The 56,229-nt window shown below is 61.0% G+C and carries 56 protein-coding genes and 2 tRNA genes (2 of these 58 only partly in view); 45 read left to right on the forward strand and 13 right to left on the reverse strand.

The window, feature by feature from the left end:
* Window positions 1-114: the 5' portion of a hypothetical protein gene (locus V7651_RS10825; RefSeq protein WP_335590151.1), read on the reverse strand. 774 nt of this gene lie to the left of the window's left edge; 114 of the gene's 888 nt are visible here — the first part of the coding sequence; its start codon is at window positions 112-114; the stop codon falls past the left edge of the window.
* 106 nt (window positions 115-220) lie between these two features.
* On the opposite strand from V7651_RS10825, the gene V7651_RS10830 reads away from it, so the two are divergent.
* Window positions 221-613: an MAPEG family protein gene (locus V7651_RS10830; protein WP_035536679.1), complete on the forward strand. Its 393-nt coding sequence runs from the start codon at window positions 221-223 to the stop codon at window positions 611-613.
* Here the strand turns inward: V7651_RS10830 and V7651_RS10835 are convergent.
* Window positions 610-1,140 carry a phosphoribosyltransferase gene (locus V7651_RS10835; RefSeq protein WP_035536681.1) on the reverse strand — a complete coding sequence of 177 codons (531 nt, stop codon included), beginning with the start codon at window positions 1,138-1,140 and terminating at the stop codon, window positions 610-612. The two genes, V7651_RS10830 and V7651_RS10835, sit on opposite strands and share 4 nt — an antisense overlap.
* Window positions 1,137-1,877: an MJ0042-type zinc finger domain-containing protein gene (locus tag V7651_RS10840; protein ID WP_035536682.1), complete on the reverse strand. Its 741-nt coding sequence runs from the start codon at window positions 1,875-1,877 to the stop codon at window positions 1,137-1,139. Before V7651_RS10840 ends, V7651_RS10835 begins: the two co-directional genes overlap by 4 nt.
* Window positions 1,878-1,941: 64 nt before the next feature.
* Between V7651_RS10840 and ftsE the strand changes: the two genes are divergently transcribed.
* The 15 genes from ftsE to V7651_RS10915 all read left to right on the forward strand — a co-directional run bounded on the left by ftsE (window position 1,942) and on the right by V7651_RS10915 (window position 14,837).
* On the forward strand, window positions 1,942-2,691 hold the full coding sequence (gene ftsE / locus V7651_RS10845) for a cell division ATP-binding protein FtsE (protein ID WP_034736529.1): 750 nt from the start codon (window positions 1,942-1,944) through the stop codon (window positions 2,689-2,691).
* 2 nt (window positions 2,692-2,693) lie between these two features.
* The gene (locus tag V7651_RS10850; protein ID WP_035536683.1) at window positions 2,694-3,569 is read left to right on the forward strand and encodes a cell division protein FtsX; all 876 of its coding nucleotides are present in this window, start codon (window positions 2,694-2,696) and stop codon (window positions 3,567-3,569) included.
* Window positions 3,566-4,150, forward strand: coding sequence for a YdcF family protein (locus V7651_RS10855; protein ID WP_051624569.1), 585 nt, complete (start codon window positions 3,566-3,568; stop codon window positions 4,148-4,150). Before V7651_RS10850 ends, V7651_RS10855 begins: the two co-directional genes overlap by 4 nt.
* 20 nt (window positions 4,151-4,170) lie before the next feature.
* Window positions 4,171-4,938: a lysophospholipid acyltransferase family protein gene (locus tag V7651_RS10860; RefSeq protein ID WP_035536684.1), complete on the forward strand. Its 768-nt coding sequence runs from the start codon at window positions 4,171-4,173 to the stop codon at window positions 4,936-4,938.
* Entirely contained in the window at window positions 4,935-5,981 is a 1,047-nt protein-coding gene (locus V7651_RS10865) for a DUF2125 domain-containing protein (RefSeq protein WP_335590150.1), read from the forward strand. Before V7651_RS10860 ends, V7651_RS10865 begins: the two co-directional genes overlap by 4 nt.
* Entirely contained in the window at window positions 5,978-6,613 is a 636-nt protein-coding gene (locus V7651_RS10870; RefSeq protein ID WP_335590149.1) for a DNA-3-methyladenine glycosylase family protein, read from the forward strand. Before V7651_RS10865 ends, V7651_RS10870 begins: the two co-directional genes overlap by 4 nt.
* A 134-nt stretch (window positions 6,614-6,747) precedes the next feature.
* Entirely contained in the window at window positions 6,748-7,311 is a 564-nt protein-coding gene (locus V7651_RS10875; RefSeq protein WP_034736881.1) for an HNH endonuclease, read from the forward strand.
* A 74-nt stretch (window positions 7,312-7,385) separates the two neighbouring features.
* Entirely contained in the window at window positions 7,386-8,201 is an 816-nt protein-coding gene (locus V7651_RS10880) for a UDP-2,3-diacylglucosamine diphosphatase (protein ID WP_335613202.1), read from the forward strand.
* 68 nt (window positions 8,202-8,269) lie between these two features.
* The gene (locus tag V7651_RS10885; RefSeq protein ID WP_335590147.1) at window positions 8,270-8,830 is read left to right on the forward strand and encodes a DUF1993 family protein; all 561 of its coding nucleotides are present in this window, start codon (window positions 8,270-8,272) and stop codon (window positions 8,828-8,830) included.
* 429 nt (window positions 8,831-9,259) lie between these two features.
* Complete coding sequence (locus V7651_RS10890) at window positions 9,260-10,129, forward strand: restriction endonuclease (protein ID WP_335590146.1); 870 nt, start codon at window positions 9,260-9,262, stop codon at window positions 10,127-10,129.
* A gap of 49 nt (window positions 10,130-10,178) precedes the next feature.
* Window positions 10,179-12,890 carry a helicase-related protein gene (locus V7651_RS10895; protein ID WP_335590145.1) on the forward strand — a complete coding sequence of 904 codons (2,712 nt, stop codon included), beginning with the start codon at window positions 10,179-10,181 and terminating at the stop codon, window positions 12,888-12,890.
* Window positions 12,887-13,174 (forward strand): RNA-binding S4 domain-containing protein, encoded by a 288-nt coding sequence (locus tag V7651_RS10900; RefSeq protein ID WP_335590144.1) that lies wholly within the window; start codon window positions 12,887-12,889, stop codon window positions 13,172-13,174. The genes V7651_RS10895 and V7651_RS10900 overlap by 4 nt, the downstream gene beginning before the upstream one ends.
* A complete protein-coding gene (locus tag V7651_RS10905) occupies window positions 13,171-13,617 on the forward strand; it encodes a tellurite resistance TerB family protein (RefSeq protein ID WP_335613203.1) in 447 nt (148 codons plus the stop codon). Before V7651_RS10900 ends, V7651_RS10905 begins: the two co-directional genes overlap by 4 nt.
* Before the next feature lie 97 nt (window positions 13,618-13,714).
* Entirely contained in the window at window positions 13,715-14,056 is a 342-nt protein-coding gene (gene fdxA, locus V7651_RS10910) for a ferredoxin FdxA (RefSeq protein WP_034736510.1), read from the forward strand.
* 247 nt (window positions 14,057-14,303) lie between these two features.
* Window positions 14,304-14,837: a CarD family transcriptional regulator gene (locus V7651_RS10915; protein ID WP_035536694.1), complete on the forward strand. Its 534-nt coding sequence runs from the start codon at window positions 14,304-14,306 to the stop codon at window positions 14,835-14,837.
* A 73-nt stretch (window positions 14,838-14,910) separates the two neighbouring features.
* Here the strand turns inward: V7651_RS10915 and V7651_RS10920 are convergent, their stop codons facing one another.
* Window positions 14,911-16,479, reverse strand: a complete 1,569-nt coding sequence (locus V7651_RS10920) for a long-chain-fatty-acid--CoA ligase (protein ID WP_335590142.1) — start codon at window positions 16,477-16,479, stop codon at window positions 14,911-14,913.
* Between the two features lie 219 nt (window positions 16,480-16,698).
* Here V7651_RS10920 and V7651_RS10925 point away from each other — a divergent pair, with 219 nt between their 5' ends.
* From V7651_RS10925 to V7651_RS10945, 5 genes are all read left to right on the forward strand, one after another.
* A complete protein-coding gene (locus tag V7651_RS10925) occupies window positions 16,699-17,286 on the forward strand; it encodes a DUF998 domain-containing protein (RefSeq protein WP_156950395.1) in 588 nt (195 codons plus the stop codon).
* Between the two features lie 60 nt (window positions 17,287-17,346).
* On the forward strand, window positions 17,347-18,633 hold the full coding sequence (locus tag V7651_RS10930) for a glutamate-5-semialdehyde dehydrogenase (RefSeq protein ID WP_335590141.1): 1,287 nt from the start codon (window positions 17,347-17,349) through the stop codon (window positions 18,631-18,633).
* Window positions 18,630-19,223 carry a nicotinate-nucleotide adenylyltransferase gene (locus tag V7651_RS10935; protein WP_335613204.1) on the forward strand — a complete coding sequence of 198 codons (594 nt, stop codon included), beginning with the start codon at window positions 18,630-18,632 and terminating at the stop codon, window positions 19,221-19,223. The genes V7651_RS10930 and V7651_RS10935 overlap by 4 nt, the downstream gene beginning before the upstream one ends.
* Window positions 19,220-19,972, forward strand: a complete 753-nt coding sequence (locus V7651_RS10940; protein ID WP_035536703.1) for a HesA/MoeB/ThiF family protein — start codon at window positions 19,220-19,222, stop codon at window positions 19,970-19,972. Before V7651_RS10935 ends, V7651_RS10940 begins: the two co-directional genes overlap by 4 nt.
* A 66-nt stretch (window positions 19,973-20,038) precedes the next feature.
* Window positions 20,039-21,043 (forward strand): alpha/beta fold hydrolase, encoded by a 1,005-nt coding sequence (locus V7651_RS10945; protein WP_335613205.1) that lies wholly within the window; start codon window positions 20,039-20,041, stop codon window positions 21,041-21,043.
* A 21-nt stretch (window positions 21,044-21,064) separates the two neighbouring features.
* Here the strand turns inward: V7651_RS10945 and V7651_RS10950 are convergent, their stop codons facing one another.
* The 4 genes from V7651_RS10950 to sdhC are packed head-to-tail and all read right to left on the reverse strand — an operon-like array spanning window position 21,065 to window position 24,477.
* Window positions 21,065-21,847 (reverse strand): succinate dehydrogenase iron-sulfur subunit, encoded by a 783-nt coding sequence (locus tag V7651_RS10950; protein WP_335590138.1) that lies wholly within the window; start codon window positions 21,845-21,847, stop codon window positions 21,065-21,067.
* 10 nt (window positions 21,848-21,857) lie between these two features.
* The gene (gene sdhA / locus V7651_RS10955; RefSeq protein WP_335590137.1) at window positions 21,858-23,645 is read right to left on the reverse strand and encodes a succinate dehydrogenase flavoprotein subunit; all 1,788 of its coding nucleotides are present in this window, start codon (window positions 23,643-23,645) and stop codon (window positions 21,858-21,860) included.
* 23 nt (window positions 23,646-23,668) lie between these two features.
* Complete coding sequence (gene sdhD, locus V7651_RS10960; RefSeq protein WP_335613206.1) at window positions 23,669-24,064, reverse strand: succinate dehydrogenase, hydrophobic membrane anchor protein; 396 nt, start codon at window positions 24,062-24,064, stop codon at window positions 23,669-23,671.
* A 14-nt stretch (window positions 24,065-24,078) separates the two neighbouring features.
* Window positions 24,079-24,477 carry a succinate dehydrogenase, cytochrome b556 subunit gene (sdhC, locus tag V7651_RS10965; protein WP_335590135.1) on the reverse strand — a complete coding sequence of 133 codons (399 nt, stop codon included), beginning with the start codon at window positions 24,475-24,477 and terminating at the stop codon, window positions 24,079-24,081.
* A gap of 92 nt (window positions 24,478-24,569) precedes the next feature.
* Here sdhC and V7651_RS10970 point away from each other — a divergent pair, with 92 nt between their 5' ends.
* From V7651_RS10970 to V7651_RS11025, 12 genes are all read left to right on the forward strand, one after another.
* Window positions 24,570-26,327: a DUF885 domain-containing protein gene (locus V7651_RS10970; protein ID WP_335590134.1), complete on the forward strand. Its 1,758-nt coding sequence runs from the start codon at window positions 24,570-24,572 to the stop codon at window positions 26,325-26,327.
* Between the two features lie 61 nt (window positions 26,328-26,388).
* Window positions 26,389-28,242, forward strand: coding sequence for an ABC transporter ATP-binding protein (locus V7651_RS10975; protein ID WP_335590133.1), 1,854 nt, complete (start codon window positions 26,389-26,391; stop codon window positions 28,240-28,242).
* A 6-nt stretch (window positions 28,243-28,248) separates the two neighbouring features.
* Window positions 28,249-28,962, forward strand: coding sequence for a type 1 glutamine amidotransferase (locus tag V7651_RS10980; RefSeq protein ID WP_335613208.1), 714 nt, complete (start codon window positions 28,249-28,251; stop codon window positions 28,960-28,962).
* Between the two features lie 108 nt (window positions 28,963-29,070).
* Window positions 29,071-30,585, forward strand: a complete 1,515-nt coding sequence (locus V7651_RS10985) for a phosphomannomutase/phosphoglucomutase (RefSeq protein WP_418887242.1) — start codon at window positions 29,071-29,073, stop codon at window positions 30,583-30,585.
* 5 nt (window positions 30,586-30,590) lie between these two features.
* A complete protein-coding gene (locus tag V7651_RS10990) occupies window positions 30,591-31,019 on the forward strand; it encodes a hypothetical protein (RefSeq protein ID WP_335590130.1) in 429 nt (142 codons plus the stop codon).
* 85 nt (window positions 31,020-31,104) lie between these two features.
* Window positions 31,105-32,409, forward strand: coding sequence for a UDP-glucose dehydrogenase family protein (locus V7651_RS10995; protein WP_335590129.1), 1,305 nt, complete (start codon window positions 31,105-31,107; stop codon window positions 32,407-32,409).
* A gap of 33 nt (window positions 32,410-32,442) precedes the next feature.
* Complete coding sequence (fsa, locus tag V7651_RS11000) at window positions 32,443-33,093, forward strand: fructose-6-phosphate aldolase (protein WP_335590128.1); 651 nt, start codon at window positions 32,443-32,445, stop codon at window positions 33,091-33,093.
* A 6-nt stretch (window positions 33,094-33,099) separates the two neighbouring features.
* Window positions 33,100-33,915 carry a bifunctional hydroxymethylpyrimidine kinase/phosphomethylpyrimidine kinase gene (gene thiD, locus V7651_RS11005; protein WP_335590127.1) on the forward strand — a complete coding sequence of 272 codons (816 nt, stop codon included), beginning with the start codon at window positions 33,100-33,102 and terminating at the stop codon, window positions 33,913-33,915.
* A gap of 89 nt (window positions 33,916-34,004) precedes the next feature.
* A complete protein-coding gene (locus V7651_RS11010) occupies window positions 34,005-34,832 on the forward strand; it encodes a PhzF family phenazine biosynthesis protein (protein WP_335590126.1) in 828 nt (275 codons plus the stop codon).
* A 217-nt stretch (window positions 34,833-35,049) separates the two neighbouring features.
* Complete coding sequence (locus V7651_RS11015) at window positions 35,050-35,700, forward strand: polysaccharide deacetylase family protein (RefSeq protein WP_335613210.1); 651 nt, start codon at window positions 35,050-35,052, stop codon at window positions 35,698-35,700.
* Between the two features lie 95 nt (window positions 35,701-35,795).
* Window positions 35,796-36,884: a hypothetical protein gene (locus V7651_RS11020; RefSeq protein ID WP_335613211.1), complete on the forward strand. Its 1,089-nt coding sequence runs from the start codon at window positions 35,796-35,798 to the stop codon at window positions 36,882-36,884.
* Window positions 36,871-38,283 (forward strand): MBOAT family O-acyltransferase, encoded by a 1,413-nt coding sequence (locus V7651_RS11025; RefSeq protein WP_335613212.1) that lies wholly within the window; start codon window positions 36,871-36,873, stop codon window positions 38,281-38,283. Before V7651_RS11020 ends, V7651_RS11025 begins: the two co-directional genes overlap by 14 nt.
* A gap of 17 nt (window positions 38,284-38,300) precedes the next feature.
* Here the strand turns inward: V7651_RS11025 and V7651_RS11030 are convergent.
* Window positions 38,301-38,387, reverse strand: a tRNA-Leu gene (locus V7651_RS11030).
* 83 nt (window positions 38,388-38,470) lie between these two features.
* On the opposite strand from V7651_RS11030, the gene V7651_RS11035 reads away from it, so the two are divergent.
* Window positions 38,471-39,118 (forward strand): exopolysaccharide biosynthesis protein, encoded by a 648-nt coding sequence (locus V7651_RS11035; protein ID WP_335590122.1) that lies wholly within the window; start codon window positions 38,471-38,473, stop codon window positions 39,116-39,118.
* 47 nt (window positions 39,119-39,165) lie between these two features.
* Complete coding sequence (locus V7651_RS11040; RefSeq protein ID WP_335590121.1) at window positions 39,166-39,672, forward strand: disulfide bond formation protein B; 507 nt, start codon at window positions 39,166-39,168, stop codon at window positions 39,670-39,672.
* On the opposite strand, the gene V7651_RS11045 is transcribed toward V7651_RS11040, so the two are convergent.
* The 3 genes from V7651_RS11045 to V7651_RS11055 all read right to left on the reverse strand — a co-directional run bounded on the left by V7651_RS11045 (window position 39,669) and on the right by V7651_RS11055 (window position 43,997).
* On the reverse strand, window positions 39,669-40,853 hold the full coding sequence (locus tag V7651_RS11045) for an acyl-CoA dehydrogenase family protein (RefSeq protein ID WP_335590120.1): 1,185 nt from the start codon (window positions 40,851-40,853) through the stop codon (window positions 39,669-39,671). The two genes, V7651_RS11040 and V7651_RS11045, sit on opposite strands and share 4 nt — an antisense overlap.
* Window positions 40,854-40,952: 99 nt before the next feature.
* The gene (locus tag V7651_RS11050; protein ID WP_335590119.1) at window positions 40,953-41,963 is read right to left on the reverse strand and encodes a glycoside hydrolase family 43 protein; all 1,011 of its coding nucleotides are present in this window, start codon (window positions 41,961-41,963) and stop codon (window positions 40,953-40,955) included.
* 153 nt (window positions 41,964-42,116) lie between these two features.
* On the reverse strand, window positions 42,117-43,997 hold the full coding sequence (locus V7651_RS11055; RefSeq protein ID WP_335590118.1) for a DUF885 domain-containing protein: 1,881 nt from the start codon (window positions 43,995-43,997) through the stop codon (window positions 42,117-42,119).
* A 105-nt stretch (window positions 43,998-44,102) separates the two neighbouring features.
* Here V7651_RS11055 and hemC point away from each other — a divergent pair, with 105 nt between their 5' ends.
* The 5 genes from hemC (at window position 44,103) to V7651_RS11080 (ending at window position 48,662) form a co-directional block, all read left to right on the forward strand.
* A complete protein-coding gene (gene hemC / locus V7651_RS11060) occupies window positions 44,103-45,086 on the forward strand; it encodes a hydroxymethylbilane synthase (protein WP_335590117.1) in 984 nt (327 codons plus the stop codon).
* On the forward strand, window positions 45,083-45,790 hold the full coding sequence (locus tag V7651_RS11065) for a uroporphyrinogen-III synthase (RefSeq protein ID WP_335613213.1): 708 nt from the start codon (window positions 45,083-45,085) through the stop codon (window positions 45,788-45,790). Before hemC ends, V7651_RS11065 begins: the two co-directional genes overlap by 4 nt.
* A gap of 73 nt (window positions 45,791-45,863) precedes the next feature.
* Window positions 45,864-47,072 (forward strand): COG4223 family protein, encoded by a 1,209-nt coding sequence (locus V7651_RS11070; RefSeq protein WP_335613214.1) that lies wholly within the window; start codon window positions 45,864-45,866, stop codon window positions 47,070-47,072.
* A complete protein-coding gene (locus V7651_RS11075) occupies window positions 47,069-48,505 on the forward strand; it encodes a heme biosynthesis protein HemY (protein WP_035539855.1) in 1,437 nt (478 codons plus the stop codon). The genes V7651_RS11070 and V7651_RS11075 overlap by 4 nt, the downstream gene beginning before the upstream one ends.
* A gap of 81 nt (window positions 48,506-48,586) precedes the next feature.
* Window positions 48,587-48,662 (forward strand) — tRNA-Thr (locus V7651_RS11080).
* 266 nt (window positions 48,663-48,928) lie between these two features.
* Here V7651_RS11080 and V7651_RS11085 read toward each other — a convergent pair.
* Window positions 48,929-49,405: a hypothetical protein gene (locus tag V7651_RS11085; protein ID WP_335613215.1), complete on the reverse strand. Its 477-nt coding sequence runs from the start codon at window positions 49,403-49,405 to the stop codon at window positions 48,929-48,931.
* Window positions 49,406-49,503: 98 nt separating this feature from the next.
* Between V7651_RS11085 and V7651_RS18695 the strand changes: the two genes are divergently transcribed.
* The 5 genes from V7651_RS18695 to V7651_RS11105 all read left to right on the forward strand — a co-directional run.
* Complete coding sequence (locus tag V7651_RS18695) at window positions 49,504-49,713, forward strand: helix-turn-helix domain-containing protein (protein WP_418887235.1); 210 nt, start codon at window positions 49,504-49,506, stop codon at window positions 49,711-49,713.
* Window positions 49,714-50,010: 297 nt separating this feature from the next.
* Window positions 50,011-51,453, forward strand: coding sequence for an ATP-binding protein (locus tag V7651_RS11090; protein ID WP_335613324.1), 1,443 nt, complete (start codon window positions 50,011-50,013; stop codon window positions 51,451-51,453).
* A 14-nt stretch (window positions 51,454-51,467) separates the two neighbouring features.
* Window positions 51,468-54,257 carry a Z1 domain-containing protein gene (locus V7651_RS11095; protein ID WP_335613216.1) on the forward strand — a complete coding sequence of 930 codons (2,790 nt, stop codon included), beginning with the start codon at window positions 51,468-51,470 and terminating at the stop codon, window positions 54,255-54,257.
* Entirely contained in the window at window positions 54,254-55,204 is a 951-nt protein-coding gene (locus V7651_RS11100; RefSeq protein ID WP_335613217.1) for a PD-(D/E)XK motif protein, read from the forward strand. Before V7651_RS11095 ends, V7651_RS11100 begins: the two co-directional genes overlap by 4 nt.
* Window positions 55,201-56,229: the 5' portion of an AIPR family protein gene (locus V7651_RS11105; protein WP_335613218.1), read on the forward strand. The gene runs 807 nt beyond the window's last position; the window shows 1,029 of its 1,836 coding nt (coding positions 1-1,029); its start codon is at window positions 55,201-55,203; the stop codon falls past the right edge of the window. The genes V7651_RS11100 and V7651_RS11105 overlap by 4 nt, the downstream gene beginning before the upstream one ends.

Below are 56,229 nucleotides of genomic sequence, written 5' to 3' on the forward strand. Positions count from 1 at the left end.
CACGTAACCGATGGCCTTAGTGCCGATCATGCCAATTTCATGATTGCAGAACGTATCGGCGGCGGCCCTGCCGTAAAGACTGAGGATGAGGGCCGATAGCAGGACGCGTTTCATGCGCCCAGATTACCGCTTAGGTCTGTGGCCGTCGTTAATTTCCGAACGGAATGTTTTGCAGTTCCTGCAACTGACGATAAGCCATCCCATAAAGGGAGAACTATCCATGACCGCATTTGCCGCTGCAACACTCTATATCGGGCTTTTTGGCCTGCTCATGCTTGCTTTGAAGATGAATGTCGGGCGCGTGCGTACGTCCGAGAAAGTCGGCTTTGGCGACGGCGCCAATGAGGCACTCCAGCGCGCGATCCGGGTTCAGGGCAACGCTGTCGAAGATGTGCCGGTCGTCCTGTTGGGGCTGCTGGGACTGGCCGGGCTTGCGGCGCCAACGCTGCTGATCCACGTACTCGGCGCCACTTTCCTGCTCGGCCGCGTCTTGCACGCCATCGGTCTCGGTGGCTCGTCAGGCAGCAGCTTCGGCCGTATGGTCGGTACGCTGCTCAGCGTGATCGTCATGCTGGTAACGGCTGGTGCCTGTATCTGGTACGCGCTGACCTAGTCCAGCGCGCCGATATAGGGCAGGCCGCGATACTTGCCCGCATCGTCCATGCCATAGCCGACAAGGTAACGCCCCGGGGAATCGAAGGCGCAGAAGTCAACGCCGTCCTCGCCGCGGGGGGCCCATGGCTTCTGCGTCAGTGCGCACGTGATCACCTGGCGTGCGCCCTTGGCCAGCAGGTGTGCCTTGGCAAAGGCCAGCGTGCGGCCCGTGTCAAACACATCATCCAGCAACAGCACGCCGCGCCCCTCGACCGATCGGCCAAGATCGGCGCGCACGACGACACGGCCCGAGCTTTCGCGGGCATCGCGATAGCTCTCCAGCCAGATCACATCCAGAACCGGGTGAATGTCGCGCCGGGCCAGCGCCTTCATCAGGTCTGACGTAAACGGCGTTGCCCCGATCAGGATGGACACGGCCGACCAGTCGCCCTGCAGGCTGGGCGCAAGCGCATCGGCCAGCTCTTCAATGCGGGCCATCAGCTCATCCTCGGTGACGAGGACTTCAATCGGGGGCATTTCAGTCATTCCGTCGGGCTTTCGGCATCGGACGCTGCCAGATCGGGGGCAGTTTCGTCGGTTGGGGAAGCTGTCTCCGGCGTGGGCTCGGGTTCAGGCGGCACATCGGCGCGGTCAACGAAGGACAGCTCGATCTCGAAACTCTCCATCGGTGCCTGCTCGAGCACGATCTTGAATTCGCCAGTGGCCCCGGCGTTCAGCTCAGCCGGCGTCACGCTACCATATTTCAGGGCGACTTCCTTGCCGCGCTCGTCCATCAGGCCAACGCGCACCGCCGGCGTTTCCACCGTGCTGCGCGCCACATTTATCACTTTGCCCGACACAGTCACGACCGGGATCGTGTCATTGAACGTCCGGCTGCGCTCGATATCGCTGAATTCCAGCCCGAAACGGTTCACCGAGAAGCCGACCCGCTTGTAGGCCGTTGCCGATTCCGGCCAGACCTTCACAACGTCATTGCGGAAAATGATGGCGGCGAGGCCCAGCGTGAAAAACACGGCAGCCGTTACGATCCACGACACCAGGGCGGCAAACCGGCTCTTGCGGCGGCGCTGCTCGCGCACCCGTTCCCGGTACACTTCATGCGCTGCCGGTGCGGCGGCTGCAGGCTCATGCCCGGGCAAGCCTTGCGGGTTCACGAACCAGCTATGACCGCAGGTTGCGCAGGTTACGGTTCGCCCGCTTTCACCGATTGTTGAGTCATCGGCGAAATACTGGGTCTCACACGAGGGACAGGTGAGGATCATGACTTGGTCTTTCCCGCAATTCGCCCCATTAAAACCAATAGCCTGAGCTGACAGGCAGGAGCCCATGACCCATCCACGACACGACCTCTTTGAAGATGTCGCCGTTCGATTAGATTCGGTATCGCTCCGCTATGACACTTCCGAAGACATACTTAGCGATATTGATCTCGTCCTGAAACCCGGCTCGTTCAGCTTCCTGACGGGTGCCTCGGGCGCTGGCAAGACAAGTCTTCTGAAACTTCTGTATCTCGCCCTGAAACCCAGCAAGGGTGAAGTCAGCCTGTTTGGCCGTCCCACCAGCAATCTCACGCGCGATCAGCTCTCCGCCCTGCGCCGCAGGGTTGGCGTGGTTTTCCAGGAATTCCGGCTTCTGGAGCATCTCTCGGCCTATGAGAATGTGGCGCTCCCCTTGCGCGTGCTGGGCCGCCGCGAGGCGGATTACCGCGCCGATGTTGAGGAATTGCTCGCCTGGGTCGGCCTCGGCCAGCGTCTCCACGCCAAGCCGCCGACACTTTCGGGCGGCGAACAGCAGCGCGTCGCCATTGCCCGCGCCGTCGTGACGCAGCCTGATATCCTCATCGCTGACGAGCCAACGGGCAACGTTGACCCGGAAATGGGCACGCGCCTGATGCGGCTCTTTCTGGAACTGAACAAACGGCGCCAGACCACAGTGATCATCGCCACGCACGATCTCGGCCTTGTTCGCCAGGTCGAAGCCCCCGTCTACCGGCTGACTAATCGCCTCCTCGTACAGGATGTCGAGTTTGGCGGGCAGGCGGCGCGGCGGCGCACAGATCCCGGATTGGGGGGCTGACCATGCCACGCGTGAAGGAAACACCGCTCCTGCCGGTCGAGGATGTGCGCGAAGCCGCGCTATTCTTTGTCGTTGGCGCCCTCTGCTTCCTGGCGGCGCTGGCGGCCCTCTCGGCCAAGTCGACCTATGGCGCGGCAAAGAGCTGGACGGCCGAAGTGCAGGGCGAACTCACCGTCAGCCTGCCGGATGCCGACAGGCGCGGCGCTGATGACGCCGCCAAGATCATCCGCGAGATCGAGGGCGTGCGGGAAGTGCGCGTCTTCTCCAAGGAAGAGATCGACGCCCTGCTGGAGCCCAATTTCGGCAGCCGCGGCCTGCCTGACAGCCTGCCGCTGCCACAACTGGTCGCCGTCAAGGCAGACCCGAATGCACCCGACATGGGCCCCACGATTGCCCGCAAACTCACAGAGGCCGGTATTGCCAGCGCCGTGGATGAACATGCCGACTGGGCCGGCGATGTCCGCCGCGTGCTGGCCATTGCCCGCATGACGGCCATGATCGCGGTCGCGCTCCTCGTCTCCACAGCTGTTGCCGTCATTGCCTTTGCGACCCACGCGGCGCTGCTGGCCCGGCGTGATATCGTCGATGTGCTCCACCTTGCAGGTGCCCGCGACCGGTTCATTGCAGGCCTGTTCGAGCGGCGCTTCTGGGTGCTCGGTCTTCGGGCGGGTTCTGTCGGCGCGCTCATGGCGCTCGGTGCGGCCGCGCTGATGATCTTTACTGTACAGGCGCATGGCGGTCGGTCCGGTCTTCTGCCAGAGCTCAGCCTCGACTTCTTCGACCTCGTCATTCTCGTGATCACGCCCGTCATTGCTGGCTTTGCTGCCCGCCTTGCAGCCCGCATAACCGTGATCCGCGCGCTGAAAGGCGTCATGTGAAACGCAGCTCCACTTCTCGCTCCCTCGGAATCCTGCCCGCCCTCTTCTTTGTGGCGCTGGCCGGAATCACGTTCGATTTCTTCGCCTTCGCCAATCGCGCGGCCGAATCGGTCCCGGCCATTGCGCATGAAGCAGATGGCGTTGTCGCCCTTACGGGCGGGTCCGGCATGCGGATCGCAGCGGGCGTGGACCTCGTCACAGCCGGTCGCGGTGAGCGCCTGCTCATTTCCGGCGTCAATCCTGATGTCGGCATGGACGATCTGATCACGCTGGCCGGCGGCGCGCCTGAAACCTATGCCTGCTGCGTCGATATTGGCTATCAGGCTGAAACGACCATCGGCAATGCCGAGGAAACCGCCGCCTGGGCCTATGAACACGGCTATACGCGCCTGATTATCGTAACTTCCGACTATCATATGCAGCGCAGCCTGCTTCTGCTGCACCGCGCCATGCCCGATCTCGAGCTGGAGCCATATCCTGTCAGGACCGTGGTGGATCCGTCTGCGGTCCTGCGCGATCCCAAGTCGTTTCGCGGCGTACTGACAGAATGGGCAAAGTGGCGGGTGACGGCACTCGGCTGAGGGTCTAAACCTCCCCGTCCATGATGCAGCTGCGCTCCCTTCTCTTTGTCGCCTATCTCTATGGCATGATGGCCCTGATGGGCACGGTGTTCATCATCGCGCTCTTCCTGCCGCGTGTTGTCATCATGCGGGGCATCCGGATTTACGCGCAGTCGCTGCGCTGGGGCATGAAAGTGATCTGCGGCATCGAGACCGAATTCCGCGGCCTCGAAAACATCCCTGATGGCCCGTTCATGTATGCCGGCAAGCACCAGTGCATGTTCGACATCTTCGTGCCCTTCATCGTGGTGCGCGACAGCCTGATCATCATGAAGCGGGAGCTGCTCTGGTATCCCTTCCTCGGCTGGTATGCCCTCAAAAGCGACATGATCCCGATCGACCGGGCCGGCAGCACCAAAACGCTGCGCTCCATGGTGAAGCAGGCCAAGGCGAAAGTCCCAACGGGGCAGGGGCGTCAGGTCGTTATCTTCCCGGAAGGCACACGCAGCGCGCCGGGTGCGCCGCCGCATTATCATGCCGCTGGCGTCGTTGCGCTCTACAAGGCGCTGGACGTGCCTGTGCTTCCGGTGGCCACCAATGCCGGGCTTTGCTGGCCCGCCCACGGAACGCGGCGCCGCCCGGGCCGTATCGTCTACGAATTCCTGCCTGTCATCCCGGCGGGGTTGGACCGGAAGACGTTGATGAAGCGCCTTGAAAGCGACATAGAAACCGCCACGGATAGACTTTTGACCGAGGGGCTCGCCATTCAGGGCCGCACGCGACTGGACGAGGATATGCAGCCCACATGAGCAATTACTGGAATGACCCGGGCCTCGTGCAGCCTGTCGAAGAACGCCGCCGCTCGCGCTTCTGGCTGTTCTTCCCCTTCCTGCTGCTCTTCGCGCTGATCGGCGCCTATTCGGCCTATTGGGTCTATGCGCGCGGCGAAATCGAGCACGGCGTCGACGAATGGGTCGCGGCCGAGCGGGCGCGCGGCGCCATCGTCGACTATGAATCGCGCGAGATTGGCGGTTATCCGTTCCGCTTCGCGCTTGAATTCACCAAGCCGCACTACCAGCCGCCCAACATGGCCAGCTGGCAGGGTGAGCAATTGCAGGTCGTCATGCAGCCCTGGGACTGGCACCACCTCATCGCCCGCTCGCCGGGCCGCAATCTGGTGACGGATGTGCTCGGCATTCGTCACACGTTCGACATTGACGGCAAATCGGCCGCCAGCCTCTCATGGACAGAGGCCGGGCTGCACCGCGCCGCGCTCTCCCTCAACGATGTGTCAGCCCTGATCGACGGTCACGCCTACACGGCCAAGGCCTTCTCGCTGAACCTCGCCCCGCGCCCGGAAAATGCCGACGATCTTCTGGTCGCAATGCAATGGGACGCGCTCACAATTGATGCCGCGCCTGTGCAGGCGCCATGGCTCGGCACCGATCTGCAGGCAAGCCGCGTCATCGCCGAGATTCACAATTTCTATCCAGCCTGGGTCAGCAGCGGCGGCAAGCTCGACAAGCTGTACGATGCGTATCTTGAACTGGGCGGCGGCGTGGAACTGGGGCAGTTATTGCTGAACTGGGGTCCGCTGCATTTCGGCGCCAAGGGCACGCTGACCGTGGAAAACGAGCTGGTGAACGGATCGTTCGGTGTTCGTATCGACGATCCCGAGGGTCTGAAGGCTGCGCTCAAGGCCGCCAATTGCTGGCGTCTTCAGGAACAGGCCACCGTCGCGACGCTGGAAACGGCCTCGGCCAATGACGGCTTCCTGATGTTCACGGTCGAGAACAATCAGGTCAAGATTGGCGCAATCGTGGTCGGCCAGATACCGGTCCCCGCCCCATGACAGGCCCGTCGCAGGCAAGGCTAACCGCCGCCTGCGAGACGCTGTCGCGCGCTGACCCCGCCCTCGCCCGCGCCTATGCCGAAACCGGCCTGCCGGTCTGGCGGGAGGCTGCGCCTAGCTATGCGACGCTCGCCCGCATGATCTCGCACCAGCAAATCTCGCTCAGCGCAGCGGGTGCCATCTGGGCCCGCACCGAAACGCTGTTCGGCGACGTCACCGCCGAAGCCGTCCTCGCCGCTGATCCGGAAGCCCTGCGCGCCTGCGGCCAGTCTCGCCCAAAGGTCGCCCACCTCATTTCCATCGCCGAATCGCTCGTCACCGGCCAGCTTAACCTCGCCCGCGTCTGCGCTGCGCCCCTGGACGAAGCACGCCGCGAACTCCTCGCTGTGCGGGGCATCGGCCCATGGACGGCGGAATTGTTCCTGCTTTATGCCACTGGCGCGATGGACGCTTTCCCGGTCGGCGACGTTGGCCTGATGGAGGCGCACAAGCTGCTCTCGGCCCACGAAACCCGCATGGATATCAAGGCCTTCACGGCCCACGCTGAAAGCTGGCGGCCCAATCGCGGCGTCGCCGCGCACCTGCTCTGGGCCTGGCTGCACGCACACCGCGCGAAACAGGCCCGTCCGTGACCGGTTGCAATCATCCCTGACTGTCATAATCTCATGACATGAATCGCCTATCAGACGGGCGAGCGTGCAAAGGAGTGCTGCCTTCAGCGGGTTCAAACAGGTTACCAGTCTTCTCGTGCCGCATGGGGGTCACCATGGCTGAGATCATTTCTGCGCCGCCCCATGGCCGGCCTGCCCTCGTTCTGAATGCCGACTTCAGGCCCCTGTCCTATTACCCGCTATCGCTGTGGCCGTGGCAGGAAGTGGTGAAAGCCGTCTTCCTCGACCGCGTCGATATCATTGCCGAATACGATTATGTCGTGCGCAGCCCCTCAACCGAGTTCCGCCTGCCCAGCGTCATCGCCCTGCGCGACTTCGTGCGACAGGACAGGCCGCCGGCCTTCACGCGCTTCAACGTGTTCCTGCGCGACGGTTTCGCTTGCGCCTATTGCGGCACGCACGAGAACCTCACCTTCGATCACGTCGTCCCGCGCTCCAAGGGTGGCCGCACGACATGGGAGAACATCGTCGCCGCCTGCAGCCCCTGCAATTTGCGCAAGGGCGGCAAGCTGCTGCGCGACTGCGACGTCCACCTGCAGCACAAGCCCTTCCGCCCGAACAATTACCAGCTGCAGGAAATCGGCCGCAAATTCCCGCCCCACCACCTGCATGATACGTGGATGGACTATCTCTACTGGGACGTCGAACTGGAAAGCTAGGCGCTGCTACCGTCACAAAACTGCAGCCTTTCCGTCACAAAAGCCTTTTCAAATCAGCGTATGGCCAAATTGTAATGACCCAGGCCACGCCCAAATACCGCGCGATTTTCATCTCCGATGTCCACCTTGGCTCGCGCGGCAGTCAGGCTGAGGCCCTCTGTGCCTTCCTCAAGCTGAACACGAGCGCGCATCTCTACCTCGTTGGCGACATCATCGATGGCTGGCGCCTCAAGAAGAAATGGTACTGGCCGCAGGCGCACACCAACGCCATCCGCCGTATCCTGACGGCGGCCAAGCGCGGCACAGACGTCACCTATATCATCGGCAACCATGACGAGTTCCTGCGCGCCTTCATGCATTTCCGGCTGAACTTCGGCGACATCCACGTCAAGAACCGCGCCGTCCACCAGGGCGAGGACGGCAAGCGCTACCTCGTCGTCCATGGTGACATGTTCGACGGCATGATGCGTGCCGACCGCAAATGGATCATGCACCTTGGCGACCACGCCTATAATGTCCTGCTCTGGGTCAACACGAACCTGAACAGCGTGCGCCGCCTGTTCGGCCTGCCTTACTGGTCGCTGTCGGCAGCCCTGAAAAAGCGCACCAAGCGCGCCCTCAACTATATCCACAATTTCGAAGACCACGTCGCCGCCTATTGCCGCCGCAAGGGCTATGACGGCGCCATCTGCGGCCACATCCATGTCGCCGAGATGCGCGACATTGACGGCATCACCTACATGAATGATGGCGACTGGGTCGAAAGCTGCACGGCCCTCGTCGAACACCATGACGGCCGCTGGGAACTGCTCGACTGCCGCCCGGATTCGGTGCGCACAACCGTGCCCGTGGTCAAAGCCGCGCCCGTCGGCGAGCTGGAACTGGCCTGAGACCCCTTGGCGAGCGTTGCCTGCGTTGCTAGCACAGCGCCCATCGGCCACCAGAACAAGGCACTCCCATGACGCCCACCGCGCTATTGATCCCCACCTACAAGCAGATGCTTCAGGCGCTCGCCCTCTGGCTCCGCAAGGCCGAGGCGCAGGTCGAAGACGCCGACGCGCTGCTGGCCGCCCGCCTCGCGCCGGACATGTTCCCCCTGTCGACCCAGATCCGCTTCGCCTGCCGCCAGGCCTATGAAGGTGTCTACCGCCTCCGGCATGAGCCGTTTCCCGCCGCCATCGACGTGCTGCTCGACGAAGGCCGCAATGCCGGCGACCATTCCGGCACGATGGCCGAAGCGCTGGCCCGCGTGGACGAGGCGCTCGTCTTCCTGGACACGCTCGCGCCCGATGCACTGGACGCAGGCGCCGGCCAGCCCCTTGAGCTGGAACTGCCCATGGGCCTCACGTTCGACCTCGAAGGCGAAGGCTACGCCCGCGACTGGGCGCTCTCGCAATTCTACTTCCACCTGATGATCGCCTACGCGATCCTGCGAAACCAGCGCGTCGACCTCGGCAAGGCCGACTACGTCCAGCACATGTTCGCCTTCCTCCGCCCCGGCACAGCCCCGGCGGGCTGAGGACGCCCCCGCTTCCGAACCGAACCTTCAATATTTATCTCGCAGCCTCAAAAGCCCCCTCCACCCCTTCGGGGCACCTCCCCCGTAAACAGGGGAGGAAAACCGCCCCCTTATCCTCCCCCGCCTGCGGGGGAGGTGGCTGGCCGCAAAGCGGCCAGACGGAGGGGGCTTCTCAGACCTCAAATGATCTCCCTGCTGCACCGCCAGCAGACCCCCACCTAACCTCCCCCTTGCAGGGGTGGGGGTCTGCCAACCCCACCAACCCAAATTCCCGTGTCCCCTGCGCAGGCAGGGGCGGCTTCCGGACTAGGCCACTGGCTGCTCGTGCGCTGGAGCCGGGCCAATAGTAATTGGCTACATGAATTTTTGACTCCGCGAATCACTTCGACCCGGCTATGTTCTTGGCTGAAAAGAGGTTTTGTTTGAATCATGGCTTCTGCGGCCAAGCTCAAAACTATGGACTTTGACCTTCTCAATGACATCTTTGAGATGTGGCAGGGCTATGTGATGAATTTCAGTGATCGGACGTTTTCCGATTTCTTCGATGATGAGCTCGGCATCAATATCGACGATCCTAAATATTCACTCGCAGGCGGGAGCAAAGCTAAGCGTCTTCGTTATTTTTTGCGAGAATCAGAGCCGCAGCTGGTCGCCCGAACATTATTAGCATTAGGAGAGTATCGAGCATCCTACCGGCGCCGCAGCTCGGAACCCGACCCGTTTCCAACTGCACAGCAAGACATCGCGTCCCTGATAGCAAAGCTAGGTGGCTCGCGGACTGCGCAAACAGTAGCTTCGGCGCAGGTTGTATCTGCAGAGGTCGCATCGGCGCTTTCCCAAGAACTGGTAGCATTATCTAAGCAGCTCCCGCACGCGCGAGGCTTTGCGTTTGAGAAATTTCTGAAGTCAGCTTTCGAGGCGCATGGTCTGTCTCCCAGAGGGTCGTTCCGGCTGACTGGCGAACAAATCGACGGCAGTTTTGTAATAAACGGTGAGGTCTATTTGCTCGAAGCAAAGTGGACCAACGACCAAACCGATGCCGCGACATTGAGGTCTTTCAACGCTAAGGTCGAAGATAAAGCCCGGTGGACGCGTGGGCTGTTCATCAGCAACAGCGGCTTTACCGAGCAGGGGCTTCAAGCCTTCGGAAGGGCAAAAAGCATCGTCTGCATGGACGGATACGACCTTTACGAAGTGTTGAATGGCCAACTATCCCTCGGAGAAATCATTGATGCGAAGGCGAGACTAGCCGGTGAGACTGGTAATCCATTCATTCGTGTCCGCGATCTTAGACTATAAGACAGCCCCCGCTTGACTCCTCCCCGCATCCCCCGCACCACCTCGCGCCATGAGTTCCTCCCTCAAGGCCATTCTCGGCCCCACCAATACCGGCAAGACGCATTACGCCATCGAGCGCATGCTGGGCCACGGCACGGGCATGATCGGCCTGCCGCTGCGCCTGCTTGCGCGCGAGGTCTATGACCGCGTTGTCGAGCGCAAGGGCGCGGCCCATGTCGCCCTCATCACGGGCGAAGAACGCATCGTCCCGCCGAACGCGCGCTATTTCATCTGCACCGTGGAATCCATGCCGACAGACACGCGCGCAGACTTTGTCGCCGTGGATGAGATCCAGCTCGCCGAAGATGAAGACCGCGGCCATGTCTTCACGGATCGCATCCTCCACATGCGCGGGGCATCGGAAACCCTGCTGCTCGGCGCAGACACGATGCGCGGCCTGCTGCGCACGCTGAACCTCGGCGTCGAGTCCGAGGCGCGCGAGCGTTTCTCGGAACTCACCTACACAGGCAAGACCAAGATCACCAAGCTGCCCAAGCGCACGGCCATTGTCGCCTTCAGCGCCGAGGAGGTCTACGCCATTGCCGAATTGCTCCGTCGGCAGAAGGGTGGCGCCGCCGTTGTCATGGGCGCGCTCAGCCCGCGCACGCGCAATGCGCAGGTCGCCATGTACCAGTCTGGCGAGGTCGATTACATCGTCGCCACCGATGCCATCGGTATGGGGCTTAACCTTGATGTCGACCGCGTCGTCTTTGCCTCGCGCACCAAGTTTGACGGCCGCCGCCACCGCGCGCTGACCGCTGCCGAGTGTGGCCAGATCGCAGGCCGGGCAGGGCGCTTCCGCACCGATGGCGAATTCGGCGAGACAGGTGACTGCCCGCCCTTCGAGGAAGAGACATGGAAACGTATCGAGCAACACCGCTTCGATCCGGTCGACCATATCCAGTGGCGCAATTCCGCGCTCGATTATGCCTCGCTGAAAACGCTTATCCGCAGTCTTGAGCGCCCGTCCGGCAATCCGGTCCTGATCCACAATCCGAACGCGCTCGATGAATGGGTGCTGCGCCGCATGGCCGAAGATGGCGCCATCGGGCCCAACATCACCGGCCAGGCCCGCGTGCGCCGCCTGTGGGATCTCGCCCGGCTTCCTGACTTTAGGAAGGCTGGCCCCGAAGGCCACGCCCGGCTCGTGCTGGGCCTTGCCGAAACGCTGGCTGATCCTGACGCGCGCCTCTCCGATGCGGGCCTTGAGCGCCGCCTCGATGACCTCAGCGGCACCAGTGGCGGCATCGCAAAATTGCAGCAACAGCTTGCCAATATCCGCACTTGGACCTATGCGGCGCACCGGCCTGACTGGCTGGAAAACCCCGCCAAATGGCAGGATAGAACGCGCGAGATTGAAGACACCCTGTCTGATGCGCTACACACAGCCCTGACCGCACGGTTTGTGGATCGACGAACGACGGCCCTCTTGGCCAGCCTTAAGAAGGAAGATGCCCTCGTGACTGACCTGACGCCGGATGGCGACGTGACCGTAGAAGGCCACCTCGTCGGCCGCCTCAAGGGCCTGACATTCGAGCCCGTGCTCGATGCCCGCACGCTGGAAGGCAAGGCCGTTCGCGGCGCGGCCCTCGCGGCCATCCGCCCGATGCTGGTCGAACGCCTCGGCCAGATTGCCGGTGCGCCCGTCGGCGCGTTCAGCCTGAACGATGAAGGCAATATCGAATTCGGTGGCCACGCCATTGCCCGCCTCACCAAGGGCGGCGACTGGATGAGCCCCGGCGTCGAACTGATCGGTGCCTCCGAAGTTGAGCCCGGCGAGCGCGCTGCCGCCCTGATGCGCGCCTCCGACTGGCTGAAACATGAAATGTCCCGCGTCCTGCCGACGCACTGGAAGCTGCGCCACGAGAAGGCTGGCGATGCGCTCGAAGGCCTTGCGCGCGGTCTCGCCTTCCGCATCCTCGAAAGCGGCGCCTCGGTGGACCTGCGCCAGGACGATCCCTCCGCCCGCCTCACCGGGGAACAGCGCGAAGCCCTCAAGGCCCTCGGCCTGCGCGCTGGCCGCGTCGCGGCCCACGCGCCGGATGCCCAGAAGCCCGCCGCCCAGCGCCTCATCGCCATCCTGCGCGCCGTTCAGGCTGGCTCGCCATTCCCGCTCGCCCCCGAAGGCGCTGGTTCCTTCCCGCTCGACGGCACATGGCCGGAAGAGGCGCTCGCCGCCAATGGCTATCTCCGCTTCGGTCGCCGCGCCGTGCGCGCAGACCTCGCCGAACGTCTCGGCTGGGAAATCGCCAAGCGCCGCAAGGAGGCCGACAAGAACGCCTTCGCCATCCCGATTGATCTTGCCTCCGTCGTTTCCTGCCCGTCCGATGACTGGCCCGCCGTGCTGAAGGGCTTCGGCCTCGCGCCCGCCGAAAAGGACAAGGAGACCGAAGCGGTCCTCCTCTGGCGCTATGCCGCCCGGGCCCGTCCGGACGATAGACCTGCTCCAAAACCACGCGGCGAACGCCCTCAGGGCCGCCAGGGGGCGCCCGGCGGACGGCCAAAGGGCGCCGAACGGTCACGGAATGGTCCGGGAAGTCCCCGGAACGGTCCGCGAAGTGCCCCTCCTGAACGCAAGATGGACCCGGATAGTCCCTTTGCGGCCCTCGCTGCGCTGCTGCCGCCCACCCCGCCCGCGCGGGACAAGGCCAAGCGGAAACGCAAGCCGAAGGGCGCAAAGCCTGCTGCGCCTCCTGCTTTTGCCTACACGCCTTTCCAGTGAACGAGACCGCCAGTGTCAGACTCGATATCTGGCTCTGGCGCGCGCGCTTCTTCAAGACCCGTGGGCTCGCCACCGATCATGTGAAGCGCAAAGGCATCCGCATCTCCCGTGGGGGTCAGACACGTCGTTCCGACAAGCCGGGCCTCGCCATCTCAGTCGGTGATGTTGTCACTTTCGGCCGGGGGGAGCATATAAAAACCATCGAAATCCTGGCCCTCGGCGAAAGACGCGGTCCGGCAGAAGAGGCGCAGGCGCTCTACAAACTTGTGGAAAATGATTTATGATCAAGGCTCTAAGGCGTATGTTCGCCCCCAAGACACCCGCCCTCAAGGCCATGGACCCACAGGTCGCCGCCGCCGCCCTCATGGTCGAAGCCGCCCTCATTGACGGTGTTTACGTCAATATCGAGAGCGACATGATCGCCGAAATCCTGCTCGAAGCCTTCGGTTTTGACGCCGACAAGGCCGATGCAGTCCTGGCAGAAGGGGAGGCTCTGGCCGAAGAAGCCGTTGATTCTTATCAGTTTACCAGGCACGTGAAGAAGCTCGCCATGGTGGAGCGCGTCTCCATCGTCGAAGGGCTCTACCGCGTCGCGCTGTCAGATGGCGAAAAAAGCCCCATCGAAGAGGCCTATATCCGCCAGGTCGCCTCGCTCCTCTATGTCGACGACGTCTCCCGCGCCGGCGCCCGCCAACGCGCAGAAGCGCGCACAGATGGCGCAGCCTGACCTTCGCTAAACACTCAGGCCAGCTTGTCTCATTGACAGAGGGGCATGCTAAGGCCATTTCGCCCGCTGCACACCTGTTCAAGAGGCCCTCCCGCTCATGACCTATATCGTCGTCGATGCCTGCATCCGCTGCAAATACATGGATTGTGTGGAAGTCTGCCCGGTGGACTGCTTCTACGAAGGCGAAAACATGCTCGTCATCCACCCGGACGAGTGCATCGATTGCGGCGTGTGCGAGCCGGAATGCCCCGTCGAGGCGATCAAGCCCGACACGGAAGACGATCCGGACGGCAAGTGGCTGAAGCTCAACAGCGACTTTGCCAAGACCTGGCCCAACATCACCCGCATGAAAGAGCCGCCAGCAGATCGCGAAAAATTTGCGCAGGAAACCGGTAAGCTGGAAAAATATTTCAACCCTGCACCGGGCGAGGGTGACTGATCCCGTCCTGCCGCCCGCGCTGCTGCAATGACTGCAGACAGGCCCAAAGGTTAACGAAGTTCTTGATTTTATTGGCCGGACCTGCCCGGGCGCTATGCCGTACCCTGTTGTAAAACCTGCACGATTGTGATAGTCTTACGACTTGAGCAATAATTGAACCAGAGCTGAAAAGTCTAACCTCAGACCGTAAACAACGGACTGGGCAAAGCCTGTTTGGCTCTGAATGCGTAGAAAAGGGCGATACTTCATGGCTAAAAAAGCAGACACCGCAGCACTTGCATTCGAAGTCGGTCAGAGCGTCGTATATCCTGCGCATGGTGTAGGAAAGATTACCAGCGTCGAAAAACAAACCGTCGCCGGCATGGAACTTGAAGTTTACGTCGTCGCCTTCGATCAGGACAAGATGATCCTGCGCGTCCCGACCAATCGCGCCGAAGCCTCCGGCATGCGCGCCCTCGCTGGCTCCAAGCTGGTTGATGATGCCATGAAAACCCTTGGCGGTCGTGCCCGCGTCAAGCGCACCATGTGGTCGCGTCGCGCCCAGGAATACGAAGCCAAGATCAATTCCGGCGACCTGATCTCGATCGCGGAAGTCGTGCGCGACCTTCACCGCGGCGACGACCAGCCCGAGCAGTCCTATTCCGAGCGCCAGCTGTACGAAAGCGCGCTGGACCGGATGGCCCGTGAACTGGCTGCCGTCGAAAGCATCGACAAGGCAACCGCCATGGAAAAACTGGCCAAGGGCCTCGCCGCCAAGAAAAAAGTGGCTGCGGCCGCCTGATCTTTCTGGCCTTAAGCAATAAAAAAACCCTGCACCATCTGGTGCAGGGTTTTTCTTTGTCTTGCATCCTGCCTTAGCCGATGCGGCGGTCTCGCCCGGCCCAATAGGGTTCGCGCAGGTCCTTGCGCAGGATCTTGCCGGACGGGTTGCGGGGCAGTTCCGTCGCAATGTCGACCGTCTTCGGGCACTTGTAGCTGGCAATCCGCTCCTTGGCCCAAGCGATGATATCTTCCGCTGTCGGCGCCTCGCCAGGCTTTGGCACGATGATCGCTTTCACGCTTTCGCCCCACTTCTCGTCCGGCACGCCGATCACGGCAACGTCGGCCACGCCCGGATGCCCGAAGATCGCGTTCTCCACTTCGGCCGGATAGACGTTCTCGCCGCCCGAAACGATCATGTCCTTCACGCGGTCATGGATGTAGAGGAAGCCATCCTCGTCGAAATAGCCGGCATCGCCCGTGTGGAAGAATCCATTGCGGATCGCATCTTCCGTGGCATCGGCCCGGTTCCAGTAGCCCTTCATCACGAAGCGCGCCTTGATCACGATCTCTCCCACCTCGCCGGTCGGCACGGAATTGCCCTCTCCATCAACGCAGCGCACGACAGCGCCCGGCCATGGCACGCCGCAGCTGCGCAGTTTGCCCCAGGCAGGGTCGTGCGCTTCAGGCGGCAGATAGGTGCCTGCCCCTACGGTCTCTGTCAGGCCATAGAGCTGGGTAAACTTGACGCCCATGATCTCCTTGGCTTCCAGCAGCAGGCTCTCGGCAATCGGCGAGGCGCCATAGGAGACAACCTTCATTGACGAAAAGTCGGTGGTGCCGACATTCGGGTGCTGTGTGAGCATCAGGATCACCGCAGGCACCCAGAAGGCATAGGCAATCTTCTGCTCTGCCACGAGCTTCAGGATCACGGTCGGGTCAATGTCGCGCAGGACGACGGCTTTCGCGCCCTGCGCTGCCGTCAGTATCCCGACATTGACGCCCGCAACGTGGAACAGGGGCATCGCGTTCATGACGGCCTCACCAGCGCCATAGGCGGCCCAGTCGAGCGTCTGGGCCTGCTCCAGCAGGACCCGATAATTCTCATTGGTCAGCTGGACGCCTTTCGGGCGCCCGGTCGTGCCGGACGTGTAGAGCTGGATCACGTCATCATCGGCAAGCGGGGCGCGGTCTGGCGCGCTATCTGGCTTGGCGTTGCGCCAACTCGGGTAATAATCCCAGTCCTCACGGTCGCCATCGATGGTGATGATGCGCTGAAGGTCCGGCAGCTGATCGCGAATCTGGTCGATAATGGCGTAGAAATCCTTGCCGACGAACAAGACCTTTGCAGCCGCGTCAGACAGGATGAACTGGATTTCAGGGGCGGCGAGCCGCGTGTTGACGCCGGTCATAACGGCGCGCGCCTTGGCGCAGCCGAAGAGCATCTCGTAATAGACGTCCGTGTTCTTTGCCAGGTAGGCGACCCTGTCTCCCGGCTCAACGCCCAGGCTGATCAGACCATTGGCCACCTGATTGGTCCGCGTTTCCAGTTCGGCGAAGGTCGTTGACGCATTCTCAAACCAGTAGGCAATATTGTCTGGTACGCGTGTCGCCTGCACGCGCGGGATGTCTGCAATGAATGGCATCGCCTCTACGTCGATCATGGTTTCCTCCGGTAATCTTTTGTTTCAGGAATGAACTTAAGGGTTTCAGGAGAAGAGTCAGCTAGTGATTATATATAATAGGCAGGACTGTTTCGGGGGAGCGCAGCGCTGAGAAGCGCGCAAAGAAAGGTGAGGGGGTCCGGCTTGGCTACGGACAGGCAAGGTCACACTCTGATAGATGAGAAACTGGCGGCGAGGGCCGGGATCTTCTCAGCTGTCATGTTCACGATCATTCTGGTCGGGCAAAGCATGATGCATCCGGAATATAGTCAGGTCAGTGAATTGATCGGGGCGCTCGGGTCCTATTCGAATGGCTGGATCCAGGTCGTCAGCACTGCCGTTACCGGAGCGGCGATGTTTGTATTTGCGCTAGGTCTTTGCATGACGCCTCTGAAGGGCTTCGGATCACGGGCGGGCCCCGTTCTTCTGGCCGTCGCCGCAGTGGGCGTCATCTTGTCTGGTCTTTTCCCTTCGCAGCGCATTTCGAGCGACTATGCCATAACGCCCGGTCATGCGGCCGGGGCGATGATCGCGTTTCTGGTCCAGCCTGCAGGGCTGATCTTGTGTTCCCTGGCCTTCTTCCGTTCAGCCGTATTCCGAAAGGCTGCTTTGAAGGTCCTGTCTGCAGGGCTGGTCACGGCGGCGCTATCGATCACACTGATACTTTACGCTGTGCCTGAAGACGGTTCCCTGCATGCCTATCAGGGCCTTATACAGCGGCTGATTGTGCTGTTGTGGCTGATGGCTGTCATCTGCATCAGTGGGCGCCTTCTGGACGTGTCGAGGCGGTCTGCTGTGCCCGCCTGACCGCTGTCGATGTCGGCTGCGGGGCTTGCCGTTTGCCTGTGTTTACGGCACCTAGGGCTCATGACTGTTCAATCTCCCGTTCCCGACTCCGCCCTGACTGAAACCATGATGGACATGGGCACGCGTGCCCGCAGTGCATCGCGTGCGCTTGGCCGTCTCAGCGCTGACGACCGCACACGTGGCCTGAAGGCCATCGCGGAAGCGATCCGCGCCGCCGCACCGACCATCCTTGAAGCCAACGTGAAAGACATGGAAGCGGCCCGCAAGAAGGGTCTCGATGCTGCCATGCTCGACCGCCTCGCACTCGATGAGAAGCGCGTCGACGGCATCGTTTCCGGCGTTGAAGCGATTGCTGCTTTGCCTGATCCCATCGGCCGCGAACTCGCGCGCTGGAAGCAGCCCAACGGGCTCGACTTTGCCCGCGTCGCCGTGCCGCTCGGCGTTATCGGCATCATCTATGAAAGCCGCCCAAACGTGACCGCTGACGCTGGCACGCTCTGCCTGCGCTCCGGCAACGCGGCCATCCTGCGCTGCGGCTCGGAAAGCACGCGCTCGTCGCACGCGCTTGTCGATGCCATGCGCGCTGCGCTGAAGGCCGAAGGCCTGCCCGAAGACGCGATCCAGCTCGTCGGCACGACAGACCGCGAAGCTGTTGGCCACATGCTCTCCGGCCTCGACGGCCAGATCGACGTGATCGTCCCGCGCGGCGGGCGCAGCCTTGTCGAGCGCGTCCAGATGGATGCCCGTGTGCCGGTCATCGGCCACCTTGAAGGCCTCTGCCACACCTATGTCGATGCCGCTGCTGATCCGCAGAAGGCGGTCGATATCGTCGTCAACGCCAAGCTGCGTCGCACGGGCGTCTGCGGCTCGCTGGAGACCTTGCTTGTTGATGCCAAGGTTGCCGACACGCTGTTGCCAAAGATCGCCGCTGCGCTGACTGATGCCGGCTGCGAACTGCGCGGCGACGCCAAGGCCCGCGCCATTGTGCCGAGCATGAAGACGGCCACCGAAGAAGACTGGGCCACCGAATATCTCGCGCCTATCCTCGCTGTGTCTGTCGTCGACGGCATTGACGGCGCCCTCGCCCATATCGAGCGCTGGTCGTCCGGCCACACCGATGCGATCATCACCGAGGATCAGGCCGTGGCTGACCGCTTCCTCGCGACGGTCGACAGCGCCATCGTGCTGCACAATGCCTCGACCCAGTTCGCCGATGGCGGCGAGTTCGGTTTCGGTGCAGAGATCGGCATCGCCACTGGCCGCATCCATGCGCGGGGCCCTGTGGGCGCCGAGCAACTCACGATCTACAAATATGTCGTGAGGGGCACAGGGCAGACCCGTCCTTGAATCACCTGAAGCTTCCGGGACCAGTTGACGGCCTGCGCATTGGCCTGTTTGGCGGAAGCTTCAATCCGGCCCATTCCGGCCATCTGCACGTTGCCGAAACGGCGATGCGGCGCCTCGGCCTGGACTGGGTCTGGTGGATCGTCGCGCGCGGCAATCCGCTGAAGACCTCGCATGGCGATTTCGACGCTCGCCTTACCTCGGCACGCACGCTTGCCACCAACCCGCGCATGATCGTGACCGACATCGAGGCGCAGCTCGGCCTGACCTATACGTCCGACACGCTGGCCGCCATCGTGAACCGGGCACCCCAGGCGCATTTCGTCTGGCTCATGGGGGCAGATAACATGGTCGGCTTCCACCTCTGGCAAGACTGGCAGGGCATCGCCAGCACTTTGCCGATTGCCGTGATCGCGCGCCCGGGCGTTGGCACCGGTGCGCGCAACTCACCTTTCGCGCGCCGGTTTGCCAGCAGCCGTATCCCGGCCTCAGCCGCGCGCGCACTACCCATGGCCACGCCGCCCGCATGGACCTACTTGACCGCCCCGCTCGATCCGGCCTCATCCACCGCTCTACGGGCCGCAAAATCATGACGTCCCAACCCGTGGATATCGAGCGCCATAAACGGCATATCCTGCTCAAGGAAATTGGCGGACCCGGCGTGCAGAAACTGCGCGGCGCGACAGTATCGATGGTCGGGGCAGGGGCGCTGGGCGGCCCATGCGCACTCTATCTCGCCGCAGCAGGTATCGGCCGGCTCGAGATATGGGACGATGATGTCGTCGACCGTTCAAACCTCCAGCGCCAGATCCAGTTCGGCGAAGGCGATGTTGGCCAGCCCAAGGCTGAAACGCTTGCCACCAGTTTGCAGGCTGCGCATCCGGATACGCAGGTCTCCTGGCATCGCCACCGGTGGAGCGAAAGCCATCCGCTCGCTGGCGATATCCTGATCGACGCGTCCGACAATTTCCCCACCCGCTATGCGCTCAACGCCGCTGCCCACGCATCGGGCCGCGCACTCGTGCAGGGCGCCGCTGCGGGCTGGTCCGGGCAGGTCAGCGTCTTCGCATCCGGCCTGCAACCGGGCGCGCCCTGCTACCGCTGCTGGGTGCCGGAGACGCCACCTGACGCCGAAGCCTGCGATGAAGTCGGTGTGGTTGGCGCCATGACTGGCATGGTCGGCGCAGCCATGGCGCTGGAAACCGTCAAGCTGATAACCGGCGCTGGGGCGCCTTTGATCGGGCGCATCCTGCTTATGGACGGGCTGGCCGGAACGCAGCGAACAGTTAAACTGAAAGCGGACACGAGCTGCAGCACCTGCGCCAGTATACACGCCGATTGACAGTGGGGCCGCACTCTCCCTTAGTGCTTGCCAGAGGGAAAATAGAATCCGGAAAGGACGCACAATATGTTTCGAGGCCTGATTGCGATTGTCGTAACACTTGCCATCATTCTGGGCGCGGGATGGTTCGTCATGAAGCGGGACGATATCGGCTATGACCGCCTGGAATCCATGTATGCCAGCAAGGCCAGCCGCTTCATGCCGATGGGCGAGGATAGCCGCATCCACTATCGCGATGTCGGCCCGCGCGACGCGCCGGTCCTCGTTCTTGTGCACGGCTTTTCTGCTTCGCTGCACACATGGGAGCCGTGGGTCAAGAATCTGAGCAAGGACTACCGTGTTCTGACGATTGACCTGCCCGGGCACGGCCTGTCACGCTGCCTTGATGTGTCGGCGACGGGTATCCCGCAATTCGTTGATGTTATCGATCAGGTCACGCACAATCTGAATGTTGACCAGTTCACGCTTGTCGGCAATTCCATGGGCGGCCATACCGCCTGGTCCTATGCGCTGGCGCATCCGGAGCGCCTTGATGGCCTTGTGCTGGTGGATGCCTCCGGTTGGCCGAAAACAGGCGATGAAGCCGAATCCTCACCGCTCGTTTTCAAGCTGCTCGCCAATCCGCTCGCGCGGCGCGTCATGAAGGATATCGACATGACGGGCCTGATCCGCAGCGGCCTTGAAGACAGCTTTGCTGATCCGGCTCTGGTCACGGATGCCATGGTCGAACGTTACGGCGCGCTCAGCCGCGCCCCCTGCCACCGTGAAGCCATCCTTAACCTGATGACTGGCCGCGACGACCGCTCAGATGCGAGCGTCGAAAAGCTGGCCGCCATCACCGCGCCGACGCTTATCCTGCAAGGTGAGAAGGATAATCTTGTGCCTGCCACGCATGCCGAGAAGTTCCATACGGCCATCGCCGGATCAGAGCTGAAGCTCTATCCCGATGTCGGGCATTTGCCGCAGGAAGAAGCTGCATCCCAGTCGGTGGCCGACCTCAGGAATTTCCTGTCGACGCAGGTTTATGTCGTGTCAAATGAAGCGCTGCCGGAGCCGCTGCCTGCGGAATGACGGCATGGCCGTCACTCCAAATCAGGAAACGCGTTCGACCATCATGTGCTTGATCTTGGCGATGGCTTTCGCCGGGTTCAGCCCCTTCGGGCAGACCTGCGCGCAGTTCATGATCGTATGGCAGCGATAGAGCTTGAACGGATCTTCAAGGTCATCAAGGCGCTCGCCCGTGGCTTCGTCGCGGCTGTCGATCAGCCAGCGATAGGCCTGCAGAAGCGCGGCGGGGCCGAGATACTTGTCGCCGTTCCACCAGTAGGACGGGCAGGACGTCGAACAGCAGGCGCACAGGATGCACTCATACAGGCCGTTCAGCTCTTCGCGGTCGGTCTCTGACTGCTTCCATTCCTTCTCAGGCGCCGGTGTGACGGTCTTCAGGAAGGGCTGCACATAGGCGTGTTGGGCGTAGAAATTGGTCAGGTCGGGGATCAGGTCCTTGACCACCGGCAGGTGGGGCAGGGGAGAGATCGAGATCACGCCGCCGGGCAGTTCGTCAAAGCCCTTGGTACAGGCAATCGTGTTGTTGCCCGCAATGTTCATGGCACACGAGCCGCATACGCCTTCGCGGCAGGAGCGGCGGAAGGCCAGCGTCGGGTCAATCGTGTTCTTGATGTAGAGCAGGACGTCCAGGATCATCGTCCCGGCCTTGTCCATATCGACCCAATAGAGGTCCCAGCGCGGATTGCCGGCTTCCTCAGGGCTATAGCGATAGATCTTGAACTGGCGCAGGTTTGTTGCGCCCTGCGGTTTCGGCCAGGTCTTGCCTTTGCCGACTTTGGAGTTCTTCGGAAGTGTCAGTTCAACCATCTTAAAACCCCTAGTAAACCCGTGCTTTCGGCTCGATATACGCGATCTCGTTTGACATCGTGTAATCGTGCACGCCGCGATAATCGATCGTCACCTTGCCGGCGTCATCGACCCAGGCGAGCGTGTGCTTCATCCACTTTTCGTCGTTGCGGTCAGCGAAGTCTTCGCGCGCGTGGGCGCCGCGGCTTTCCTCGCGGTTGGCCGCAGAGTTCACGGTGACGGAGGCTTGAGCGATCAGATTGTCGAACTCCAGCGCTTCTATCAGGTCCGTGTTCCAGACCATGCCGCGATCTTTCACGTCGATGCCCGGCAGTTTCTTGTAGACGCCATCAATGGCTTCAACGCCGCTGCGCAACACGTCGCCTGTGCGGAACACGGCGCAGTCATTCTGCATGGCTTTCTGCATCTCAAGGCGCAGCTTGGCGACCGGCTGGTCGCCGCTGGCGTTACGCATCCGGTCAAAGCGGGCGAGGTGGCTGTCGGTTGCGCCCTTGGGCAGTTCCGGCTGCGTCGCGCCAGCATCTGTCGTCTCGCCGCAGCGCAGGCCAGCGGCGCGGCCGAAGACGACAAGGTCGATCAGCGAGTTGGAGCCGAGACGGTTGGCGCCGTGCACCGAGACGCAGGCCGCTTCGCCAACGGCCATCAGGCCCGGCACGACCGAGTCAGCGTCGCCATTCTTCTTGGTCAGCACTTCGCCGTGATAATTGGTCGGGATGCCGCCCATATTGTAGTGAACCGTCGGCAGGACGGGGATCGGCTCCTTGGTCACGTCGACACCGGCAAAGATTTTCGCGGTTTCCGAAATGCCCGGCAGGCGCTCGGCCAGAACGGCGGCGCCAAGGTGTTCGAGGTGAAGGTGGATATGGTCCTTTTCCGGGCCAACGCCGCGGCCTTCGCGAATTTCCATCGTCATCGCGCGGCTGACAACATCGCGCGAGGCAAGGTCTTTCGCCGATGGCGCATAGCGCTCCATGAAGCGCTCGCCCTCGGAGTTGGTGAGATAACCGCCTTCGCCGCGCGAGCCTTCGGTAATCAGGCAGCCCGAACCATAGATGCCGGTCGGGTGGAATTGCACGAATTCCATGTCCTGCAGCGGCAGGCCGGCGCGCAGCACCATGGCATTGCCGTCGCCCGTACATGTGTGGGCCGATGTGCACGAGAAGAAGGCGCGGCCATAACCGCCGGTTGCCAGAATGGTCTTCTGCGCGCGGAAGCGGTGCAGCGTGCCGTCATCAAGCTTCCAAGCGGTCACACCGCGGCAGACGCCTTCGTCATCCATGATGAGGTCGAGCGCGAAATATTCGATGAAGAACTCGGTCTCTTCTTTCACGCACTGGCCGTACAGCGTGTGCAGCATGGCGTGACCGGTCCGGTCAGCCGCCGCGCAGGTGCGCTGGACAGGGCCCTGGCCGAAGTCGCGTGTCATGCCGCCAAAGGCACGCTGGTAGATCTTGCCTTCATCGGTCCGCGAGAAGGGCATGCCCCAGTGCTCGAGTTCGTAGACGGCGGCAGGCGCGTTGCGCGTCAGGTATTCGATCGCGTCCTGGTCGCCGAGCCAGTCGGAGCCCTTGACGGTATCGTACATGTGCCAGCGCCAGTTATCTTCACCCATATTGCCGAGCGAGGCAGCAATGCCGCCCTGTGCAGCAACCGTGTGCGAGCGCGTCGGGAACACTTTGGTGATGCAGGCCGTGCGCAGGCCGGCCTGGGCCGCACCGAGCGCGGCGCGAAGGCCGGAGCCACCGGCGCCAACGACAACGACGTCATATGTGTGATCAACGAATGTGTAGTCAGTCATCGTGGTTTCTCCCGCAGCCGCCATCAGGCGTCCGCGCCAATCCAGAGTTTGAGCACCGAGAGGGCGACGGTCGCGAACAGCGCGATACACGCGAAACTGTTCAGGATCAGCAGCGCCGAACGGGTACCTGTCTTACCGATATAGTCCTCGATGACGATCTGCATACCGATACGCATGTGAAAGAATGCCGCGCCGGCTGTCAGGATCAGAAGGATCGCGTTCCAGGGCTTGGATGCCCATTCGACAGCGCCGTCATAACCCGCGCCTGAGGCGTGAATGACCGAGTAGAGAAACCATGGCACGAGAAACACCATCGCAATCGCGGTGACGCGCTGGCGGATATGGTCGCTGGTGCCGGACTTGGCCGATCCGAGGCCGCGTGCGGCTTTGGCAGGCGTGATGAACTGATTGTTCGCCATCTTCTAAAGACCCCTTATGCCAGCAGCACGACGGCCCAGATGGCCACCGAAGCGAGAACGGCAAAAACATAGTTGAAAACGGAAACGGCGCTGGCGGTCTTCGGGTCGAAGCCGATATGCGGGCCGTCCCAGAACAGGTAGCGGATGCCATTGGCGAGGTGGAACAGGACAGCCACTGTCCAGAGGAACAGGATGACCTGACCCGGGATCGAGCTGATGATCGGCTCGAAAAAGGCGAAGGCGTCAGGGCCGCTGGCCAGGGCGACCAGCCATGCGGCGATCAGGAATGTGCCGAAATACATCGCCATGCCGGTAAACCGGTGCGTGATCGATGCAAACATGGTGGCGTGATACCGCCAGATTCCCAGATGGGGCGACAGGGGGCGGGAATCGGCCTGGTTCGTGCCTGACATGAAAGCTTACCTCACCTGTAATGAAACGCTTGGCTTCGCGTTCTAGGCGCCTCTATGATCCTGTCAACGTGAAGGGCTATAGGAGCGACAATATGAAACCGCTTTTTCTTGGGATCGGCCTGATCCTGATGCCGCTTCTCGCAACTGCTGAGCCTGCGCCAGACCCGATGGACGCGCTCGTCAGCGCCTATGAGGCCTATGTCCGCGACGTCAACCCGGACCAGGCGGCCGAAGATGACGACACAATTGCGCGTCAATGGCGTGATGTGCGCACGGAAACGGTCGAAGCGCAGGCCAAGCGGGCGTCCGCTCTTCAAGATGAGATCGCTGCGGCTGAAACCGGCCGCACGGTGGACAAGGCGATCCTGAATCGCCTCCTGCAACTTGATATCGACGACGCAAAATATGACGCTGCCCGTATCCCGTTCACCGGCGATTGGGGCTTTCAGGCCGAACCCATCTTCACCGCCATGCAGACAAAGCTCGACTCCGTCGAGGATGCCGAGGCCTGGACCGCGCGCCTGAATGACGTGCCCCGCTATTTCGGTGAGAACATTGATAATATGCGACGCGGCATCGCCACCGGCTGGATCGCCCACAAGGATCCGCTGAACACGATGACCGACCAGATCCGCGAGCAGATCGTCACCGATCCTGCCGACAGCGATCTCTACAAGCCGTTCGAAACCCTTCCAGCTGACATGGATGCCGAAACCGCTGAGCGCCTGCGCGCCGAAGGTCTGGAGGCGGTTTCTCACGCGGTCACCGCCTACAAGGACACGCTGCGCTTCATTCAGACCGAATATGCCTCGCATGCGCGCCCGGCGCCGGGCCTCGCCAGCCTTTCCGGCGGGCAGGAAGTCTATGCCGCCGCCGTCGAGCATCACACGGCTGGGGCCGGCTACACGCCGGTCGAGATCCATGAGCTTGGCGAGCGCGAAGTCGCGCGCATCCGGTCCGAAATGGAAGATATCATCGCCGAGATCGGTTTTGAGGGCAGCTTTGCCGACTTTCTTGCCTTCCTGCGCTCCGACCCGCAATTCTATGCCGCGTCTGCCGATGATCTGATGGCCAATGCCAAGGCTGTCGCCGCGCGCATGGACGCCATGTTACCGGATTATTTCGGCCGCCTGCCGGAGCTTCCTTATGATGTTGAGCCCGTGCCGCTCGCCATCGCGCCCGGCTACACGTCCGGTCGCTATGTCGAGGGCGATCCAAAGGAAGGCCGTCACGGCATCTATTGGGTCAATACGTACGCGCTTGAACAGCGTCCGCTCTATGAACTGCCCGCCCTTACCGCGCATGAGGCGGTGCCGGGCCACCACCTGCAAATCGCGCTCAGCCGTGAAATGACCGACCAGCCAAAATTCCGTCAGGACTATTACGCGACTGCGTTTGGCGAAGGCTGGGGGCTTTATGCTGAACATCTCGCAGGCGAAGCGGGCATGTATGAGACGCCCTATGAGCGCTTCGGTGGCCTCTCCATGGAAATGTGGCGGGCCTGCCGGCTTGTCGCCGATACGGGCCTGCACTGGTACAACTGGACGCGCGAACAGGCCGAGGCCTGCTTCAAGGAGAACACGGCGCTGGCCCAGCTGAACATTGACAATGAAGTGACGCGCTATATCGGCTGGCCGGGCCAGGCCGTAGCCTACAAGGTAGGCGAGCTGAAAATCCGCGCGCTGCGGGCCGAAGCAGAAGCGGCACTGGGCGAGCAATTCGACATCAAGGCCTTCCATGATGTTGTGCTGGGGCAGGGCGCTGTGCCGCTCGATGTCCTCGACGCGCAGGTGAAAGCCTGGATCGCCAGCCAGTTGCCGGAAGCCGAGCCTTCCGCACCCGCAGAATAGGCCCACAAAATATAGAGCCACTGCTTGTGCTGAGGTCGGCTTGAGGCCACATGGGCGAGCCATGTTTAGCTTCTTTGAACGCCGTATTGAGCCCTTTCCCGACGCCCCTTTGGAGGTTCCTCCGAAGGGCTTCCTGGCGTTCATGCTGCATTATGTACGCGACGCCGTGCCATGGCTGATCCTCATGTCCGTCTTTACGGCGATCATCGCCATTGGCGAAGTCACGCTGTTTGGCTTCCTGGGAGGCATCGTTGACTGGCTGGCCAGTTCAGAGCGCGAAGGCTTCTTCCAGCGCGAGGGCGGCAAGCTCGCCCTCATGGCTGTGGTTGTTCTTGTTGTCCTGCCGTTGGCGACGCTGGCGCAGGGCCTGATCGTCTATCAGGGCCTGATGAGCAATGTGCCGATGAGCGCGCGCTGGCGCATGCACAAGCAGATGCTCGGCCAATCAATGAACTTCTTCGGCAACGAGTTTGCCGGCCGCGTGGCCACAAAGGTCATGCAGACATCCCTGTCGGTGCGCGAGACGGTGATGAAGGTGCTCGACGTCTTTGTCTTCGTGATCGTCTATTTCCTGTCGGCCCTTACGCTTGTTGCCTCAGCCGATCCCCGTCTCACGCTGCCGCTCATCCTTTGGGCCGTGGTCTATGGCTTCGTCCTGCGCTGGTTCATCCCCCGGCTTGGCAAGATTTCCGAGAAGCAGGCCGATGCGCGCTCTGTCATGACCGGGCGCATCGTTGATTCCTATACCAACATCCAGACGGTGAAGCTGTTCGCCCATGCGGGCCGCGAGGAAGACTATGCGCGCGAAAGCATGGATGGCTTCCTTCAGACTGTTTACAAGCAGATGCGCTATGTCACCGGCTTCAACGTCATCGTCTATCTCAACAATTCGCTGCTCGTCTTCCTGATCGCCGGCGGCGGCATCCTGCTCTGGCAGGGCCAGCTTGTCGGCGCGGGCGCCGTGGCAGCTGCCATCGGCCTCGCACTGCGCATCAAGTCCATGTCGCAATGGATCATGTGGGAAGTCGCAGGCCTCTTCGAGAATGTCGGTGTCGTCTATGATGGCAAGGCCATGCTGGAAAAGCCGGTCATCGTGGCCGACACACCGGATGCGCAGGTCCTGCCGCGCGGCGCTGGCGCCATCGCTTTCGAGAACGTGACCTTCCACTATGGCAAGGGCGCCGGCGTCATCGAGAACATGTCCCTCTCCATCCGTCCCGGTGAAACGATCGGCCTTGTCGGGCGCTCGGGCGCCGGCAAGACCACGCTGACCAATCTTCTCTTGCGTTTCTATGATGCCGAAAGCGGCCGCATCCTGCTCGACGGGCAAGATATCGCCCATGTCACGCAAGACTCCCTGCGCGCGCAGATCGGTGTCGTGACGCAGGACACGTCCCTCCTTCACCGCTCCATCCGCGAGAACATTGCCTATGGCCAGCCGGATGCCAGCGATGCCGAGATCAATACGGCGGCCGGCAAGGCCGCTGCGCTCGATTTCATTGCCTCGCTCGAAGACGCAAAGGGCAATGTCGGCCTTGATGCCCATGTCGGTGAGCGCGGCGTGAAATTGTCGGGCGGCCAGCGCCAGCGCATCGCCATTGCCCGCATCTTCCTCAAGGACGCGCCCGTCCTGATCCTCGACGAGGCAACCTCGGCCCTCGATTCCGAGGTCGAGGCCGTCATCCAGGACAAGCTGTTCGACCTGATGGAAGGCAAGACCGTCATCGCGATTGCCCACCGCCTGTCGACCATCGCCGCGATGGACCGTCTGATCGTCCTCGACCAGGGTCGCATCGTGGAAGAGGGCACGCATGAGGAGCTCGTTCAGGCCGGTGGCCTCTATGCCGACCTTTGGGCGCGCCAGTCGGGCGGCTTTCTTGTCGAGCCCGAGGCGATCGAAATGCAGGCGGAGTAGGGCGGCGTGAAACTGACGATTATCGAAACCGGGCTCGTTCCGAAGCCTATCCGGGCATCATTCGTGGATTATCCGGGCATGTTTCGGGCACTTATTCGGGCATCCGATCCCTCAATTTCGTTCGAGACGGTGTCAATTATCAAGGGCGAGCGTCTGCCGGACCCGGCAGGTCTTGAAGCCATTCTGATCACAGGATCACCCGCCGGCGTCTATGATGACGAGCCCTGGATGGCGCCGCTGATGGCGTTCATTCGCGGCGCCGCCAACGCGCAAGTGCCGCAGGTCGGCATCTGCTTCGGCCATCAGGCCATCGCCGAGGCCCTTGGCGGCAAGGTCATCAAGTCGCCCAAGGGCTGGGGCGTCGGCCGCCACACATATGACGTCGAGGCGTGTCCCGGCCTTGTCGCAAAAAATTGTCCCAAAACCATATCCGTCGCGGTAAGCCATCAGGATCAGGTCGTCACCTTGCCGCCGGGTGCGGAGGTCATCGCACGGTCGGATTTTACGCCCTATGCGGGCCTCCATTATGCGCAGGCGCCAGCGCTCAGTTTCCAGTGCCATCCGGAGTTCGACGACACCTATTCTGCAGCACTCTATACAGCACGCAAGGAGCGCCTCGGCGCTGCGGCAGAGGCTGCCGTCAGCTCTCTGGCGACCCCGCACGACAATCACGTTCTGGGCAGCTGGATCACCGGCTTTCTCAAGGCGCATGCGAGCTAGGGGATTGCAGGGTTAACCGATCGCCCGTGGCGCGAAACCTGCATCCGGTTGCCAGCAGCAACAGACTTGTGTTGAACACATGCTGAAACCCGGAGATTGCCCGCCATGATGCCGAAGCCCCTCGCCCATATCGAAGCCAACACGCTCGAATTCGAAATCCTGCCCATGGTGAAGCCGACAGGCTTCCGGGAGTATGATGCGCGCTGGTGGTTCAACGGCATCGGCCATGAGAAGGCTCCGGAACTGAACTTCACGGGCGTTCAGGCCCTCGGCCTCGGCATGGCGACGCTGTTCCACGAAATGGGCGTCACGCCGAAAGTCGTCACCGGCCACGATTTCCGCTCGATCAGCCAGCCCATCAAGAACGCGCTGATACTTGGCCTCGTCCAGGGCGGCTGCGAAGTGCTCGACGTTGGCCTGGCCCTCTCGCCAATGGTCTACTGGAGCCAGTTCGAGCTCGACGCGGCCTGCTGCGCCATGGTCACCGCCAGCCATAACGAGAATGGCTGGACCGGCGTGAAAATGGGCGCCGACCGCCCGCTCACCTTCGGTCCTGTCGAAATGGGCCGCCTGAAAGAGATCGTCATGGCGGGCGCCTTCGTCCCGCGTGCCGGCGGCGGGCATCACCGCGTTGACGGCATGCGCGAGAAATATATCGCCTCGGTCGCCGACGGTGTGAAACTGTCGCGCCCGATCAAGGTGATCGCAGCCTGCGGCAACGGTACGGCTGGCGCCTTCGCGCCGGATGCCCTGCGCGCAATGGGCGCCGAAGTCATCGAGATGGACTGCGATCTCGACAACACGTTTCCGAAGTATAACCCGAACCCCGAAGATGCCGAAATGCTGCACGAAATGTCGAAAGCCGTGAAAGACCTCGGCGCCGACGTCGTGCTTGGCTTTGATGGCGATGGCGACCGCTGCGGGGTTGTCGACAATACGGGCGAGGAAATCTACGCCGACAAGATCGGCCTGATGCTGGCCCGCGACCTGTCGAAGAACTACAAGAACGCGACCTTTGTGGTCGATGTGAAATCGACAGGCCTCTACAAGACCGACCCGATCCTCAAGGAAAACGGCGCCACGGTCGACTATTACAAGACCGGCCACTCCTACATCAAGCGCCGCACGAACGAGCTGGGCGCCCTCGCAGGCTTCGAGAAGTCCGGCCACTTCTTCTTCCGTCCGCCCATCGGGCTTGGCTATGACTGCGCCCTGACGGCTGCCAAGGCGATCCTCGAAATGCTCGACCGCAACCCCGGCAAGACCATGGCCGACCTGCGCGACGAGCTTGGCGTGGCCTTCACGTCCCTCACCATGTCGCCGCATTGCGGAGACGAAGTGAAGTATGAGGTGGTCGACAAGATGGTCGCCGAATACGAGGCGCTGAACGGCACTGAAATCCTCGGCCGCAAAGTGGTCGACGTGAACACGGTGAACGGCGCCCGCGTGACGCTGGAAGATGGCAGCTGGGTGCTGATCCGGGCTTCCTCCAACAAGCCGGAACTCGTTGTCGTGGTCGAATCCATGTCCAGCGAGGACGACATGCGCGATCTCTTCCACAAGGAAATCAAACCGCGCCTCGGCAAGCATAAGGAAGTCGGCGCCTACAATCAGGAAATCTGACGGTCATGGGCCTGAATCCGAACTATGCCGCCGTTTCCGGTCGCCAGCAGGTGACCGGCCGCTGGGCCATCACCCTGCCGGGTGAGTTCAATCGCCGCGAAGAAGAGGCAGGACTCTGCTTCTGGCGGCCCGGCCTGACGATCTGGCTGACGGCCTATGGCGCCGAAGACGGAATGACGATTGAGCAACGTCTGGCGCGCGATCGCGGCAATGCCTCGCCGGAGGCAACAGATATGGACGAAAGCCAGCAGGATGGCGTCGGCCGTCTCACCTATCGTCTTGCGGAAACAAGAGCGGACGGCGCGATCGTCAATGGCCTCTACTCTTATGTCCATGGCGAGGCCGGCCAGGTGATGGTGGCGGCGTATTTTGATTCCGACACGGACCTTGAGGCGGCTCGCCAAGTATCCGCCTCAATAACCTATACAGGCTGACGAACGGGTACAGGCTCTTGACCTGACGGCCCAAAAATCGCACGCCCCTGCGCAAACCGGGCGGGCTTTCGAAAAGGATGATTCCATGCGCGTTGCGATGATCGGTACAGGCTATGTGGGCCTGGTTTCGGGTGCTTGTTTTGCGGACTTCGGTCACATCGTGACCTGCGTCGACAAGGATGCCTCGAAGATTGAGCGCCTGAAGAATGGCATCATGCCTATCTACGAGCCGGGTCTCGACGCACTTGTCGCCAGCAATGTTGAGGAAGAGCGCCTGTTCTTCACGACCGAGGCCGCCGAAGCCATCAAGGATGCAGACGCCGTCTTTATTGCAGTCGGCACGCCTTCACGGCGCGGTGACGGCCATGCAGACCTCTCCTATGTCTATGCGGCGGCTGAAGAGATTGCCGGCCTGATGGACGGCTTTACGGTTGTTGTAACGAAATCGACTGTTCCGGTTGGCACGGGAGACGAGGTTGAGGAGATCATCCGCAAGGCCCGGCCCGACGGAGACTTTGCGGTTGTTTCCAATCCTGAATTTCTGCGCGAAGGCGCCGCAATCAAGGACTTCAAGATTCCGGACCGCGTGGTCGTCGGCACCGAGGATGAGCGCGCCCGCCAGCTGATGCGCGAGCTTTATCGCCCGCTTTTCCTGAACGAGACGCCTATCCTGTTCACGGATCGGCGTACGTCTGAACTGATCAAGTATGCCGCCAATGCCTTCCTTGCTGTGAAGATCACTTTCATCAATGAAATGGCAGACCTGTGCGAGAAAGTCGGCGCCAATGTGCAGGAAGTGTCGCGCGGTATCGGCCTCGACAATCGTATTGGCCGCAAGTTCCTGAACGCGGGTCCTGGCTATGGCGGCAGCTGCTTCCCGAAAGACACGCTTGCCCTCAGCAAGACAGCCAATGATGTCGGCGCCCCCGTCCGTATCGTCGATACGGTCGTCGAAGTGAACAAGGCGCGCAAGAAAGCCATGGCTGACAAGGTCATCGCGGCCATGGGCGGCGATGTGAAGGGCAAGACCATTGGCGTGCTCGGCCTCGCGTTCAAGCAGAACACCGATGACATGCGCGATGCACCGAGCCTCGACATCCTGCCGGCGCTGATGGCGGCCGGCGCGAAAGTTCGCGCCTATGATCCTGAAGCGATGACGGAAGCGGCGCACCTGCTCGAGGGCGTCGATTTTGCGACAAGTCCCTATGACGCGATCCAGAATGCAGATGCCATGGTCATCATCACTGAATGGGATCAGTTTCGTGCGCTCGATTTTGATCGCGTGAAAGCTGCGCTGAACACGAATATCGTGGTAGACTTGCGCAACATCTATTCCCCCGAAGACATGGCGGCCCGCGGCTTCGCCTACACGTCAATCGGACGCCCGTAATTCCCACTTTCCTTTCCAGACCGGATCCCAGACATGAAATTCTTCGTCGATACAGCTGATACAAAAGACATTGCCGAACTGGCCGCAACCGGCCTGATCGATGGCGTCACGACCAATCCTTCGCTGATCGCCAAGGCCGGGCGCCCCTTCGCTGAAGTGATCCAGGAAATCTGCGGTCTCACCACCGGCCCCGTCAGCGCTGAAGTCGTCGCCACCGATGCCGAGGGCATGGTGCGCGAAGGCCGCAAGCTGGCCAAGATCGCCGAGAACGTGGCCGTGAAACTGCCGCTGACATGGGATGGCCTCAAAGCCTGCCGCACGCTGTCTGACGAAGGCACGGCCGTTAACGTCACGCTTTGCTTCTCGGCAAACCAGGCCCTGCTGGCGGCCAAGGCTGGCGCCGCATTCATCTCGCCCTTTATCGGCCGCCTCGACGACATCAATCTCGACGGCATGGAACTGATCAGCGACATCCGCCAGATCTATGACAATTACCTCTTCGACACTGAAATCCTGGCAGCCTCGATCCGTACGCCCAATCACGTGAAGCTCTCTGCGCTTGCCGGCGCAGACGTGGCGACCATGCCGCCCAGCGTCATCAAGAGCCTGGTCAACCATCCCCTGACGGACAAGGGTCTCGAGACCTTCCTCGCCGACGCGAAGAAGGCAGATATCAAGGTCTGATGCATCATGGCTGAGGCCGTCGATCGCAAAGGGCGCGTGCTCATCATTGCCGGTTCGGACTCGGGCGGCGGTGCCGGCATCCAGGCCGATATCAAGACCGTTACCATGCTCGGTGGCTATGCCATGACGGCCGTTACGGCCATCACGGTGCAGGACACTAAAGGCGTTCACGGCGTCTGGCCGGTGCCCATTGATGCCGTCATCGGGCAAATGCGCGTCACGCTGGCCGATATTGGTGCCGACGTGATCAAGACGGGCATGCTGGGGTCCGCCGCGCTGGTTGAGGCCATTGCCGAATGTCTGGACGAGCACGCCTTGATGATCCCGCGGGTGATTGATCCCGTCATGGTTGCGACATCGGGTGACCGCCTTGTCGACGCCAAGGCCGTCGAAGCGATCCGTTCCGAACTGGTGCCGCGTGCCCGTCTGGTGACGCCAAATGCCCCGGAAGCGGAAGTGCTGACAGGCAAGGCCGTCGAATCCATTGATGGCCAGCGCCGGGCTGCGGACCGCCTGCTCGAACTCGGCGCCCATGGCGCGCTGGTCAAAGGGGGGCATATCGGTGGCAGCGTGATCACCGATGTGTTGCAAACCCCGACGGGCGAATGGCTATTCGAAAGCCCACGCATCAATACACGCTCCACGCACGGCACAGGCTGTACGCTTGCCTCGGCGATTGCGGCCTATCTCGGGCAAGGCGTCAGCGTTCCGGACTCGGTTGAGCAGGGGCGTGACTATCTGCTGGGCGCACTGCGGACCGCGAAGGGACTCGGAATGGGCCATGGACCGGTCAACCATGGCTGGCTTCTGGACGGGGATTGACCCGTTAGGCCCTCTGAAGGCCCTGTCAGAAATCGTCGTTTCTGTACGGACAGGCGGTGTGCTTAAAGCGTCTCTCAGGAGATAAACCGATGACCCAGCCCTTGCCCCTCTACCAGGTAGACGCCTTTGCCACCCGCGCATTCGAAGGCAATCAGGCCTGTATCATGCCCCTGGACGCCTTCCTTCCGGATGAGGTGATGCTGGCCATCGCAGCCGAAAACAATGTCGCTGAAACGGCCTACATCGTCCGCACCGGCGAAGGGAGCTGGAACCTGCGTTGGTTCACCCCGGCCGTTGAAGTGCCGCTATGTGGCCATGCCACGCTGGCGGCTGCGCATGTGCTCTTCACGCATGAAGGCTATGCGGGCGAGACTATTGCCTTCGACACGGTCAAATCCGGACGCCTGACCGTGCGCAAGCTGGAAGACGGGCGGCTGGAGATGGATTTTCCATCGGGCCCGATAACGGAAATCCCCGTCAGCGACGATGTCGCCGAGGCGCTCGGTGCACGGCCCGTACAGGCCTGGGGCGGCATGTTCTATGCGGCCATGTTCGAGACGCCTGATGCAGTGCATGCGCTCAAACCGAACCTGAAAGCGCTGGCTTCGCTCGGTGTGCCGGGCGAAGGCTGGGACCGTGGCAATTTCGGTTGTTTTGCGCCCGGCGGAGACGGCGTTGATGTGACCAGCCGTTTCTTTGCGCCGGGCAGCGGCATTGATGAAGACCCTGCCACGGGCAGCTGGCACACAATACTGGCGCGCGTCATGTCGGAGCGGTTCGGGAAGGACGCCTTGTCCTGCTTCCAGGCCTATCCCGGGCGAGGGGGACGGATCGATACGCTCCTGCAGGGCGATCGGGTTAAGCTCTCCGGCCATAGCGTGACCACAGTCGAAGGCCGCTTTTTCCTGCCGGTGTAAAATCGCGTCTCACGTGCGGCTATTTGCGGGCGGCATGAAAGGTCGATATTGGTTTCGCAGGCCCTAACGGCAGCCTTGTGGATTATTCAATATGAGATTTCGATCAGGCGTGCGTGGTATTCGGCGATCAGTCCTTTTGGGCGCGTGCAGTCTGCTTGTCGCAGCATGCTCTGTGGCGCCAGCGTCTGACCCCAAGCCGGTATCATGCGACGCGACCATGTTGGGCGTGGACCGTACGATAAAGGTAACGCCTAGGACGGGACCGATTGATGCGCTGCTGAAAGACCACGAAGTGGTCCTGACATTCGATGATGGGCCCGATCCGAAGCGAACGCGCGCTGTGCTCGACGCGCTCGACAAGGAATGCGCCAAGGCAACCTTCTTCCTGTTGGGGAATCAGGCGAGCCGCTATCCCGCAATGGTCCGTGAAATCAGCGCAAGAGGCCATTCTGTTGGCAGCCATACATGGTCCCACGCAAATCTGGTGAACATGAGTGATGCGAGGGCGAAGGATGAGGTTTCGCGCGGCCAGGAAGCCGTCAATGCTGCGCTGACCAGTATCGACAAGCGGTCCTTGATGTTTCGCTTTCCATACGTCGCGACGACGCCGGACTTGTCCCGGATGGTACGGGACATGGGCTTGCTTGAAGTCGGCGTGACCGCTGATGGCGCCGACTGGACCCGCATTTCGCCGGAAGAGGCCGTGGACCTGGTGTTTCAAAAGCTGTCGATGAGCGGCAACAAGGGTGTGATACTCCTGCATGATCCCTTTAACCGTTCAAACGTGCGCACGGCGCTGCTTCTGTCGCGGCTGAAGCAGGACGGGTACAGGATTGTCGCCCTCGAAACCGCAAATTCTACCCAGTAACCTTTCGCTCTTGATGGCATGATATGTGCAGTCGCTATGGGTAAACTGACGCGCATTTCGCGCCAGTTCCTCGCGCGTGCTTAGGGAGCATTGTCTTGTCAGAGCGTGGAATCATGTCGCGTTTGCGTGTCACTCTGGTGCCTTGTGTCATCGGGGCGGCGACATTCGCCCTTGTGGCAAGCGGCTTTTCGCTGGCGCTTCGACGCGCCGCACCCGTACCGGACATGAATGTTTTGAGCCCGAAACTCGCTGCCTATCGCGACCATGCCGCCGACTATGACACCGTCTTCATCGGCACATCGCGCACCTTTTACCATATCGTCCCTGACGAGGTGGAAGCCGCAATGGAAGCCGAAGGCTGCCAGCGGCCCAACGTATTCAATTTCGGCGTTTTCGGCCTGACCGGCGCGGAGCAGGACTGGCTGCTGGATCAGGTTCTGAACGTTGGGCAAGGCGCTTTGCGCAACGTTATTATTGAAGACCCTCTACCTGAGGCGCGCTCGCTGGACGATGCCACGAATGAACGTGCGCGCTTTTTCCATGCACCATCAGACTATTCCCCCACGTTGAACAGTATCAGCTCGTTCCCCGAATCTGCGCCGAAGAAGGTTTTCCGGCTTGGCATATTTGGCGCGGGCGCCGCCTACGATCTCTCCGGTGTTGGCCGGGCGGCTGAGTTTTTCTTCCCGGCGCCCGTGAAGCCAGCGCCCTATACGATGGATATGTCGTCAGACGGGTTCGAAATTCTGGGATCGATTTCGTCGCCAGACATTGAGGCGCGCCGCAAGGATTTCGTGGATCATCCGGAAAAGTATGACGAAGCCTTGGCGCGCTATGGCGCGGCCAGTGACGAAGCTGTCGAGGCGCGGGCTGTCTATCTCGAAGAACGCCTTCGCAGTCTCAAGGCGCAAGACCTGAATGCAGCGCTCTTCATCTCGCCGGACCCCGAGGAGCTGGACCGTACGCCCCGTGTGGGTATCGAACTTGCGCGTATCGCGCCGGACCTTTCTGTGATGAATTTCAACCGGCCGGATGTCTATCCGGACCTCTTTGGTCGAAACCTCTGGTTCGATCACAGTCACTATGGTGAGGAAGGTGCGCGCAAGCTGAGCCGCCTGGCCGGTGCAGAGCTCTGCCGCGATCTGAAGCAGTCGGATGCAGGAGGTCAGCATGCTGTTCGTTGAGCCACGCTTCTTCCTTTTCTTTGCCGTCGTTTTCGGTCTCGTCTGGATTTTGAGAAACAACCTGTGGCGCAAGCGCGTCCTGACGCTGGCCTCTTATGTCTTCTATGGCGCCTGGGACTGGCGTTTTCTTGGCCTGATCCTTCTGATCACCGTGATCAGCTATGTGGTCGGCGCGGCCGCCAGCCGTTATCCTGCGGGTGACAGGACGCGAAAACTTGCTCTGACGGCCGGGATCGTTGCCTCGCTCGCGCTTCTCGGCGTGTTCAAATACTTCAATTTCTTCGCTGACAGCTTTGTCGATTTTGCCGGCATGATGGGCTTCAGTGCGGGATCGGTGACGCTGAACCTGGTTCTGCCTGTAGGCATCAGCTTCTACACCTTCCAGGCCATCTCCTACATGGTGGATGTCCATCGCGGCGACATTGGCGCGCGGCGCTCTTTTCTCGATGTGGCCTTCTATATCGCCTTCTTCCCGCAGCTGGTGGCCGGGCCGATCGTTCGGGCATCGGAATTCATTCCGCAGATGGATACAGCCCGCAAATGGGCGGATGTCAGCGTGCGCGCCTGCCTGACCCTGTTCCTGATCGGCTTCATCAAGAAGGCCTGTATCTCGGATAATATCGCGCAATATGTCGACGTTATCTTTGCCGATCCGTCATCCTTTGCGGCCTCCCAGGTAGTCGCTGGCGTGCTGCTCTACGGCGTCCAGATCTATTGCGACTTTTCGGGCTATTCCGATATGGCCATCGCCTGCGCGGGCCTGCTTGGCTACAAGTTCCCGGCCAACTTTGACTCGCCTTACCTGTCGGCCAATATCCAGGATTTCTGGCGTCGCTGGCATATCAGCCTGTCCTCATGGCTGCGCGACTATCTCTACATTCCGCTGGGGGGCAATCGGCGCGGTAATGGCCGCCGGGATGTCAACCTGATGACCACGATGGTGCTGGGCGGCCTCTGGCACGGCGCTTCGTTCAATTTCGTCATCTGGGGTTTCCTGCACGGGATCGCGCTGATCATTCAGCGCTTCTGGCACCAGCTTGTGGCACGCCGCGTCCCGGCCATGGGGCTTCTGGGTGGGTTCATTGGTGGCGCTGTGACCTTTTACTGGGTGAACCTGGCGTGGATCTTCTTCCGGGCGGCAGACCTTGGCGAAGCGCTGAGCATTTCACAGACATATCTGACATGGTCCTCGGCCGGGCAGAACATGCTGCCCATCGCGGTCTGGCCATTCCTCGCCTGTCTGGGCCTTGCGCACTGGCTGTCACACCGGTTCGGCGCACAGGAAATGATCGAGCGCCTCGCGCCCAATCGCTTTGCGGTGACCTATGGGGCGATTGTGGCGATTGCGATCGCCTTCGTTCCGCTCGGCTATCGCCCGTTCATCTACTTCCAGTTCTGAACGGGCGCCGTGCCCTTTGGTACCTCTGGCCGGACTCGAACCGGCACTCTGTCACCAGAAACGGATTTTGAATCCGTCGCGTCTACCAGTTCCGCCACAGAGGCCCTTAGCAGGGAAGGCTTCTCCTGCCGCATGGCAGGCCGTCCTGTCAATCATCTCGACGCGGCGGGAGAAGGCCGCTAACACAATGAACATGCCAAACGCCTCTTTTGCCGCCGAGCGGACCTTGTTGCAAACCCTTGAGGCCATGGCCGCAAGCGCCCCTGAAGAGGGGCTGACGCTGCGCGATATCATGGATCAACTGGACGAAAGCGCGTTCGGCGCCGGGCTGTTCTTCCTGGCGCTGCCCTGCTGCATTCCATTCCTTTATGGCGTGCCACAAGTGGTTTCATTGCCCATGATGGCCTTGGCAGGCCAGATGGCCGCTGGCCGTTCGCAGCCATGGATGCCGGAAAAGTTCGGCGAGCGGAAAATCGACCGCAAGGGCCTGACCCAGATGGCCAGGGGCGGACGTAAGTGGCTTGGCTGGATAGAAACCTTCACGAAACCAAGGTTTAAGGTAATTACGGGGAAGCGATCCGAGCGGATTATCGGCGGTTTCCTGTGCCTTTTCAGCGCATCAATTCTGCTGCCGCTGCCGATGACGAACACCGTACCGGGCTTTGGCGTGGCGTTGGCGAGCTTTGGTCTGATCAACAAGGACGGTATTCTGGTTATCCTCGGACTATTGCTGGGGCTGGCCTGGATATTCGGGCTGGTCGTGTTGGGACCAGTCGCTTTGCTGGCCCTGATCGGTGCCGCGAAGGACACAATCATGGGTCTCACGCCATCGTGACGCTGCGCCGCATTGTGGGTGCGGGCAATGGCGGTGTTAGTGGCAGGATGTTGAAGCTCCAAATGCTCTTGAGGGACTGGACGTGGCCTGCGGCGGCGCTGGTCATATCTGCGCTGATGATCGCGATTGCGCATGGTTTCCAGACATTTGGCGGACTTGCGCCCTGTCCGCTCTGCCTGCGCCAGCGGGAAGTCTATTGGGCATTGATCGCCATGACCGTCACAGGCCTCGCTATCTGGCGATGGCAGCCAAAGCGGCGCTTCCTCGTGGCGCTGAACGTGCTGATCGGATTGGTGTTTGGCGTCGGCGCAGTCGTGGCCGCGTACCACGCTGGCGTTGAATGGAAGATGTTCCCGCCACCCGCCGGATGCGCTGCGGCTGCGGCGGTGGACCCCTTCGCGATCCGGGACCTGAACCAGAATTTCCACGTGGCTGATTGTACCGCAGCACCCTTCTACATCCTCGGCCTGTCCATGGCCGGATGGAACGGTGTCGTCTCGCTGATCCTGTCAGCGCTTAGCTTCGTGGCGGCTGCGGCGACGGTGCGGCGCTAGAGGCCCAGCACCTTGCGCGCAATAATGGTGCGCTGGATCTCGTTTGTCCCACCATAGATCGACTGGGCGCGGCCGGCGAAATAGGCTGATACATCTTTTGCGGCGTGGAGAGGTAGGCCGATATCCGCCGCGTTTGCACCGAAACCTGGCTGGGCAAAGACGGCGGCTGTGTCGAGGAAAAGCTCGGTAATCTGCTGGTGAGTTTGCGTCGCGAGGATCTTGATCGTCGATGCTGCATCACCCGGAGATCCCCCCGAAGAAAGCCCGGATAATACCCGAAAGACCGTCATTTCGAGCCCGTCAACAGCCATCTCGGCCTCGGTGAGCTTGCGGGCGAAGGCCGCATCATCGATCAGGCGATGGTTGCCGCCATTCGGGATGGAAGAGGCTAGTTCGCGGGCATGCCGCAACATGGCGCGCTTGCCGCCAATGCGGGCATAGGATGTGCGCTCGAAGCCAAGCAGGTATTGCGAATAGGTCCAGCCCTTGCCCTCTTCGCCGATGCGATAGTCCTCAGGCACTTTCACATTGTTGAACAGGACTTCGTTGAGCACGTGCTTGCCGTCGATGGTGATGATCGGGATGAGCGTTACACCGGGCGCGTCCATCGGGCAGCAGATGAAGGTGATGCCTTCCTGCTTCTTGCCTTCACTGCTCGTGCGCGCGAGCAGGAAGATCCAGTCGGCATGCTGGGCGGCGGAAGTCCATATCTTGTGGCCATTGAGTGTGTAAGTGCCGTCTTCCAGAACGGCGCTGAACTGGAGCGAGGCGAGGTCTGAGCCCGCGCCCGGTTCGGAATAGCCCTGCGCCCAACCGACAGAACCGTCGCGAATGCCCGGCAGCCATTTGGCTTTCTGATCGTCGGACGCAAATGTGTAGAGCACGGGGCCGACATAGACGACGCCCATCGGCGTGACGGTCGGCACGCCAGCGCGCTCAAGTTCTTCATCGAAAACGTATTGCTCTTCGACCGACCAGCCGGGACCGCCATACTCCTCAGGCCAGACACTCGCGAGCCAGCCTTTGGCACCAAGCGCCATTTCCGAGCGGCGGATGTCTTCGGTTGTCAGGGATTTTCCCGCCCGGTTTTTCGCGATGATCTCCGCAGGAAACTCGGTCTCGAAGAAGGCCCGTACTTTTGCACGAAAGACTTCGGTTTCAGGGCTGAAGGTGAGGTTCATCTTTGGCTCCGCAGCAGGCGTTGCTAAAGCCTAGGCAAGGTCCCTGTCGTGACAAGCCCTGCCGCGACGTCGCTTCGATTACGTGTGGTGTGAGCTGCGTCAGTCCTGCCGGGGCAGGGTGAGACCGCCTTGCGTTGCGGTAATGGGGCGGATGCTGCCATCCTCATTGAAATAGAGGTGTTCTGCGCGAACCGAGCGGCGGCCCATTGCGCCTTCCACACCATCAATGCTGAGCGCCGCATTGTGATAGAAGAAATACCAGTCGCCCTTGAATTCGACGATGCCGGGATGGATCGTGAAACTGTTCTCGCCTGGGCCCATGATCTTTCCGCGATAGGTCCAGGGACCTGTGACGGTTGGCGCAGTCGAATAGTAGATCTGTTCGCTCTCGTTCTCCGCTTCGTCGATGCCTGCATAGGCCATGTAGTAGAGGCTGCCGCGTTTGAAGAGCCACGGGCCTTCCTCGAAATGCATCAGGGCAACCTTCCGGACCGGCGCGGCGAAGCTCACCATGTCGTCCGCCAGCGGCGCGTAATAGAGATTGGCATTGCCCCAGTAGAGCCAGAACGTCCCGTCCTCGTCCTCGAAGACGGTGGGATCAATGTCATCCCATGTGTGCGGGCCGTCCGTTTCTGAATTTGCGACGAGCGCCTTGCCGAGCGCATCAGTGAAGGGGCCTGTGGGGCTATCTGAGACCGCGACACCGATGGACTTACCGTGATCCGTCTCATCATGCTCGACGGCAGTGTATAGCCAGAACTTGCCGTCCTTCTCGATCGGTTCAGATGCCCAGGCGTCGGCGACCGCCCATTTGAAGTCGGTCGGTTTCATGATGGCGCCATGATCGGTCCACGTTTTCATGTCGTCTGTTGAATAGGCGCGCCAGTCGGTGATGCGGAACATCTCGCCCTCGCCGGCCTCGTCGTGCCCGACATAGAGGTAGACGCGCCCGTCATGGACTATGGGGGCAGGGTCCGCCGTGAAAATGTTGGTGATGATCGGATTGATGGCCTGCGTGCCGTCAGGCGCAGCGCTGTATGGCCGAGAGGCCGGGCTGGCGCAGGCGGCGAGCGAGGCGATCAGAGCTATCGCTGCCAGGCGGTTCGACATGGCATCATCCTCCCACAGTCTGCCATTTCTGACTGTCCGGACTGGCAGTGCTGAAGTCAAGTTAGCGCTAACTTTTTGGCGTGCCTATAGCGGGAAAAGAAAAAGCCCTCCCCGTTTCCGGAGGGGGCTTTTCTGGTTCGCGCGTGGAAAGCCTCAGGAGGCCTTCTGCGCCTCGATCCAGGCGTCGACCTTGCGCTCAAGCAGCTCAAGGGGCAGTGAGCCGCCACCGAGAACCGTGTCATGAAAGCCGCGAATGTCGAACTTGTCGCCAAGTTCGGCTTCGGCCTTCGCACGCAGCTCCTGGATCTTGATCATACCGATCTTGTAGGCGGTCGCCTGACCCGGCATCACGATGTAGCGCTGCACTTCCGAGCGAGCCTGCGTTTCCGTGATGGCGGCATTATCAAGGAAGTACTGAACGGCCTGTTCTTCGGTCCAGCCTTTCGAGTGCAGGCCGGTGTCAATCACCAGGCGGATGGCGCGCCAGATTTCCGAGCCGAGGCGGCCGAAGTCCGAATAGGGGTCGGCATAGGTGCCCGGCATTTCCTTGGCGAGCCATTCGGCATAAAGACCCCAGCCTTCGGCATAGGCCGTAAAGCCAGCCTGTGTGCGGAACATCGGAACGCCTGTCAGCTCCTGCGCGATCGAGATCTGCATGTGGTGGCCCGGGATGCCCTCATGATAGGCGATCACTTCGAGTTCGCGCTTCGGCATGGATGTCATGTCCGAGAGGTGCGCGTAATAGATGCCGGGGCGCGAGCCATCCGGTGTGCCCGGATAGTAGTGCTGGGCGGCGCCGTCCTGTTCGCGGAAGGCCTCGACGCGCTTCACGACAAGATCGGCTTTGGGCAGGATGCCGAAATAGTTCGGCAGCTGTTCCTTGATGCGATTGATATCGGCCGTTGCGTCAGTGATATAGGCGAGACGCCCTTCATCCGTATTCGGATAGTAGAAGCGCTCGTCATCCTTGCTGTCGCGCAGCATGGTGAAGAACTCGTTCAGCGTGCCCTCAAACCCGACCTGCTCCTTGATGGCTTCCATGTCGCCGCGCAGGCGGGCGACTTCCGATAGGCCAAGTTCGTGAATCTCGTCGGCAGTCATCTGCGTGGTTGTCTGGGTTTCGAGGCGATAATTGTAATAGGCGGGGCCATCTGGCTGGAGGTAGGCGCCGACCGGCTGGGTCGAGTCCGGCGAGTTGGCCATGTCAGCCGTCGCGAAGGCGATCACGTCTTCATACGCGGTGAGGAAATCGCCCTTTAGGGCTTCTTCCGCTTCGGCGAGGAAGATGCCGCCTTGCACCTCATCAATGCTGCCATTGTCGACCAGCGCCTGGATATCGGATTTGACATCAGCATAAATGGCGCTGTCTTCACCGTCCGTGAACGGCGCACCAGTGATGATCTTTTGCGACTGATCGATCACGCCTTCATAAGCGAATTTTGGCGCGTGCACGCCGCGATCGGCAGATTCCTGCGCCACATTGATCGCTTCATGCAGGGCGCGGGCGCTTCCGCTGATGCGCTTGATGTAGGCGGTCATGTCTTCCGGGGTGTCGACCGTGTGGAAGCTGATCAGGAAGGTCGGCAGGAAATTCTGGATGCCGTTCATCTGGTCGAACACGAAACCATTGTATCGGAACGCCGCGCCTTTGGCGGCTTCGTCATATTGGTATTTCCAGATGTCGTAGGACATCTTGTCGTCCGCCGAGAGCGCGTCATAGTCGAACGAAGCTTCCATTTCCTCGGTTACTTCTTTCAGCCACGCCAGTTGTTCATCCTGGCAGGCCAATGTCATGCAATCGATCTGATCGTTCTTGTCCTTACGGCCAAGGAAGGTCAGCCCCATCGGGCTGAACTGGAGCTGTTCTTCGTATTTGGCGTCAAACCAGGTATTCAGCCGGGCACTCAATTCAGACTGGGTTTCGACCGGTGCTTCGGCGACGGGTGCGGCATTCAGTGGTTCCGCAGGGGCTGGCTTTGTGGCGCAAGCCGACAAAACAAGGGCGAGGGCGATGATGGAAACGGAGCTGCGCATGTATGAGGGTCCTCCCGGCATTTTCCGATTAACGATATGTGAGCTATCGCCTTCTGCGGCGCGCTGTCAATTGGCAAGCGCCTGTATGACAGCTAGAGAAGTGTGATGACAGATCCACGGATATCCCCTGACAATACGGCTCGCAGAGACCAGCGCAATGTGCGCATAGGTACGCGCGGTTCGCCCCTCGCGCTGGTGCAGGCGCGGCAGATCGCAGCCTCCCTTGAGGTCGCCTCAGGTGGCGCCTTGCGCGGTGAGATCGTGCCGTTCACCACGACGGGCGATCAGCTGACGACGGAACGGCTGATAAATTCCGGCGGGAAGGGCCTGTTCACCCGCGAACTCGATGCGGCGCTGGACCGCGGCGATGTCGACATAACCGTGCACAGCCTCAAGGACGTGCCAGCTGTCCTGCCATCGGGACAGATATTCGGGGCCTTCCCGCATCGCGAAGATGCGCGCGAGGGGTTCCTGTCGCCGCATGCCGAGAAATTGGCAGACCTGCCCAAGGGCGCGAAGGTGGGTACGGCTTCGCTGAGGCGCGAGTCGCAGACGCTGGCGCTGCGGCCCGATGTGGAGATCGTGACGTTCCGGGGGAATGTTGCAACACGCATGCGCAAGCTCGAAGATGGCCTTGCAGATGCAACCTATCTTGCCATGGCCGGGCTGACGCGGCTGGGCATGGCGCATCTGGCAACACCGATCCCGATGGAAGACATGTTGCCGTCAGCCGGGCAGGGCATCATCGGCGTGGTCATGCGCGAGGATGGCGATGCAGAAGTGCGCGAGACGTTGGGCGGCATTGACCACGCTGAGACCCGGGCTGCTGCAACAGCCGAACGGGCTTTCCTGGCGGCGCTTGACGGAAGCTGCCGCACACCGATTGCCGCGCACCTGTTTGACAGAGGCGAGGAATGGGAGCTCATCGGCGAAGTTCTTGCGCTGGATGGTCGGCAGCGTTGGCGCGCTGATGGCACATGCCGCAAAGAGGCCAGTGAAGCGCAGCTTGCGGCGCTCGGACGCGATGTGGCGGCAGATATTCGCGCAGCGGCTGGCGGCGTGCTTCCCGCCTTCGTGGACGAGTGGTGAGCCTTCCCGTTATCGTAACGCGGGCTGAGCCGGGTGCGTCCGAAACTGCCGCGCGTTTAAAGGCTGCTGGATACAAGCCGCTCCTCTCCCCCGCGCTGGTGCTTGAGCCTCTCAGTGCAGACCTCGACCTGAGCGGCGTGACCGATCTCGTGTTCACCAGTGCGAACGGCGTGCGCCACTTCCCGGCGGTCAGCGATGGCGTTGAGCGAGTCTGGTGCGTCGGCGAGGCAACGGCTGAAGCCGCGCGCAAAGCGGGCTGGCAGGGCGTGCGTGAGGGCAATGGCAATGCTGTCGACCTGGCTGAGCATATCATCGCCGCGCCTGAGGCTCGGACCGGCGCTTTCCTGCATATTGCCAACGAGGCTGCGGCGGGTGATCTGATGGCGCGTTTGAGGTCAGCAGGCGTCAATGCGCGGTTTGCGGCGCTCTATCGCACGCTGCCCGTGTCTGCCGTGAACGACGCTGCGGCGAGCGCGCTGACCCGGGCGGCGCGTGTGGTCATTCTGGTGCATTCGGCGAAAGGGGCCACTGCGTTCCGGAATGCGGCGAGGGGGCTGGACCTCAGGCGGTCAATTGTTGTTGCGATCTCTGAAGCCGCCAGCAAGCCGCTTGTCAGTTGCGGTGCGCGTGCTGTCGTCAATGCGGCGCAGCCCAGTGAGACGGCGCTGATGGAAGCGCTCGACACTGCCGTTCTGGCGCTCTGAAGGCGACCTTTGATCGCCATGGGCGTATGTGTCAGTGTATTTGAAATCCCGCCTGCTAGGAGCAGACAGACCTATGAGTGACGATCCCGAAGACGATATCGCTGTCGACTCCACAGAGCCGATTGATGCTGACTTCGAACCGGCATTCGAAGACCAGAAAGCATCGCGCGCAAGCAAGGCGGGCGCGGGTCCTGGCTGGCTCGGTTTGGGCGTGGCCAGTCTTGTCGCTGCCGGTATTGGCGGCGCGATCGGCATCGTCGCCACAATGGTGCTGCCCGGGACCAGTGCAGACGGCGATGTGTCGGCCCTCACCGCAGAGCTGGATACGCTAAAGGCCGAACAGGCAACGGCAGATGTCGAGCGCAACAAGGTGATCCGGAATTCAGCTGATCTCGAGGCGCGCCTTGATGCACGACTCAAGTCTGTTGCTGCTGCAGGCGGGGACGACCTTGGGCCCTTGCTGGAGGAACTCGATGCCGTTTCGAAGCGGATCGACGAAGTGATTGCCAGCGATGATGGCGGCGAGGCGCTGGCAAAGCTGTCAACGCGGCTTGAGGCGCTTGAGGCCGTCGACACAAGCGGTGAGGCCAGCGCGCAGGAGCTGGCGCGGTCTGTGGGGGCGCTTGCCGAGCGTGTGACATCTTTGGAGGCCCGGCTTGCTGACCTCCAGTCTGATATTGTGCGCAGCGGCGGCGACACGACGGAACTGACAAGCCTGATCGAGCGCATGCGCAATGATGAGGCGGCCGTCCGGGCCAAGGCTGAAGTTTCTGAAAGCAATGCAGATGCAGCCCTTGCGCTCTCGGCGATAGAGGCGGCTTCACGGCAGGGCCTGACGTTTGAATCCGACTATCGCAAGCTGCGGGTTCTGTTGCCGCAATCGGCCGAGGTTCGGTCTCTTAGCGGCGTCGCGACCACGGGTGCGCCGACGCTGGCGGACCTTCAGCGATCCTTCGGGCCAGCGAGTGCCAAGGCGCGCGCCGCTGAGCCGCGTGAAAAGGAGGGGCGTTGGGGGTGGCTCAATCATGTGTTCGGCGATGCTGTGACCGTGCGGGGTGAAAATGCTGAAGAGGCAGGTGCGCCCGTCATCCTCTCGCGCGCCAAGGACGCGCTCGATACGGGAGAGCTGGAAAGCGCCGTTGCAATCATAGGCAATCTGACCGGTGAGCCAGCTGCGGCCATGGCTGACTGGACCGAATCGGCAAACCGGCGCATCACACTCGAAACAGGGCTTAAAGCCCTGAGGCTGGACATGATTGGTGGGGAGAACCAGGCGCAATGAATCGCATCTTCCTGTTTGTTCTTATCCTTCTGATTATCGTTGGCGGCGCCCTGATCGGCTTCTGGGCCGTGAATTTGCCGGGCAGCGTCGTGATCAATGATAGCCGCGGCGAGCTTGTTTCCCTTCATATGGGTGTCGCAGCCATTGCGCTGATTGTTTTTGGCGGACTCGTGGCGGCGGCCTGGTGGTTGATCAGCGGTCTTTTCGTCCTGCCGGGCAAGATTGGCCGTGCCCGCCAGTCCAGTCTCGCCCGCAAGGCCAACATGGCACTGACTGAAGGCCTGCTGGCCGCAGAGGCAGGTGACCCGACTTATGCGCTGAAACTGGCACGCAAGGCGGTCAAGCATGCCGAAGACGAGCGGTTGAAACTGCTCCTTGAGGCCCGTGCGGCCGAAGCTAATGATGACTGGGCGGGTGCCGAGCGCGCCTGGGGCCAGCTGACGCGCCTGCCGGGCGGGCAGCTCGCGGGACTGCGCGGGTCTGCCATGGCGGCAGCGGAGCGCGGTGACCAGGCCACTGCAGAATCACGCGCGCGCGAAGCGCTCGGCCTGAAATCCAATGCGGACTGGCCGTTCAATTCCCTGTTCGACCTGCAAGTGGCACGAGGTGAGTGGGAGAAAGCGCTTGAGACGCTCACCATTGGTGAGAAGCGCGGCCTGATCACAGGTGACAGCCTGCGGCGACGCCGCGCCGTCTTGCAGACGGCGCGCGCTGTCGGCCTGCCGCATGATCGCAAGCAGGATGCCCAGAAGGCACTCGCTGAGGCTATCAGGGGGGCGCCGGGCTTTCCGCCTGCGGCCTTTCATGGCGCGCGGCAGCTGATGATCGACTCCAAGGAAAAGGCCGCGCAAGGCGTGTTGGAGCTGGGCTGGAAGGCGCGGCCACACCCGGCGCTGGCGCAGCTTTCACGTCGCCTCGTGCCGCAGGATGACCGCCATAATATTGCGGCGCGCCTGAAAGCTTTGGTCGCCACGCATCCGACGCACCGCGAAAGCCGCATCCTGTCAGCCGAGCTGGCGATGGACGAAGCCAACTGGGTCGAGGCGATCCGTTTGCTGGCGCTTCTGGTCGAGGAAAATCCGACGGCGCGCCTGTGTCTCCTGATGGAGCGCGCGCTCAAGGGCTATGGCGACAAGGACGAGGCGCAGCGTTGGGGCCGTATGGCGGCTTCAGCGTCCCGAGAGGCCGACTGGTCGGACATTGATCCCAAGGGCAACGCCTTTGACTTTGCCCAGCGCGACTGGAGCAGGCTGGTCTATGCCTTCGGCGATGTCGGGGATCTGGTTCATCCGCGCTATGAATCCTATGGCCGGGAACTGGAAGCTGGCCGGGTTCTGGCGATTGCCGGCCCGGAAGAGGAAAAGGTTGCCCCGCCCAAGGCCCCGAATGGCCCGCTGACGCCGCCGCTGGATTATGCCTCTGACGATGACTGACCGGCAGGACGCCTGAACGGCAAAAGCGTCTTGCGCTGATGCCTCGGGATGAGTATTCAGGCCGAACGCTCATTGTAGCATGCCGCTATAGCTCAGCTGGTAGAGCATCGCATTCGTAATGCGGGGGTCAGGTGTTCAAGTCACCTTAGCGGCACCATTTTTCTCCAACAATAACATAGACTTAGGCGAGCGGTGCGAGTGATCGCGCGGTCACTCATTTCGTGTGCCCGCACTATGTCCGCACCGAATGGTGCGATCTGTAAGTTTGACTGGGGTAGTTTTCTTGGATGCCTGCGGTCCAGAAGGCTTCGAGAGTGGGGCAAAAAAACTGGATCTGGACCTCTTCCGCCTTGGCGCTCCTGCATCCGAAATGGGTCCGCTCCCAAACTGCCATCTTTTGAGGCCGGAGTTTTCGGCGCTACCTCAGCTTGGCGGGTTGACGTTGCAAGCGTAGTTAGTCGGCACATTCGGCTCAATGTCCCGCAAAATACTTTGAAGGAGCGTGTGGACTTCCTTGTTTTCATCGGGATGAACGAGCGCCAAGGCAACAAGCAACTTGCTCGAGAGCCCATGCGTTGTCATTGCCTCTGACTTTGATATCCTGCCAAGCAGTTTCTTATTCAGTGCGTAAAGTTCATCAAGACGATCACTGAGTACGTCCAAGGGAGCAGCCTCGACGTAGTCTGCAAGCTGCGGTTCGCTGAGTTGAAACAAATTGTGCTCGCGCATCAAAAAGGTTTCAAGTTTTTGCCAACGCTCCGCAAGTTTTCTTTGATCGGAATGTCGATCCAGCCACTCGGCACAGACTTTGGTTGCTGGGTCGGGACGGGACTCGCTAAAGTCGGACGCCAAGGGAGAAGCATGCTTCAAGATGGAGCGAAAATGTAACTTGCTGAGCATGCGAAGTCTCCTGGCGATGGCCATCCAAAAAGCGAAATTCCAACTGAATACATACTATAGTAGATAACACTAAAATATGTAAACGCTAATCTGCCAGCATGGATATGCGAAAGCTGGTAGGCCGTAATTTTGCGCGCATTCGTCGTGAAAAACACCTCACGCAGGAGGAGGTCGAGGCACGCTCAGGATTTAGTCAGCAGTATTTGAGTGGATTGGAGCAGGGTAGACGCAATCCGACAATAGTGACTCTCTATGAATTGGCGCGGGCGCTTGGGGTGTCACACATCGACTTGGTGATGCCGGATTGACGATTTCATTCTTGCATCCGTGCGAATCGCGGATGCGGTAATAGCCGATGCTTTTTAGAGTGGCCGGGCAGCATAGACGTCTTTCTGGAGACGGCGCTCAAGGGAGGCGCGATTTTGCTTTCGAATGGGGTTAGCAAAGCTGACTGACGTTCAATTGAAGCTTTCCGTCTCGCGGTGCATTCGCGATTCAAGGTTGAACCATTTTGCAAAGCAGATTTGGATGCAGCGATTTGAAATTCTTTTGAACTGGCGAACTCCATCAGACAGAGAAAACTTCCACCTCGTGCCGCCTCGCTGATCGAATCTCTCAGGGATCTCGGATATTCGCTCGAGACCGCGATTGCCGATATCATCGACAACAGTATCTCGGCCAACTCGACCAAGGTGGACATCTGGTGTGCTGTGGATGCGGAGCCACTTGCGCTGGCAGTTGTCGACGACGGCCACGGGATGACTGAAGACGAGCTGATCGCAGCGATGCGCCCGGGTTCGACGAGTCCGACAGAGGCACGTAGCGCCGGGGATCTTGGAAGGTTCGGCTTGGGCCTGAAGACCGCATCCTTTTCACAGGGTCGCCGACTTACAGTCGTATCCCGAAAGGGTGGAGCCACAAGCGCCGCGATATGGGACCTCGACGCGCTTGCCGAGCATGACGACTGGATCCTGTCCTTGCCCGAACCCGAGGACATCGAAAGCCTTCCATGGCTCGAAACGCTGGGTGATCAGGGGACAATGGTTCTCCTCGAGAAGCTGGATCGCCTGGCCGAGGAAACAGAAGGCCAAGCGCGTTCGGATCTGCTCAGCGGCAAGCTTGTCGTTCTTCAACGACACCTGTCCTTGGTCTTTCATCGCTTCATCGAGGGGGACACGGTCGATCGGAGAAAGCTCAAGTTCCGCGTGAACGGGATTGTCGTGGAATCATTCGACCCGTTCTGCAGGGGGCAGACCGCCACGCAGGAACTACCCGTCGAAAGGATGTCCATCGACGGTGAGACGATCGAGATCCGGCCCTACATCCTTCCTCATCATTCTAAACTGTCGCCACAAACCTGGCGGTACTACAAGGACCGGAGCGACTTTCTCTCGAACCAGGGAGCCTACGTCTACAGGAACGGGCGATTGATGGCTTGGGGCGACTGGTTCCGGATGATTCCGCGAGGTGAAGCGACGAAACTTGCCCGCGTCCGGATCGACTTTCCATCAACACTCGATGCGCTTTGGACGATCGACATCAAGAAATCCCGAGCCCATCCGCCGCCTGCAGTCCGCGCGAGGTTCAAGAGAATCATCGAGCGAATCGCGGGACGGAGCGTACGGGTGCACCAGGGACGAGGCGAGCGGATCCTTCAGCCGGGTGCCTCCCCCGTCTGGACCCGCACAGTGGGTCGCGACGGAATGATCTCCTATGCCCCCGATTTCGATCACCCACTGTTGCGAGCAGCCATCGAAAGCGCAGGGCCTGACAGCGAGACGCCTGTACGCACGGCGCTGTTGGCGATGGGCGCCGCCTTTCCCGTCGACGCCATCTATGCGGACTTCGCCGACGATCCGAAGCGCGTAACGCTGGCGCGTGACCACCCCGACGAGCTTCGCGGGACGATTGCCGGATTGAAATCGGTTCTCGATCCCGATGGCGACATGGAGCCGCGGGACTTCGCAAGACTTGTCCTGTCGACTGGACTCGCGGGCCGAAGTATCGAAGTGATCGATGCCGTCGCTCTTGAGTTGTATGCGACCTGACTTGGAGTTCTGTTATGAACCATGATGCGGCAGCACAACAAGTGTTGAGGACGCTTGTCGGTCGGTTCGGAAGCCAGCTGGTGCCGCCGACGGTCGAGGAGCTCGAAGCAACAGCCAAGGGCCTTGCAGACCTTTTCGGGTTCACTGTGGACGTCGAGGCGATCGTCCTTCAGGCCAGAGCGCAGATTTCCCATCGCATGGGCGAGGGCGTTTCGCTCATCGGGCCGGATGCCGCTCACGATCCGAACTGGTTGTCGCATCGTGCCATCGAGTGGAAGTATTCCGATTCCTACCTCGAATTCCTCCGCCAGGATGGATGGCCTCCGCGCGTCGCCGACTCGCTCGGCATGGTGACGCGGCGACTTGTCGGTTACCTTCAGGATCCGGAGGTCGAGGGCAGCTGGGACAGGAGGGGACTGGTCATCGGTCACGTCCAGTCGGGCAAGACGGCGAACTATCTCGGCTTGGTCGCACGCGCTGCCGATGCCGGATACAAGTTCATCGTCGTGGTTGCGGGAATCCACAACAATCTGCGGCGTCAGACACAGGAGCGCGTGGACGAAGGTTTTGTCGGCGAAGTCAGTGACCCGGCCCGAAAGGAGAAGCTGAAAGCGCAGACAGGAACCTCGAAGATCGGCGTGGGTCTGGTTGACCCCGATCACCAGCGCCCGGTCGCCCTGACGTCCACCGCAGACGATTTCAAGAAGGCCGTCGCCAATTCGTTACGCGGCGGGCTGGAGGACTGGAGCAAGCCGGTCATCGTCGTGATCAAGAAGAACCGATCGACACTCGTGGCGCTGAACAAGTGGCTCGAAGATTTCAATCGCATGCCCGGACAGAAGCAGATTGCCAACATTCCGATGCTGTTCATCGACGACGAGGCCGACAATGCGTCCATCAACACCAACAAGCCCGAGCTTAAACCGACAACCACGAACAGGCTCATCCGCAACCTGCTCGGGCTGTTCAGGAAGAGCTGCTATGTCGGCTACACGGCCACGCCCTTCGCCAACATCTTTATAAACCCCGAAGCCTATGACGAGGAATCTCGGAAGGATCTGTTCCCCGAGCACTTCATTCACTGCCTTGATGCACCAAGCAACTATTTTGGCGCGGAGCGTCTGTTCCTGGAAGATGAATCGAAAGCGCGGCACGTCAGTGCCATCGACGACTGCGAGACGATAATTCCTCTGAAGCACGCAAAGACGCACGAGTTTGCCGAATTGCCTCCATCGCTGAAGAAGGCAATCCGGTCCTACCTGCTGGCCCGCGTCATCCGGACGGCACGTGGACAGGGCGCAAAGCACTGTTCGATGCTGATCAACGTGTCGCGTTTTGTCGATGTGCAGAGCGAAGTCGATCGGCAGGTCACGGTCTATCTTGATGAGCTGCGCAACGCCATTCTGGCGAACGCAGGCATGCCTGCCAATATTGCCCTGAAGAACGCACATCTGGCCTCAATCAGATCGACCTTCGAAACCGAGAAGTACGATAGCACCGGTGTCGACTGGAAGACGGTCCAGGAGCTCCTCCCGGATGCAATTCGCTCGATCATCACGGCGGTGGTGAACAGCAAGTCGCCCGACGGACTGAACTATGCGGATTCGTCCGACCGGGGGGAAGCGCTCAACGTGATCGCGATCGGCGGCTTGAGCCTGTCGCGTGGATTGACGATCGAGGGGCTGACGATCAGCTACATGTATCGCAACACCAAGATGTACGACACACTGTTGCAGATGGGGCGATGGTTCGGGTATCGACCAGGCTATGAGGATCTGTGTCGCGTCTGGCTGGCTGCGGACTCGATCGGCTGGTACACGCACATTTCCGAGGCTTCCGAAGAATTGCGGGATCGCATCAAGGAGATGAATCGATCCGGTGCGACGCCTCGCACTTTCGGACTGATGGTGGAATCGCATCCCGATAGCCTGACAGTCACCGCGATGAACAAGATGCGGGCTGCGGAAACGCGTACGGTCAGCGTCAGCTATGACGGCAAGCTTGTCGAGACCTATGTTCTTTCGAGCAAGATCGAGCCACACGAAGCGAATATCGAACTGTTCAGGAATCTGCATGACCGCCTCCTGGACGAGCATGCAGGGCAGAAGGTCGAAGGCGGAGAGCGGCCTTCATCCCGGGTCTGGCGGGGTATTCCGGCGGACATCGTCAACGATTTTCTCGCAGACTTCCAAGTGCACTCCCTAAGTGCCGAGAGGGTGATGAGTGCCCGAAAGTATCTTTCCCTGATCAAGGATCGCTTCCCGGTCTGGGACATTGCATTTGTATCCTTGAAAAATGCGGATGGCGAAAGCTGTTCGACCTCGCTCGGCAATTTCCAGATGGTGCATCAGACACGTTCGGCGGGCACGAGCGAAAACAAGCTAAAGGAGATCGATGGCGGTCTTTTCGTGACGAACAACCAGCGCGTTGCAGGCACGGGCGATGAGAGTGCAGGTCTGTCCAAGAATGAAATGGAGGCGGCACTTGAGGTCGCCACTTCCCGCAAGCGAAGCAAGTGGACCGACAGGGATACGCGCCATGTGAGTGTCAGGGGCGCGCCATTGCTGATGCTTCACCTGATCGATCTCGAGAATCCCCTGGAAGTGCATGGCAAGAAGTCGCTTCTGTCCGGGGCGCCGGCAATCGGCCTGAGTTTTCCTGCCACCGGAGATTTCTCGACGGTGGAATACGTTCTCAACCGCGTGATGGTGAACCAGCTGGAAAGCGAGCGCTTCGACTCGGCTGACGAGGAGGACGACTACGATCGCGACGATGTAATGAGCGACTCCGAGGATTTGACGTGAGGGGTCTCTGGAGCCAGTTGCAGCCACCCGGCGCTGACTACATCTGGAAGCTGACAAGTTCTGTGTCGCCGATCCGGACCTCAGTCGGCCGGCATGCGGACGGACATATCGCGTTCATGCTGGAGATGAAGTCCGACCATGCGGATCTGCTGATGCGGTTGCCCGAAATCCAGGGTCTGACTCTCGATCATCGCATGTTTGCCGGGGCCGGTTCGTACGGTTTGATCGTGGCGCTTCGTGAGGCGAAGGACGAGGAGCTCTTTGCAACCCTTTGCGAAGACCTCGCCGCCTGCATAGGGGACCTCACCGAGGAACGTCAGGCAGTCCTGTCCTTTCTATCGCGGCTAGACCGATGGCAACGTTTCCTGGCGCGAGATGGGCGACGTCTGCTGTCGACAGATGGCATTCGTGGTCTTGTCGCCGAGCTCGAGATTCTTGGGCTTCTGATTTCGGACAACGGCCGATCGGCAGCCGACGCGCTGACGGGCTGGGTGGGGCCTTTGCGAGCTGCTCAGGACTTCAGGTTCGCGGACCAGTTGATAGAAGTGAAGTCGTGGGGCGGATCGGGCGGAGCAAAGATCCGGATTTCCTCCGAGTTCCAGCTCCAGGTCGATGATGCTCCCGTGTTCCTCGCTGCTGTGCAGCTTGTAGAAGAGGAGCTTGGACATTCACTCAACGAGGTAGTGACGGCGTTGAAATCGATCCTCCCCGCAGAGGTCCTGGATCTGTTCGAGGACCGGCTCGGTGCCGCCGGCTACATCGAGCTTCCCTACTACGATGCGCCGAGGTTCAGGCTGGGCGCCATCGACTTCTTTGGCGTCACGGAAGAATTTCCGGTGCTGACGCCCCGGCAGCTGCCCACCGCTGTGTCTGGCGTCCAGTACACGCTCGACCTCGTCCAGCTGTCCGGTTTCAGAGTCGCAGAACTACCGGGACCAGCCCTATGACGGATACAACAATAGAAGAGACGTTCGAGGAATTTCGTCAGGAAGTTCTCGCCTCCGCTATGGCGAACAAGGATTTCGAGAAGATCGAGTTCCTGAATGCGTTTGGCCGGGAGCTCGAGCAATGCGACGAGATCGAGGAACTGCAGACCTGCATTTCTCCGAATGTTCGTGGTGTCCAGATAGATGGTTTCGGGTTCAATTCGGACGACGGGCTGGACCTTTTCATCGCCGACTTCAACCAGAGACCGGGCCTTGAGACGTTGACGCGGACTGAAGTCACGGCTTTCGTGAAGCGCCTGACAGCCTTCTTTTTGCGGTCCCTGTCGGGCGAACTTCATCGTTCACTGGAAGAGACTTCGGAAGTCTATGCGGTGTCACGGGCCATTCACGAGCGCGGACGCCAGTTCGGACGGGTCAGGCTCTACGTGCTTTCGGAACGCCAGTTGAGTGACCGGTTCGACACGATCGATCTGTCGATGCACGATGACGAGATTCCAGTCGCGCTTCATATCTGGGACATGAGCCGCCTTCACCGGCTCAGGACGTCTCGCAATCAGAAGGAAGCCATCGAAATCGACTTCGAGTCCTTTGCTGCAGGCCCAATTCCCTGTCTGCCTGCGCATCTGGAAAGCGATATCTACAAGTCCTATCTGCTTGCGCTGCCAGGGTCGGTGCTGGCGGATTTGTATGCGCGATACGGGGCTAGACTGCTCGAACAGAATGTCCGTGCCTTTCTTCAGGCGACCAACAAGGCCAATCGCGGTATTCGCGACACCATCCTCGGGGATCCGGGCATGATCTTCGCCTACAATAACGGAATCACTGCGACCGCTTCCGCCCTGGATGTTGTTTCGGATGGTGGAACGAACCGGGTCAGGACAATAAAGGACCTGCAGATCGTGAACGGTGGACAGACGACCGCGTCCTTGTTTCACGCCCGCAGGAAGGATCGTGCCGATCTTTCCAAGGTCTTTGTCCAGATGAAGTTGACCGTGATTGACGAGGCAAGATTCGAGGAAGTCGTG

It is taken from the genome of Hyphomonas oceanitis, assembly GCF_036964545.1.
Taxonomy (GTDB): domain Bacteria; phylum Pseudomonadota; class Alphaproteobacteria; order Caulobacterales; family Hyphomonadaceae; genus Hyphomonas; species Hyphomonas oceanitis.

What these genes read in the sequence shown, in the direction of transcription:
- V7651_RS10880 (WP_335613202.1), top strand. Translation starts at nt 7,386, where the DNA reads ATGACCCAGGCCACGCCCAAATACCGCGCGATTTTCATCTCCGATGTC.
- V7651_RS11070 (WP_335613214.1), top strand. Translation starts at nt 45,864, where the DNA reads ATGAGTGACGATCCCGAAGACGATATCGCTGTCGACTCCACAGAGCCG.
- hemC (WP_335590117.1), top strand. Translation starts at nt 44,103, where the DNA reads ATGACAGATCCACGGATATCCCCTGACAATACGGCTCGCAGAGACCAG.
- fdxA (WP_034736510.1), top strand. Translation starts at nt 13,715, where the DNA reads ATGACCTATATCGTCGTCGATGCCTGCATCCGCTGCAAATACATGGAT.
- V7651_RS10830 (WP_035536679.1), top strand. Translation starts at nt 221, where the DNA reads ATGACCGCATTTGCCGCTGCAACACTCTATATCGGGCTTTTTGGCCTG.
- V7651_RS10985 (WP_418887242.1), top strand. Translation starts at nt 29,071, where the DNA reads ATGCCGAAGCCCCTCGCCCATATCGAAGCCAACACGCTCGAATTCGAA.
- ftsE (WP_034736529.1), top strand. Translation starts at nt 1,942, where the DNA reads ATGACCCATCCACGACACGACCTCTTTGAAGATGTCGCCGTTCGATTA.
- V7651_RS10885 (WP_335590147.1), top strand. Translation starts at nt 8,270, where the DNA reads ATGACGCCCACCGCGCTATTGATCCCCACCTACAAGCAGATGCTTCAG.
- V7651_RS11075 (WP_035539855.1), top strand. Translation starts at nt 47,069, where the DNA reads ATGAATCGCATCTTCCTGTTTGTTCTTATCCTTCTGATTATCGTTGGC.
- V7651_RS10905 (WP_335613203.1), top strand. Translation starts at nt 13,171, where the DNA reads ATGATCAAGGCTCTAAGGCGTATGTTCGCCCCCAAGACACCCGCCCTC.
- V7651_RS10945 (WP_335613205.1), top strand. Translation starts at nt 20,039, where the DNA reads ATGTTTCGAGGCCTGATTGCGATTGTCGTAACACTTGCCATCATTCTG.
- sdhA (WP_335590137.1), bottom strand. Translation starts at nt 23,645, where the DNA reads ATGACTGACTACACATTCGTTGATCACACATATGACGTCGTTGTCGTT.
- V7651_RS10925 (WP_156950395.1), top strand. Translation starts at nt 16,699, where the DNA reads ATGTTCACGATCATTCTGGTCGGGCAAAGCATGATGCATCCGGAATAT.
- sdhD (WP_335613206.1), bottom strand. Translation starts at nt 24,064, where the DNA reads ATGGCGAACAATCAGTTCATCACGCCTGCCAAAGCCGCACGCGGCCTC.
- V7651_RS10840 (WP_035536682.1), bottom strand. Translation starts at nt 1,877, where the DNA reads ATGATCCTCACCTGTCCCTCGTGTGAGACCCAGTATTTCGCCGATGAC.
- sdhC (WP_335590135.1), bottom strand. Translation starts at nt 24,477, where the DNA reads ATGTCAGGCACGAACCAGGCCGATTCCCGCCCCCTGTCGCCCCATCTG.
- V7651_RS11010 (WP_335590126.1), top strand. Translation starts at nt 34,005, where the DNA reads ATGACCCAGCCCTTGCCCCTCTACCAGGTAGACGCCTTTGCCACCCGC.
- V7651_RS10990 (WP_335590130.1), top strand. Translation starts at nt 30,591, where the DNA reads ATGGGCCTGAATCCGAACTATGCCGCCGTTTCCGGTCGCCAGCAGGTG.
- V7651_RS10975 (WP_335590133.1), top strand. Translation starts at nt 26,389, where the DNA reads ATGTTTAGCTTCTTTGAACGCCGTATTGAGCCCTTTCCCGACGCCCCT.
- V7651_RS10870 (WP_335590149.1), top strand. Translation starts at nt 5,978, where the DNA reads ATGACAGGCCCGTCGCAGGCAAGGCTAACCGCCGCCTGCGAGACGCTG.
- V7651_RS10920 (WP_335590142.1), bottom strand. Translation starts at nt 16,479, where the DNA reads ATGATCGACGTAGAGGCGATGCCATTCATTGCAGACATCCCGCGCGTG.
- V7651_RS10940 (WP_035536703.1), top strand. Translation starts at nt 19,220, where the DNA reads ATGACGTCCCAACCCGTGGATATCGAGCGCCATAAACGGCATATCCTG.
- V7651_RS10970 (WP_335590134.1), top strand. Translation starts at nt 24,570, where the DNA reads ATGAAACCGCTTTTTCTTGGGATCGGCCTGATCCTGATGCCGCTTCTC.
- V7651_RS11025 (WP_335613212.1), top strand. Translation starts at nt 36,871, where the DNA reads ATGCTGTTCGTTGAGCCACGCTTCTTCCTTTTCTTTGCCGTCGTTTTC.
- V7651_RS10930 (WP_335590141.1), top strand. Translation starts at nt 17,347, where the DNA reads ATGACTGTTCAATCTCCCGTTCCCGACTCCGCCCTGACTGAAACCATG.
- V7651_RS18695 (WP_418887235.1), top strand. Translation starts at nt 49,504, where the DNA reads ATGGATATGCGAAAGCTGGTAGGCCGTAATTTTGCGCGCATTCGTCGT.
- V7651_RS10835 (WP_035536681.1), bottom strand. Translation starts at nt 1,140, where the DNA reads ATGACTGAAATGCCCCCGATTGAAGTCCTCGTCACCGAGGATGAGCTG.
- V7651_RS10875 (WP_034736881.1), top strand. Translation starts at nt 6,748, where the DNA reads ATGGCTGAGATCATTTCTGCGCCGCCCCATGGCCGGCCTGCCCTCGTT.
- V7651_RS11055 (WP_335590118.1), bottom strand. Translation starts at nt 43,997, where the DNA reads ATGCGCAGCTCCGTTTCCATCATCGCCCTCGCCCTTGTTTTGTCGGCT.
- V7651_RS10890 (WP_335590146.1), top strand. Translation starts at nt 9,260, where the DNA reads ATGGCTTCTGCGGCCAAGCTCAAAACTATGGACTTTGACCTTCTCAAT.
- V7651_RS11040 (WP_335590121.1), top strand. Translation starts at nt 39,166, where the DNA reads ATGTTGAAGCTCCAAATGCTCTTGAGGGACTGGACGTGGCCTGCGGCG.
- thiD (WP_335590127.1), top strand. Translation starts at nt 33,100, where the DNA reads ATGGCTGAGGCCGTCGATCGCAAAGGGCGCGTGCTCATCATTGCCGGT.
- V7651_RS11035 (WP_335590122.1), top strand. Translation starts at nt 38,471, where the DNA reads ATGAACATGCCAAACGCCTCTTTTGCCGCCGAGCGGACCTTGTTGCAA.
- V7651_RS10865 (WP_335590150.1), top strand. Translation starts at nt 4,935, where the DNA reads ATGAGCAATTACTGGAATGACCCGGGCCTCGTGCAGCCTGTCGAAGAA.
- V7651_RS10915 (WP_035536694.1), top strand. Translation starts at nt 14,304, where the DNA reads ATGGCTAAAAAAGCAGACACCGCAGCACTTGCATTCGAAGTCGGTCAG.
- V7651_RS11050 (WP_335590119.1), bottom strand. Translation starts at nt 41,963, where the DNA reads ATGTCGAACCGCCTGGCAGCGATAGCTCTGATCGCCTCGCTCGCCGCC.
- V7651_RS10895 (WP_335590145.1), top strand. Translation starts at nt 10,179, where the DNA reads ATGAGTTCCTCCCTCAAGGCCATTCTCGGCCCCACCAATACCGGCAAG.
- V7651_RS10850 (WP_035536683.1), top strand. Translation starts at nt 2,694, where the DNA reads ATGCCACGCGTGAAGGAAACACCGCTCCTGCCGGTCGAGGATGTGCGC.
- fsa (WP_335590128.1), top strand. Translation starts at nt 32,443, where the DNA reads ATGAAATTCTTCGTCGATACAGCTGATACAAAAGACATTGCCGAACTG.
- V7651_RS10950 (WP_335590138.1), bottom strand. Translation starts at nt 21,847, where the DNA reads ATGGTTGAACTGACACTTCCGAAGAACTCCAAAGTCGGCAAAGGCAAG.
- V7651_RS11085 (WP_335613215.1), bottom strand. Translation starts at nt 49,405, where the DNA reads ATGCTCAGCAAGTTACATTTTCGCTCCATCTTGAAGCATGCTTCTCCC.
- V7651_RS11015 (WP_335613210.1), top strand. Translation starts at nt 35,050, where the DNA reads ATGTTGGGCGTGGACCGTACGATAAAGGTAACGCCTAGGACGGGACCG.
- V7651_RS10860 (WP_035536684.1), top strand. Translation starts at nt 4,171, where the DNA reads ATGATGCAGCTGCGCTCCCTTCTCTTTGTCGCCTATCTCTATGGCATG.
- V7651_RS11045 (WP_335590120.1), bottom strand. Translation starts at nt 40,853, where the DNA reads ATGAACCTCACCTTCAGCCCTGAAACCGAAGTCTTTCGTGCAAAAGTA.
- V7651_RS11095 (WP_335613216.1), top strand. Translation starts at nt 51,468, where the DNA reads ATGAACCATGATGCGGCAGCACAACAAGTGTTGAGGACGCTTGTCGGT.
- V7651_RS10995 (WP_335590129.1), top strand. Translation starts at nt 31,105, where the DNA reads ATGCGCGTTGCGATGATCGGTACAGGCTATGTGGGCCTGGTTTCGGGT.